42 protein-coding genes (1 of these 42 running past the window's edge) are annotated in these 47,713 nt (G+C 69.6%); 20 read left to right on the forward strand and 22 right to left on the reverse strand.

All coding sequences use genetic code 11. The annotated features are described in order from the left end of the window. Both CHC09_RS34780 and CHC09_RS34785 read right to left on the reverse strand, forming a co-directional pair. Positions 1–869, reverse strand: partial view of an alanine racemase gene (locus CHC09_RS34780; protein WP_089297507.1) — the 5' portion only. It extends 190 nt beyond the left edge of the window; only the first 869 of its 1,059 coding nucleotides appear in the window; the start codon lies at positions 867–869; the stop codon falls past the left edge of the window. Positions 870–901: 32 nt separating this feature from the next. Continuing rightward, positions 902–1,795 carry a LysR substrate-binding domain-containing protein gene (locus tag CHC09_RS34785; protein ID WP_089297508.1) on the reverse strand — a complete coding sequence of 298 codons (894 nt, stop codon included), beginning with the start codon at positions 1,793–1,795 and terminating at the stop codon, positions 902–904. A gap of 70 nt (positions 1,796–1,865) precedes the next feature. On the opposite strand from CHC09_RS34785, the gene CHC09_RS34790 reads away from it, so the two are divergent. The 4 genes from CHC09_RS34790 to CHC09_RS34805 all read left to right on the forward strand — a co-directional run bounded on the left by CHC09_RS34790 (position 1,866) and on the right by CHC09_RS34805 (position 6,406). Then, positions 1,866–3,041 (forward strand): thiolase family protein, encoded by a 1,176-nt coding sequence (locus CHC09_RS34790; RefSeq protein ID WP_089297509.1) that lies wholly within the window; start codon positions 1,866–1,868, stop codon positions 3,039–3,041. Next, complete coding sequence (locus CHC09_RS34795; protein ID WP_089297510.1) at positions 3,038–3,697, forward strand: 3-oxoacid CoA-transferase subunit A; 660 nt, start codon at positions 3,038–3,040, stop codon at positions 3,695–3,697. The genes CHC09_RS34790 and CHC09_RS34795 overlap by 4 nt, the downstream gene beginning before the upstream one ends. A gap of 150 nt (positions 3,698–3,847) precedes the next feature. Beyond that, entirely contained in the window at positions 3,848–4,486 is a 639-nt protein-coding gene (locus CHC09_RS34800) for a 3-oxoacid CoA-transferase subunit B (RefSeq protein ID WP_089297511.1), read from the forward strand. A gap of 159 nt (positions 4,487–4,645) precedes the next feature. Next, entirely contained in the window at positions 4,646–6,406 is a 1,761-nt protein-coding gene (locus CHC09_RS34805; protein WP_239138695.1) for a carbohydrate-binding module family 20 domain-containing protein, read from the forward strand. Between the two features lie 33 nt (positions 6,407–6,439). On the opposite strand, the gene CHC09_RS34810 is transcribed toward CHC09_RS34805, so the two are convergent. After that, positions 6,440–8,140 carry a SulP family inorganic anion transporter gene (locus CHC09_RS34810; RefSeq protein WP_239138694.1) on the reverse strand — a complete coding sequence of 567 codons (1,701 nt, stop codon included), beginning with the start codon at positions 8,138–8,140 and terminating at the stop codon, positions 6,440–6,442. Positions 8,141–8,306: 166 nt separating this feature from the next. On the opposite strand from CHC09_RS34810, the gene CHC09_RS34815 reads away from it, so the two are divergent. The 3 genes from CHC09_RS34815 to CHC09_RS34825 are packed head-to-tail and all read left to right on the forward strand — an operon-like array spanning position 8,307 to position 10,574. Then, the gene (locus tag CHC09_RS34815; RefSeq protein ID WP_239138693.1) at positions 8,307–9,506 is read left to right on the forward strand and encodes a cytochrome P450; all 1,200 of its coding nucleotides are present in this window, start codon (positions 8,307–8,309) and stop codon (positions 9,504–9,506) included. 11 nt (positions 9,507–9,517) lie between these two features. Continuing rightward, positions 9,518–9,715: a ferredoxin gene (locus CHC09_RS34820; protein ID WP_089297512.1), complete on the forward strand. Its 198-nt coding sequence runs from the start codon at positions 9,518–9,520 to the stop codon at positions 9,713–9,715. Positions 9,716–9,752: 37 nt separating this feature from the next. Further along, positions 9,753–10,574 (forward strand): SDR family oxidoreductase, encoded by an 822-nt coding sequence (locus CHC09_RS34825; protein WP_089297513.1) that lies wholly within the window; start codon positions 9,753–9,755, stop codon positions 10,572–10,574. Positions 10,575–10,577: 3 nt separating this feature from the next. Here CHC09_RS34825 and CHC09_RS34830 read toward each other — a convergent pair whose 3' ends face one another. Then, on the reverse strand, positions 10,578–11,267 hold the full coding sequence (locus CHC09_RS34830; RefSeq protein WP_089297514.1) for an alpha/beta fold hydrolase: 690 nt from the start codon (positions 11,265–11,267) through the stop codon (positions 10,578–10,580). Between the two features lie 69 nt (positions 11,268–11,336). Between CHC09_RS34830 and CHC09_RS34835 the strand changes: the two genes are divergently transcribed. The 6 genes from CHC09_RS34835 (at position 11,337) to CHC09_RS34860 (ending at position 16,540) form a co-directional block, all read left to right on the forward strand. Continuing rightward, the gene (locus CHC09_RS34835) at positions 11,337–11,954 is read left to right on the forward strand and encodes a TetR/AcrR family transcriptional regulator (RefSeq protein WP_089297515.1); all 618 of its coding nucleotides are present in this window, start codon (positions 11,337–11,339) and stop codon (positions 11,952–11,954) included. Positions 11,955–11,964: 10 nt separating this feature from the next. Further along, positions 11,965–12,747 (forward strand): carbon-nitrogen hydrolase family protein, encoded by a 783-nt coding sequence (locus tag CHC09_RS34840; protein WP_089297559.1) that lies wholly within the window; start codon positions 11,965–11,967, stop codon positions 12,745–12,747. A gap of 30 nt (positions 12,748–12,777) precedes the next feature. Then, on the forward strand, positions 12,778–13,707 hold the full coding sequence (locus CHC09_RS34845; protein WP_089297516.1) for a TIGR03619 family F420-dependent LLM class oxidoreductase: 930 nt from the start codon (positions 12,778–12,780) through the stop codon (positions 13,705–13,707). A gap of 245 nt (positions 13,708–13,952) precedes the next feature. Further along, on the forward strand, positions 13,953–15,143 hold the full coding sequence (locus tag CHC09_RS34850; RefSeq protein ID WP_089297517.1) for a barstar family protein: 1,191 nt from the start codon (positions 13,953–13,955) through the stop codon (positions 15,141–15,143). A 47-nt stretch (positions 15,144–15,190) separates the two neighbouring features. Then, a complete protein-coding gene (locus CHC09_RS34855; protein WP_089297518.1) occupies positions 15,191–15,778 on the forward strand; it encodes a hypothetical protein in 588 nt (195 codons plus the stop codon). A 72-nt stretch (positions 15,779–15,850) separates the two neighbouring features. Beyond that, a complete protein-coding gene (locus CHC09_RS34860; protein WP_373871989.1) occupies positions 15,851–16,540 on the forward strand; it encodes an alpha/beta fold hydrolase in 690 nt (229 codons plus the stop codon). 164 nt (positions 16,541–16,704) lie between these two features. Here CHC09_RS34860 and CHC09_RS34865 read toward each other — a convergent pair whose 3' ends face one another. The 8 genes from CHC09_RS34865 to CHC09_RS34900 form a co-directional block, all read right to left on the reverse strand. Further along, a complete protein-coding gene (locus CHC09_RS34865; protein WP_179277413.1) occupies positions 16,705–17,667 on the reverse strand; it encodes a LacI family DNA-binding transcriptional regulator in 963 nt (320 codons plus the stop codon). Positions 17,668–17,752: 85 nt separating this feature from the next. After that, entirely contained in the window at positions 17,753–18,316 is a 564-nt protein-coding gene (locus CHC09_RS34870; RefSeq protein ID WP_089297520.1) for a hypothetical protein, read from the reverse strand. 46 nt (positions 18,317–18,362) lie between these two features. Then, positions 18,363–18,695, reverse strand: a complete 333-nt coding sequence (locus CHC09_RS34875) for a hypothetical protein (protein WP_089297521.1) — start codon at positions 18,693–18,695, stop codon at positions 18,363–18,365. A gap of 47 nt (positions 18,696–18,742) precedes the next feature. Next, a complete protein-coding gene (locus CHC09_RS34880; protein WP_089297522.1) occupies positions 18,743–19,213 on the reverse strand; it encodes a GNAT family N-acetyltransferase in 471 nt (156 codons plus the stop codon). Next, complete coding sequence (locus CHC09_RS34885) at positions 19,210–19,629, reverse strand: GNAT family N-acetyltransferase (RefSeq protein WP_239138696.1); 420 nt, start codon at positions 19,627–19,629, stop codon at positions 19,210–19,212. Before CHC09_RS34885 ends, CHC09_RS34880 begins: the two co-directional genes overlap by 4 nt. Before the next feature lie 174 nt (positions 19,630–19,803). Then, positions 19,804–23,082, reverse strand: a complete 3,279-nt coding sequence (locus CHC09_RS34890) for a discoidin domain-containing protein (protein WP_089297524.1) — start codon at positions 23,080–23,082, stop codon at positions 19,804–19,806. Next, positions 23,079–24,482 (reverse strand): family 43 glycosylhydrolase, encoded by a 1,404-nt coding sequence (locus CHC09_RS34895; RefSeq protein WP_089297525.1) that lies wholly within the window; start codon positions 24,480–24,482, stop codon positions 23,079–23,081. Before CHC09_RS34895 ends, CHC09_RS34890 begins: the two co-directional genes overlap by 4 nt. A gap of 11 nt (positions 24,483–24,493) precedes the next feature. Then, entirely contained in the window at positions 24,494–26,917 is a 2,424-nt protein-coding gene (locus tag CHC09_RS34900; protein ID WP_089297526.1) for a beta-L-arabinofuranosidase domain-containing protein, read from the reverse strand. A 559-nt stretch (positions 26,918–27,476) separates the two neighbouring features. Between CHC09_RS34900 and CHC09_RS34905 the strand changes: the two genes are divergently transcribed. The 3 genes from CHC09_RS34905 to CHC09_RS34915 all read left to right on the forward strand — a co-directional run bounded on the left by CHC09_RS34905 (position 27,477) and on the right by CHC09_RS34915 (position 30,584). Further along, the gene (locus tag CHC09_RS34905) at positions 27,477–28,985 is read left to right on the forward strand and encodes a glycosyltransferase family 2 protein (RefSeq protein WP_089297527.1); all 1,509 of its coding nucleotides are present in this window, start codon (positions 27,477–27,479) and stop codon (positions 28,983–28,985) included. Between the two features lie 139 nt (positions 28,986–29,124). Continuing rightward, a complete protein-coding gene (locus CHC09_RS34910) occupies positions 29,125–29,667 on the forward strand; it encodes a PAS domain-containing protein (protein WP_089297528.1) in 543 nt (180 codons plus the stop codon). Continuing rightward, positions 29,664–30,584 (forward strand): methyl-accepting chemotaxis protein, encoded by a 921-nt coding sequence (locus tag CHC09_RS34915; protein WP_089297529.1) that lies wholly within the window; start codon positions 29,664–29,666, stop codon positions 30,582–30,584. The genes CHC09_RS34910 and CHC09_RS34915 overlap by 4 nt, the downstream gene beginning before the upstream one ends. 38 nt (positions 30,585–30,622) lie before the next feature. On the opposite strand, the gene CHC09_RS34920 is transcribed toward CHC09_RS34915, so the two are convergent. Continuing rightward, positions 30,623–32,452, reverse strand: coding sequence for an arabinofuranosidase catalytic domain-containing protein (locus CHC09_RS34920; RefSeq protein WP_089297561.1), 1,830 nt, complete (start codon positions 32,450–32,452; stop codon positions 30,623–30,625). A 188-nt stretch (positions 32,453–32,640) separates the two neighbouring features. Next, on the reverse strand, positions 32,641–36,003 hold the full coding sequence (locus CHC09_RS34925; RefSeq protein ID WP_089297530.1) for a CARDB domain-containing protein: 3,363 nt from the start codon (positions 36,001–36,003) through the stop codon (positions 32,641–32,643). Between the two features lie 227 nt (positions 36,004–36,230). On the opposite strand from CHC09_RS34925, the gene CHC09_RS34930 reads away from it, so the two are divergent. Together CHC09_RS34930 and CHC09_RS34935 are read left to right on the forward strand one after the other, a co-directional pair. After that, entirely contained in the window at positions 36,231–37,235 is a 1,005-nt protein-coding gene (locus CHC09_RS34930) for a permease (RefSeq protein WP_089297531.1), read from the forward strand. Positions 37,236–37,287: 52 nt separating this feature from the next. Further along, positions 37,288–38,019 (forward strand): TIGR03943 family putative permease subunit, encoded by a 732-nt coding sequence (locus tag CHC09_RS34935; protein ID WP_425320681.1) that lies wholly within the window; start codon positions 37,288–37,290, stop codon positions 38,017–38,019. A gap of 23 nt (positions 38,020–38,042) precedes the next feature. Here the strand turns inward: CHC09_RS34935 and CHC09_RS34940 are convergent, their stop codons facing one another. The 4 genes from CHC09_RS34940 to CHC09_RS34955 form a co-directional block, all read right to left on the reverse strand. Then, on the reverse strand, positions 38,043–39,116 hold the full coding sequence (locus CHC09_RS34940; protein ID WP_089297533.1) for a hypothetical protein: 1,074 nt from the start codon (positions 39,114–39,116) through the stop codon (positions 38,043–38,045). Then, positions 39,116–39,310 carry a hypothetical protein gene (locus tag CHC09_RS34945; protein ID WP_089297534.1) on the reverse strand — a complete coding sequence of 65 codons (195 nt, stop codon included), beginning with the start codon at positions 39,308–39,310 and terminating at the stop codon, positions 39,116–39,118. Before CHC09_RS34945 ends, CHC09_RS34940 begins: the two co-directional genes overlap by 1 nt. A gap of 105 nt (positions 39,311–39,415) precedes the next feature. Next, positions 39,416–39,595, reverse strand: a complete 180-nt coding sequence (locus CHC09_RS34950) for an antitoxin (RefSeq protein WP_089297535.1) — start codon at positions 39,593–39,595, stop codon at positions 39,416–39,418. Between the two features lie 243 nt (positions 39,596–39,838). Then, positions 39,839–40,306, reverse strand: a complete 468-nt coding sequence (locus CHC09_RS34955; protein ID WP_089297536.1) for a MarR family winged helix-turn-helix transcriptional regulator — start codon at positions 40,304–40,306, stop codon at positions 39,839–39,841. Between the two features lie 90 nt (positions 40,307–40,396). Between CHC09_RS34955 and CHC09_RS34960 the strand changes: the two genes are divergently transcribed. Next, complete coding sequence (locus CHC09_RS34960; protein ID WP_089297537.1) at positions 40,397–41,461, forward strand: alkene reductase; 1,065 nt, start codon at positions 40,397–40,399, stop codon at positions 41,459–41,461. Positions 41,462–41,629: 168 nt separating this feature from the next. On the opposite strand, the gene CHC09_RS34965 is transcribed toward CHC09_RS34960, so the two are convergent. The 4 genes from CHC09_RS34965 to CHC09_RS46765 all read right to left on the reverse strand — a co-directional run bounded on the left by CHC09_RS34965 (position 41,630) and on the right by CHC09_RS46765 (position 45,262). Continuing rightward, positions 41,630–42,361, reverse strand: a complete 732-nt coding sequence (locus CHC09_RS34965) for an AfsR/SARP family transcriptional regulator (protein ID WP_089297538.1) — start codon at positions 42,359–42,361, stop codon at positions 41,630–41,632. 139 nt (positions 42,362–42,500) lie between these two features. Beyond that, complete coding sequence (locus tag CHC09_RS34970) at positions 42,501–43,649, reverse strand: RtcB family protein (RefSeq protein ID WP_089297539.1); 1,149 nt, start codon at positions 43,647–43,649, stop codon at positions 42,501–42,503. A 201-nt stretch (positions 43,650–43,850) separates the two neighbouring features. After that, complete coding sequence (locus CHC09_RS34975; RefSeq protein WP_089297540.1) at positions 43,851–45,107, reverse strand: hypothetical protein; 1,257 nt, start codon at positions 45,105–45,107, stop codon at positions 43,851–43,853. Next, complete coding sequence (locus tag CHC09_RS46765; protein ID WP_179277414.1) at positions 45,107–45,262, reverse strand: hypothetical protein; 156 nt, start codon at positions 45,260–45,262, stop codon at positions 45,107–45,109. Before CHC09_RS46765 ends, CHC09_RS34975 begins: the two co-directional genes overlap by 1 nt. Positions 45,263–45,993: 731 nt before the next feature. Here CHC09_RS46765 and CHC09_RS34985 point away from each other — a divergent pair. Beyond that, a complete protein-coding gene (locus tag CHC09_RS34985; RefSeq protein WP_143232777.1) occupies positions 45,994–47,505 on the forward strand; it encodes a type 1 periplasmic-binding domain-containing protein in 1,512 nt (503 codons plus the stop codon). Positions 47,506–47,713 lie beyond the last annotated feature (208 nt).

Raw genomic sequence — 47,713 nt, forward strand, 5'->3', positions numbered from 1 at the left:
GTGATCCGGGCGTCCGGGTGGTCGAGGAGGCGGCCGCCGCCCGTCGCCCAGACCTGCTGGTCGGCGCCGAGAACCTTGCTGCCGGCGTCAAGGATGATCTTCTGGCCGGAGCGGCTGACCACGGTGGACGCCACGCTCAGGGCGATCTCGTCCCAGGTGCAGGTGCCCAGCTCGAGCTGCTGCGCGTCGCCGAAGACGTAGACGCCCGGGCGCAGCTCGGTGAGCGTGCCGCCGGTCAGGGCCGCCGTCGGGGTGGAACCGCCGCTGCGGACGGCCGCCTCCAGGCCCTCGGCGGTCACCGCGCCGGCGGCCGCTTCCAGGGCCGCGGCCTCGTCGTCGGCGGCCTGCTTCTGGCGGCCGGGGCCGTAGCCGTGCCCGGGGAAGGTGAAGATTCCGCGTACGGAGAGTCCGGCGCGCTGGGCCGCGACGGCGACGCCGCCGGCCGCCTCGGGCGCCACGCCGCTGCGGTGATGCCCGCTGTCCACCTCGATCAGGACCTCCAGGCCGGGCAGCACCCGGGCCAGGGCCTGCGCGCTCTGCGCGGAGTCGACGCCGACCCGCAGCGCGACCCGGTCGGCGAGGGCCCGCAGGCGGGCGGCCCGTTGCGGCGAGGGCCAGACGGGGTACGCGATGAACAGGTCGGACAGGCCACCATCGGCGAAGATCTCTGCCTCGCTGACGGTGGCCACGGTCAGGCCGGTCGCGCCCAGCTCGACCTGGCGGCGAGCGATCTCGACACACTTGTGGGTCTTCGCGTGCGGGCGCAGCGCGAGACCGAGCCCGGCGGTGTGCGCGGCCATGGCCCGCAGGTTGCGGTCGAGAACGTCCGCGTCGACGGTCACGCAGGGCGTGGGCAGATCAGCGAGCAAGGCGGCCTCTCGGGGGTGTCACGGTCCCTCAATTAAAGATCATCGGTTCTGAGCAGCGCGATGATCCCGGCGACCTCGCGGACGGCGGGGGAGGACTCCCGAGCTCGGGTGGCGATCGCCAGGTCGACGGTGACCGGGCGGGCCAGCGGGACGTAGGCGACGCCGTCGAGGGCGAGGCTGCGGACCGGCTCGGGGACCAGGGCGACGCCCAGCCCGGCGGCGACGAAGACGACCAGCGTGGCGGTCTCGCCCACCTCCATGATCGAAGCCGGCTGGAAACCGGCGGCGGCGCAGGCGGCCAGGACGTGCTCGTGGATCGACGAGCGGTGGCCGGAGAAGTGCATGACGAACGGCTCGGCGGCCAGGTCGGCCAGCTCGACACAGTCCTGGGCGGCGCGGGGATGGCGGTCGGGCAGGACCGCGACCAGCGGCTCGGCGCGCAGGACGCGGACGTCGATCCCGGGCCGCGGTGCGCCGTCGGGCCGGAGCACCACCAGGTCGTACGTACCGTCGGCCAGGCCGTCGACCAGGGCCGGGCTGAGCAGCTCGCCGTGCAGCTCCAGCCGGATGTCCGGAAGCAGCCGGTGCACCTCGCGGGTCGCCTGGGGAAGCAGGTCGTACGTCGCGGTGCCGATGAAGCCGACCGACACCCGCCCCGCCCGGCCCGCCGCGACCAGGGCCATCTCGGCGGCCGCCCGGTCGGCCGAGCCGAGCACGGCGCGGGCGTGCTCGGCGAAGCGGCGGCCGGCCTCGGTCAGCTCGACGCGGCGGGTGGTCCGGCTGACCAGCTCCACGCCGAACTCCCGCTCCAGCTGCTTGACCTGCTGCGACAACGCCGGCTGGGCGATGTGCAGCCGCTCGGCGGCCCGGCCGAAGTGCAGCTCCTCGGCGAGCGCCGCGAACGAGCGCAGATGCCGTAGTTCCATGCACACAGGTTATCAATCGCGCATGATTCAGTATTGGTCTCGATCGGTCCGCGCGGCCTACGTTGGGGACATGACTTCCGCGTACCTCTACGCCGCGACCCGTACCCCGTTCGGCCGGTTCGGTGGCGCTCTCGCCGAGGCCCGCCCGGACGACCTCGCCGCGACCGCCCTGAAGGGCGTACTGAAGAAGGCTCCCGGCCTCGACCCGGCGGCGATCGGCGACGTCGTGTGGGGTTGCGCCAACCAGGCCGGCGAGGACAACCGCAACGTCGGCCGGATGGCGGTGCTCCTCGCCGGGCTCCCGGTCTCGGTGCCGGCCACCACGGTCAACCGGCTCTGCGGCTCGTCGCTGGACGCGGCGATCATCGGCTCCCGCACGATCGAGTCCGGCGACGCCGACGTGGTCGTGGCCGGCGGGGTGGAGTCGATGACGCGGGCACCGTGGGTGCTGCCCAAGCCGTCGAAGGCGTTCCCGGCGGGGAACGTGACCGCGGTGTCGACCACCCTGGGCTGGCGGCTGGTCAACGAGAACATGCCGAAGGAGTGGACGATCTCGCTGGGCGAGTGCAACGAGTTGCTCGGCGAGAAGTTCGGGATCTCCCGCGAGCGGCAGGACGCCTTCGCCGCGCGTTCGCACCTGCTGGCGGCCAGGGCCTGGGACGAGGGCTTCTACGACGACCTGACGGTTCCGGCCGGTGGTCTCACCCGTGACGAGAGCATCCGGCCGGACAGCAGCGCGGCGAAGCTGGCCGGGCTCAAGCCCTCGTTCCGCCCCGATGGAACGATCACGGCCGGTAACGCGTCCCCGCTCAACGACGGCGCCTCCGCGATCCTGCTGGGCTCCTCCGCGGCCGCCGAACGGATCGGGCTGACCCCGATCGCCCGGATCGCCGGTCGTGGCGTCTGCGCCGTCGAGCCGCGGATGTTCGGGTTCGCGCCGGTCGAGGCCGCCGACCAGGCCCTCGCCCGGGCCGGGATCACCTGGAACGACGTGACCGCGGTCGAGCTGAACGAGGCGTTCGCGGTGCAGTCGGTCGCCTGCGTCGACGCCTGGGACATCGATCCGGAGCTGGTCAACGCCAAGGGCGGGGCGATCGCTATCGGACACCCGCTCGGCGCCTCCGGCGGCCGGATCCTCGGCACCCTCGCCGCCCGCCTCAGGGAGTCCGGGGGCCGCTGGGGCGTGGCCGCGATCTGCATCGGCGTCGGCCAGGCCCTCGCCGTGGTGCTCGAGAACGTCGCATGACCGCGGTCTGTTGCGACACCGTCGCGGAGGCGGTCGCCGGAATCCGCGACGGGTCGACCGTGCTGATCGGTGGCTTCGGGCTGGCCGGGATGCCGGTGCAGCTGATCGACGCGCTGATCGGGCAGGGCGCCACCGACCTCACCGTGGTCTCCAACAACGCCGGCAACGGTGATACGGGGCTCGCCGCGCTGCTGGCGAAGGGCCGCGTACGCAAGATGATCTGCTCGTTCCCGCGACAGTCCGACTCGTGGGTCTTCGACGGCCTCTACCGGGCCGGGAGGATCGAACTCGAGGTGGTGCCGCAGGGCAATCTCGCCGAGAGGATGCGCGCCGCCGGCGCGGGCATCGGCGCGTTCTACTGCCCGACCGCGGTCGGCACACCGCTCGCCGAGGGCAAGGAGATCAGGGAGATCGAAGGGCGGACGTACGTCCTGGAGTACCCGATCAAGGGCGACGTGGCGCTGATCGGCGCCCACCGCTCGGACCGGATGGGCAACCTGGTCTACCGCAAGACCGCCCGGAACTTCGGCCCGGTCATGGCGACCGCCGGGGAGCTGGTGATCGCCCAGGTGAGCGAGATCGTCGAGACCGGCGAGCTCGACCCGGAAGCGATCGTGACCCCGAGCATCTACGTCGACCGGGTGGTGGCGGCATGAGCGAGCTTGCGAGCGAGTCGGTTGGCTCAGTTGTCAGCTCATGTCGACGCCGGAGCGCAGCGGAGGTGGCGGTATGAGCGAGCTTGCGAGCGAATCGGTTGGCTCAGTTGTTGGCTCATGTCGACGCCGGAGCGCAGCGGAGGTGGCGGCATGAGCCTCGACAAGCATGAGATGGCGGCTCTGGTGGCTCGCGACATCCGGCCCGGCTCCTTCGTGAACCTGGGGATCGGCCAGCCCACCCTGGTCGCGGACCACCTGCCGGCCGACGCGGGCATCGTCCTGCACACCGAGAACGGCATGCTCAACATGGGTCCGGCCGCGACCGGCGCCCTGATCGACCCGGACCTGATCAACGCCGGCAAGGTCCCGGTGACCGAGCTGCCCGGATCGGCGTACTTCCACCACGCCGACTCGTTCGCCATGATGCGCGGCGGCCACCTGGACGTCTGTGTGCTCGGTGCCTTCCAGGTGTCGGCGCGCGGCGACCTCGCCAACTGGCACACCGGCGAACCGGACGCGATCCCGGCCGTCGGCGGTGCGATGGATCTGGCGGTCGGCGCGAAGAACGTCTACGTGATGATGACGCTCTTCGCCAAGGACGGCACCCCGAAGCTGGTCCCGGACTGCACGTATCCGCTGACCGGGCTCGGCTGTGTCGATCGTGTCTACACGGACCTGGCCACCTTCGTCATCGCCCCCGAGGGCGTCGTCGTCCGGGAGACCTACGGCATCACGTTCGCCGAACTCGGCGAGCGGCTGGCGGTGCCGCTGCTGCGCCTCGACGGGTAGCGGCACGGGACGCCGGAGCGTCTGCGAGGTCTTGACGGGCTACTGGCTGATATCTATCTTTGCCGCAAGTGTTTTCAGAAAGTTTCAGCCCTGTTGCAGCAAGGTGCGTCGTCTCCACCGCCCGTCCCCGCATGCCCCGTATCCCCCCAGGAGGTCGATGTGGACTCCCAGCAGCCGGCCATGCCACGCCGCCCGCGGCGACGGAGGCGGCTCGCCTCCGTGCTCGCCGCCGCCACCCTCACCCTCGGTGTCGGCGGCTTCGGCGTCGTCTCCGTCATGACCGGCCTCGACGCCGAGGCGGCGCCGGTAGGCAACAAGGACGTCACCGCTGTGATGTTCGAGTGGTCGTTCGCCTCGGTGGCTCGCGAGTGCACCAACACGCTGGGCCCGCTCGGCTACGGCTTCGTGCAGGTCTCGCCGCCGCAGGAGCACATTCAGGGTGCCCAGTGGTGGACCTCGTACCAGCCGGTCTCGTACAACATCGCAGGGCGCCTCGGTAACCGGGCCGCGTTCACCTCCATGGTCAACACTTGTCACGCCGCCGGCGTCAAGGTCATCGCGGACACCGTGATCAACCACATGAGCGCCGTCTCGGGCACCGGGACCGGCGGCACCGTGTTCACCAAGTACAACTACCCCGGGTGGTACTCGAACGCGGACTTCCACTCCTGCCGCAACCCGGTCAGCGACTACACGAACCGCGTCAATGTGCAGGAGTGCGAACTCGTCAACCTCGCCGACCTGAACACCGGCAGCGACTACGTGCGCGGCAAGATCGCCGGGTACATCAACGACCTGGCGTCGCTCGGTGTCGACGGCTTCCGTGTCGACGGCGCCAAGCACATCGCCGCCGCCGACCTCGCGGCGATCAAGGCCCGGCTGAACAATCCCGGCGCGTACTGGAAGCAGGAGGTCATCTTCGGCTCGGGCGAGGCCGTGCAGCCGACCGAATACAACGGAAACGGCGACGTCCAGGAGTTCAGGTTCGCCCGCGACCTCAAGCGGGTGTTCCTCAACGAGAACCTCGCCTACCTGAAGAACTTCGGCACCCCCTGGGGTTACCTGCCGAGCGACAAGGCCAGCGTGTTCGTCGACAACCACGACACCGAGCGGGTCGGCGACACCCTCAGCTACAAGAACGGCTCCGCGTACACCCTCGCGCAGGTCTTCACCCTGGCCTACCCGTACGGCGCACCGGACATCAACTCCGGCTACGAGTTCAGCGACACCGACGCCGGGCCGCCGAACAACGGCACGGTCAACGCCTGCTATTCGGACGGCTGGAAGTGTCAGCACGCGTGGCCGCAGATCGGCAACATGGTGGCCTTCCGCAACGCCGTCCGGGGCACCGCGGTCACGAACTGGTGGGACAACGGGGGTGACCAGATCGCCTTCGGCCGGGGCAGCAAGGGCTACCTGGCGATCAACCACGAGAGCGGTTCGCTGACCCGCACCTTCCAGACGTCGCTGCCCGCGGGCACCTACTGCGACGTGCAGCACGGCAAACCGGCGAACGGCGGCTGCACGGGTACGACGTACACGGTCAACTCCGCCGGCCAGTTCACCGCGACGATCGGCGCGGGTGACGCGGTCGCCCTCTACGTCGGCGCCACCACCGCCAGTTCCACCACCAGCGCCTCGTTCCGGGTCAACGCCACCACCAGCGTCGGCCAGAACATCTTCGTCACCGGCAACCAGGCGATCCTGGGCAACTGGGCCCCGGCGAGCGCGGTGGCGCTCTCGCCGGCCGACTACCCGGTCTGGACCGGTACGGTCGCACTGCCGCCCGGCACCCGGTTCGAGTACAAGTACCTGCGCAAGAACGCCGACGGCAGTGTCACCTGGGAATCCGGCGCCAACCGGACCGCCACGGTGCCCAGCAGCGGGGTGGTGACCCTCGGCGACACCTGGCGCCCCTGACCCGAGACCGACCGCTCCCGGACGGGAACACCATCAGCGCGACCAGTCGGCGCCGGTGCGGGCGGCGTAGGAGGCCACGGCGTCGTCCAGCGTCGGGAAGAAGCGCGTGGGATCGATCGTCCGGGTCAGCTTGTAACGGTCGACCTTCGCGCGGACCATGGACTTCAACTCGGCGAAGACCAGCGTGATGCCGGCGGCGGTCAGCTCTTCGTCCAGCTCTTCCAGCATGTCCGCCGCGGTGGTGTCGATGTCGGTGATCGGCTCCGCCGCGATGACGATCCACGTCGGCCGCGGGTCGGTGCGGGCCAGCCGGCGGATGTGCTCGCGGAACACCCGGGAGTTGGCGAAGAACAGCGGAGCGTCGAACCGGAACAGCACCAGACCGGGGAGGTGCTCGGCGTCCGGGTACACCTGTACGTCGTGGTAGCCGCTCACGCCCGCCGCTCGCCCGAGCACCGCCTGATAGGGCCACCAGGCCCGCCGGAAGATGTTGAGCACGGAGAGCGCGACCGCCACCGCGATGCCGGCCAGCACGCCCAGCAGCGCCACGGCCAGGAAGGCCACCACCGCCAGGCTGAACTCCGTCCGGCGCTGTTGCCGCAGCCGCCTGAGGGCGGGCAGGTCGACCATCGACATCGAGGCCGCGATGACCACGGCGGCAAGGATGGGCAGCGGGAGGTTGCGCAGCAGGCCCGGCACGAACAGCAGGATCAGGCCGATGGTGACGGCCCCGACCACTCCGGTGAGCTGGGACTTCGCGCCCGACTGCTCGGCCACGGCGGTGCGCGAGGCGCTGGTGCTGACCGGGAAGCCCTGGAAGAGGGAGGCGGCGATGTTGGCCGTGCCGATGCCGATCATCTCCTGATTGCCTCGCACCTCCTGGCCGCTGCGGGCGGCGTACGCCGACGCGTTGGAGATCGTGTCGGTCAGCGACACCAGGGCGATCCCGACCGCGCCGCCGAGCAGCACGCCCAGGTCCGACCAGGAGACGTGCGGCACGGTCAGCCGGGGCAGGCCCTGCGGCAGCGCGCCGACCAACTCGACCCCGTTACCTTCCAGGCCGAACACCGAGACGGCGATGATCGAGACGACCACGGTCGCCAGCACACCGGGCACCTTCGGCAGCCACCATTGCAGCACCTTGATCAGGGCGATCCCGGAACCGCCGACGAGCAGCGCGGCCGGCACGATCTCGCCCGCCGCGACGCCGCGGACGAAGGCCGTCGCCTCCGGGATCAGCCCGTCCGCGTCCACGGAGAATCCGCACAGCTTCGGCAACTGGCTGACCAGGATGGTCAGCGCCAGCCCGCACATGTAGCCGATCCGGGTGGGCTTGGACAGCAGGTCGGCGACGAAGCCCAGGCCGGTCACGCCGGCCACCGTCATCAACACACCGACGAGCAGTGCGAGCATCGAACCGAGCGCGATCGCCTTGACCGGGTCGCCGCCGGAGCCGAGCACCCCGACGAGCACCGCGGCGATCATCGGGCCGAGCGACGAGTCCGGCCCCAGCACCAGGGTGCGCGAGGGCCCGAAGACGGCGTACGCCAGCAGGCAGAGCATCGTCGTGTACAGGCCGGTGATCGGGGGCAGGCCGGCCAGTTCGGCGTACGCCATGCCCTGTGGCACCAGCAGGGTGGTGAGCACCAGGCCGGCCGTCACGTCGCGGCCGAGCCAGGCCCGCCGGTAGCCGGCAGCCGTTTCGACCCCCGGCATCCACGCGCGCATCGGCATGCCGCAATCCTTGGTGGTCTGCCGGCGCGCCGCATCATCCATCGCTGACGAGCAGCCGCCTTCGATGTGACTTGGGACACGTCCGGGTTTTGTCAGGTTGGTGTCCAGGACGCGTCAGCCGGATTTGTTTGCATGGGTTCATCCCTACTTCTCGTTGAGGAGACCGATGCCCGGCGCACCGTACTATCCGATGCAGCGCGAGGCCCGCTGCCCGTTCGCCCCCGCTCCGGCGGTGCGTGACATGCCCCCGCTCGGCAGGGTGCGGATCTGGGACGGCAGCGAGCCGTGGTTCATCACCCGGCACGCCGACCAGCGCGCGCTGCTCAACGACCCGCGGCTGAGCATCGACGAGAAGCGGCCCGGCTATCCGCACATGACCAGGTCCCGGGCGGCGATGGCCCCGCACATCCCCGAGCTGATCACCAACACCGATCCGCCACAGCACACCCGGCTGCGTCGTACGGTCAACGCCCCGTTCCTGGTCAAACGCGTCGAGCTGCTGCGTCCCCGCATCCAGGAGATCCTCGACTCCCTGATCGACGACCTGCTCGCCGGCCCGAAACCCGCCGACCTCGTCCAGACGATCGGCCTGCCGGTCCCCACCCTGGTGATCACCCGGATTCTCGGCGCGCCCTACGAGGACCACGAGTTCTTCCAGGCCGCGAGCCACCGGGCGATCAGCCACGACACCGATCCGGAGGACGCCGCGCGATCCAGCCGGGAGCTCGGCGAATACCTCGGCGCGCTGCTGGTGAAGAGGATGGCCGAGCCCGCCGACGACGTACTGTCCGAGATGGGTGCCCGGGTCAAGGCCGGCGAGATGACCCACGCCGAGGCCGTCACCATGGGCGCCGCCATCCTGATCGCCGGCCACGAGACCAGCGCCAGCATGATCTCCCTGGGCACGCTCGCCCTGCTGCACAACCCCGGGCAACTCGCCCTGCTGCGGGACAACAGCGACGACCCGAAGTTCGTCGCCGGTGCGGTCGAGGAGTTGCTGCGCTATCTGACGATCGTGCACAGCGGCATCCGGCGCATCGCGATCGAGGACATCGAACTGCACGGCACCACCATCAGAGCCGGTGACGGCGTCGTCTTCGACCTGGCCGGCGCCAACTACGACCCCGCCGAATACCCCGAGCCGGACCGCCTCGACCTGACCCGCCGCGCGCGTTCGCACCACGCCTTCGGGTTCGGCCCCCACCAGTGCCTCGGTCAGTCCCTGGCCCGGGTCGAGCTGCAGGTCGCCTACAGCACCCTCTATCGGCGGATCCCCACCCTGGCCCTGGCCGTGCCGTTCGAAGAGGTTCCGTTCGCGATGGACGGGGTCGCGTACGGCCTCAAGTCGCTGCCGGTCACCTGGTGAGGGAGCGGACCGTGAGGATCGAATTCGACGAGAGGAAGTGCGTCGCCGCCGGCCAGTGCGTGATGGCCGCCCCGGACGTGTTCGACCAGCGCGACGTCGACGGCGTCGCGATCGTCCTCGACCGCGAACCCGGACCCGAGCACCACGACGCCGTCCGTGATGCCGCCGCGGCCTGCCCCGCCGCGGCGATCCGCCTGGTCCAGGCGTGAAGGTCGTCGAAGGGTCCCTGGCCACCGAGGAGACCCGATGAGTACGTCCGACGTCGTCGTCATCACCGGAGCCGGCGGCATGGGCACCGCGGTCGCCCGCCGTATCGGCAGCGGCCGCACGGTCCTGCTCGCCGATGCGTTCCCGGACCACCTGGACCGGGCCGTCGCCGCCCTGCGCGCCGAGGGCTACCGCGTCCTCGGCCGGGTGACCGACATCGCGGACCGGACGTCGGTGAACGAACTCGCCGAAGCCGCCACCGCGGCAGGCCGCCCGACCGCAGTGGTGCACACCGCCGGTGTCTCCGCGGCGACCTCCACCGTCGCCAGGATCCTGGAGGTGGACCTGGCCGGGACCGCGTACGTGATCGACGCGTTCGAGCAACTGGCCGTACCCGGCCTGTCAGTGGTGTGCGTGGCCAGCATGGCCGGTCACTATGCCCAGCTCAGCCCCGCTGCCGAGCGTGCTCTGGCGATCGCGCCGGCCGATGAACTGCTCACCCTGGACGTGGTCACGTCGCTCGGCGACGACCCGGTGGCCGCCTACATCGTGGCCAAACGCGCCAACCAGGTCCGGGTTCAGGCCGCGGCGCTCGCCTACAACCGGCGTGGCGCCCGGATCAACACGATCAGCCCCGGCGTCGTCTCCACCGCGATGGCCGAAGCCGAGCAGAGGTCGGCTTCCGGCGAACAGATGATGGCGATGCTCGACGCCTGCGGTATCGGGCGGACCGGAACGCCGGCCGAGATCGCCGAAGCGGCCGCGTTCCTGACCGGGCCTGACTCGCGCTACATCACCGGCACCGACCTGCTCGTTGACGGAGGCCAGGCTGCCTGGCTGCGCTGGCACCGCCCGCGGTAGAACCTAGGCCGCCGCGATCTGCGCCCTGACGAGCCCGGCGAGCGTCGCGGTCTCGGCCATCACGCCGATGTGGCCGCGACGGGGCACGGTCACGAGGCGGCCGTCGGCCGCGGCCAGCAGAAACCTTCTCTCCTCGGTACGGAAGGGGTCCCGCGCGCCGTTGAACAGCAGCGCCGGTCCCGGGTAGCGACGCAGATGCGCGACCGCGTCCAGGGCGGCCAGCTCCGACACCACTTCGGGCATCACCGCGCAGCGCACCCCGCCCGCGGTCATCGCGTCGGCGACCGGGCCCGGCAGGGCTCGCCGGAAACCGCGCGCGCTGAGCCGGTCGGCGAGCTCCGGCCGGCCGGCCGCAAGCCGCGCGACGAGCCGGAACGTGGCGAGGAAGAGCCCCTGCGGCTGGACGGTGCAGCCGCCCGCGACGAGGGCGGCGACCCGGTCGGGGTGCCGGCCGGCGGTGGCGATCGCCAGGTAGCCACCGAGAGAGTGCCCGACGAGCACGGCCCGGCCGCCGACGGCGTCGATGGCGGTCACGATGGCGTTCACCGCCCCGTCGACGGTGAACGGCTCTGCCCGCCGCTCCCCGTGTCCGGGCAGATCCGGAGCGGCGGTGCGCCCGCCGACCAGCGCGGCGACCGGATTCCACATCGTGTGGCTGAGCCGTATGCCATGGACGAACACCGTTGCGGTCATGTCACTCCTCCGTCGTCGGCCTCAAATGCAACGCAACGTTGCGTTGCATTTGAGGCTAGAGTAGCGGCCATGCCCATGCAGAGTGGTCCCCGTCGTAGCGCCGAGATCTTCGACGCGACCCTGCGACTGCTCGCCGAGCGCGGCTACGAGAGGCTCACGATCGAAGGCGTCGCGGACCGCGCCGGCGTCAACAAGACCACCATCTACCGCTGGTGGCCCTCCAAGCCCGCCCTGCTGGGCGCGGCGCTCGGCGGGGCACCCCTGCTACGGTTCGCCGTGCCGGACACCGGCAGCCTGCACGGTGATCTCACCGCCCTGGTCCGTGCCCTGGTCGACGTGCTCACCGAGTCGTCCTCGGCAGCCCTCGCGGCCGCCGCGCTCGGCGCCGCGTCACAGAACCCGGAACTGGCCGCGCTCGTCCAGACCTTCTTCGCCGACCGTCTCGCCGCTGAGCTGCCCATCTTCAGGCGCGCCGCGGCACGTGGCGAACTCCCGGACGGCACCGACCCGATGCTCGTGATCGACGCGCTCGCGGGCGCGGTCTGGGTGCGGGTGCTGCTGCGCCGGCTTCCGGTCGAAGAGGATTTCGCGGAGAACCTCGCCACGCTGCTGTGCCCGCGAGTGGGCACGTCACCGGCGGCGGGGGGTCCCCGTGACACCGATGGCACCCGTGGTCGTACAGGATGATCGGGTGCAGATGTCCATCGTGATCGCCCAGGTTCCCGCCGTCTGGAACGTCGACGCCAATCTGGGCACCGTGCGGGAAGTGCTCGGCCGGACCCGTCCCGGTGACGTGGTCGTACTGCCGGAGGGAATGCTGTCCGGCTACGGCGAGGACCTGACCCCGCTGGACACGCTGGACCCCGCTGAGGTCGATCACGCGGTCACCCGGGTGGCTCGGCTCGCGGCCGGCAAGCGGGTGCAGGTCTTCTGCGGCTCGCTGCTGCCGTGGAACGGCGGATGGTGCAACGCCGGCCTGTTCTTCCCGGCCGAGGGCGACCACCAGGTCTACCGCAAGATCAACCTCGCGATGAACGAACGCGGCCGCCTGCTCGCGGGGGACCGGCTGCCGACCGTCGACATCCCGCATCCGCAAGGGAAGATCACCGCGGGTGTGCAGCTGTGCCGCGAGATCCGCTTCCCGGAGCAGTGGCAGCACCTCGCGGCCGCCGAGGCCCGGCTGTTCGTCTACCTCACCAACGCCGCCAACACCCGCGAGCCCGAGGGCGTCTGGCGCAGTCACCTGATCAGCCGGGCAGCCGAGAATCAGCGCTTCCTCGCCTCGTCCAACATCGCCCACCCCGACCAGCACTGCCCGAGCATGCTCGTCTCCCCACGCGGCGAGGTGCTCGGCGAACTGCCCGCCGGCCGCTCGGACGTGCTGCGGCACACCATCGACCTGGACGAGACCGGAAGCTGGTACCTCGACCAGCGCCGACAGGACGTGCTGTCCCTGGACTACCACCCGCGTGACCTCTGAGGACCGGTCGCGCCCGTTAGGCTGTGGGTCATGCGGCTCGGGGTCACCCTTCCACAGGCCAGGCAGTACGATCCGGCGCGCGACGTCACCGAGTTCGCGCGGGCGGCCGAGGAGATCGGCTTCGACAGCCTCTGGGCCTACGAGCGGATCCTGTCCCCGGAGGACACCAGCGGCGAGCACGGCCTGTACAACATCCCGGACCTGCCCTGGCCGGAGAGCTACTCACACGTCGCGGACGCGCTGGTCACCCTGACCCTGGCGGCGGCCGTGACCCGCCGGGTCGAACTCGGCACGGGCGTGCTCGTGCCCGGACTGCACCTGCCGCTGCGGCTCGCCCGCAGCCTGGCCACCCTGGACGCGGCGGCCGGCGGGCGGGTGATCGCCGGGCTGGGCAGCGGCTGGTCGATCGACGAGTTCCAGGCGACGGCGCCGCGGCCGATCGCCGAGCGGGGCAGGGCGCTCGACGAGTTCCTCGACATCGCCGAGGCGGTCTGGGGGCCGGACCCGGTCTCGTACCGGAATGATCGCTACCGCCTGGCGCCGAGCCGGGTGAATCCGAAGCCCGCCCGGCGGGTGCCGATCTATCTGGCCGGTTCGAACCGGACGGCGCTGGGCCGGATCGCCCGCCGCGCCGACGGCTGGCTGCCCACCGCGATCGCGCCGCAGCGGGTCGGCCCGGTCCTGGCGGACCTGCGCGCCCGGGCGGCCGAGGCCGGCCGGGACCCGGCCGGGATCGGGTGTGTCTTCCAGGTCGCTGTGCGCAGCCTGGCCGAGGTGCCGTCACAGGGGCGTCAGCCGTACGCCGGCAGCGTCAAGCAGGTGGTCGAGGACATCGCGGCGCTGGCCGAGGCGGGTGTCGAGCACGTGTACGTGACCCTGGCATCGGCCGCCGGCGACCTCAGCGAGCTGATCGACGCCGCCCAGACCCTGCACACCGAGGTCCGCGCCGCCGGCCTCTGATCACGAACGGTCAACCGGCGACGATCGCCTGTCAACCGGCCGAGCGGGACAGCCATGGCGTTCCGGGCTGAGCACGACCCGGCGGACCATGGACCGCGGCGCGCGGCAGCGGCCCGCAGGGAGCACGGGCCTCGCGCGAGACCGGCACGGCAACGAGGCCGCGAGGCCTGCCCACGGGGCTCCATCGGTCGTACCAGGGAATATGGATCTTGAAAGCCTGTTGCCGGTCGCTCTAAGGTCGGTGCGTGCCGATCCCCCTGCGCTGGCGGCTCCTCGATGCGGAGACCGGTGCCACTGCTGTCGAATGTACGGACATCGACGGGCTCTTCGTCGACCGCAAGTTCCCGGTGGAGCCGGCGTACGAGCGTTACACCCTGTTGAGCTGCGCGCCGGCCGGACCACTGCTCGCCGCGATCGACGGAACGGGACCGGCCTGGTTCGGCAACTTCCTCATCAACGGAGCGCACCTGGGCGGTCGGCCGGTGAGCGAAGCCTGCGGGCCTGACTGTTATGAGTGCTACTCCACGGGGGAGGAGTTGCTCGATGTCCGTGTCGTCGGACAGCGGCCTGCCGCGGACGGGTCCGGCCTGCTCGACGTCGACCTCGAAGGCCACCGCCGTGTACAGGACAACAATCGTGGCGGCACTGTCGCGCCCGCTGTCTCCGGCTATCGGCTGGCCGTATGGCCGGCGGTCAACGGGTCTGAACTCGAGACGACACCGGTCGGCGAGTGCCGGGGCATCGCCGGCCTGTTCCACGAGCGGCCGGAAATCTGGCCATCGGGTCCACCGGTGACCTTGCTGGGTTGCACTCCCGGGCTCACCGGATCTGTCCAGGCTGAGTTGGCACATGTGCGTGTCGACGGCACGGCCCACAAGATGGGCTGGGGAAGCCGTGTGCACGGCAGGGTTGTGGCCGTCGGCCCGTCCGCCGTCGGTGACGACCTGGTCGACATCACCTTGGACGCGCGGATCCCGGAGCCGCTGGCGGCCAACGACCGTCCGCTCTGGGACATGTGGCGTGCCGGCGGCCCCACCGGGCCGAACCTGTGGGCGAAGCTCGATCGCAGCGATCGCTATCTCTGGGTGCGAGCCGCCGCGGCTCACCGGAGGTACGCCCCGGACAAGCCCGCGGGCAGGGTTTACCACCTGGACGGCCGCCACGTCACCGACTTCGACGCCTTCTTCTGCGCGATCGGTGAGGCGATCAACGGCCCTGGCGGCTGGTTCGGCGGCGATCTCTTCTGGTTGCACGAGAACGCTGCCACCGGCGACGGCGGTGCGACCCCCGGGTTCCGCATGATCTGGCACGAGTCCGAGGTCGCGCGCACCCACCTGGTCCCCGGCTTCGACCGCAAGAGCTGGCTGCCCGCCGTCACCTTCGATGACCTGGTCCGCTACCTCGGCGAGGACGGCGTCCAGCTCGAACTACGCTGACGAGGCAGGTTGCCTGCCCGGGTCGTCGAAGGGATGCCACCACCGCCATGAGGATCACCGCAGGGCAGGCCGACGAACTGCTCACCCGCGCCTGGTTCGACGGTTACACGAGCGAGGTCGAGATGTACGAGGGGCTCGTCACGGTCGACGAGTTCGATGTGGAGGCTCGTGCGGAGGAGCAGGGCGACACCGAGATGGTGCTGTTCGGGGGTGGGCTGACGGTCCGGGGCACCCTCGATCTCAGCGAGGAGGTCCACTCGATCTATGCGGTGCGCGGGCCCCTTCGGGCGCGACGCCTGATCCTCGGAGACGCGCTCCTGGTCGTCGACGGCACCGTGGAGATCGACGAATGGATCTTCGGCGGGGAGACCGAGGGCGTGTTCGAGGTCGGCGGCCGGCAGATCGAGTCGGACACGGGCCACGATGCGATGCTCGCCGACCTCCAGGCACCGGTCATCGTCATGTTCGACCGCGGCCGCCGCGAGTTCGTGCTCCGTGAGAACGGCGAGCCACGCGAGATCAAACAGCTGGCGGCACGGGTACTCGACGACCTCGACCCCGACATCCGAGCCGAATTCCTGATCAGCGCCCGGCTGCGGGAACTGCTCCTGGCCGGCCAACCGATCTTCCGTTGACAATGGACCGGTCCTCGGTCCGCCGGTGGCGACAGTAGGGTGTTCTCCATGGCGGAATCGGTCATCGGAGCGATGCACGGGATCGACATCGACGGGGTGTCCCTGGGCTTTCGGGTCGCCGGCGATCCGGCCGGCCCGCCCATGGTGCTGCTGCACGGCCTCGGTGACGACGAACGCGACTGGCACACCGTGCTGCCCGCCCTCGCCGACAGGCACCGGGTGTACGCCCTGGACCTGCGCGGCCACGGCCGCAGCTCGCACCCGGGCCGGTACTCCTTCGAGCTGATGCGCGACGACGTCCTCGGGTTCCTCGACGCTGTGGGAGTCGAGCGGGGTGTGCTGGTCGGCCACTCCATGGGTGGCACGGTGGCGATCCTGCTCGCCGAGGCCGCACCGCACCGGCTCACCCACTTGATCCTGGAGGACACGGCGGCACCCCGGCCGGGTGCGCTGAAGCGACCACCGTTGGATCCGCCGGACACCCCCACACCGTTCGACTTCGCCGTCGTCAACGCCATCCGGGCCCAGCTCACCGACCCCGACCCGACCTGGTGGGAGCGGACGGCCGCCGTCGACGTCCCGACCCTGGTCATCGCCGGCGCGGAGAGTCACATCCCGCGGCAACTGCTGGCCGAGATGGTCGACCGGATGCCCGACGCCACCCTCGTCACCATCCCGGCCGGCCACAACGTCCACAGGGATCAGCCGGCCGAATTCCTCGCCGCCGTCGACGGCTTTCTCGCCGCCCGCGCGGTGCACTGACCACGCCGCGACCGGCGGGCGACCAGCACTGCGCACTTGACCACGCCGCGACCGGCAAGCCACCAGTGCTGCGCACTTGACCACACCGGGACCGGCGAGCCGCCAGCGCTGCGCACTTGACCACGCCGCGACCGGCGAGCCGCCCGGCGGCGAACGCGTGAACCTCAGCTGGAGCCGCGGACCGTGAGCGCGGTGGGCAGCCGGCCGGGTGACGGCAGCGACGGATCGAGCAGGCGACGGACCGCGGCGGCCGCCTGCTCCTCGACCGGCTGGTAGACCGAGGACAGGTCGGCCGCCTCGGCCAGGGTGCTGCCGTCGAACCCGACGACGGCGACGTCGTCCGGCACGCGCCGGCCGGCCTCGCGCAACGCCTGCAGCACGCCCATCGCGGTGACATCGCAGGCGGCGAAGACCGCGTCCAGCGTGGGCACGCGGGCCAGCAACTCCTGGGTGGCGGCATAGGCCGTACGCCGGGTGAAATCTCCGTCGGCGACAGTGACAGCCTGCTGAGCGGCGGTCATGACCCGCAGGAATCCGGTCCTGCGCTCCAGCGCGCACGGGGTGGCGGGGCCGAACACCGCACCGACCCGCCGCCGGCCGGTCGCGACCAGATGGACCGCGGCCTGGTGTCCGCCGCCGTCGTTGTCCGGTGAGACGAAGGGGATCCCGGGAGCGGTCTCGCCCAGGGCGACCGTGCGGCCGCGACGTGCGTAGGCCGCGCCGGGCAGCAGCGGCATGTTGATCAGCACCCGCCCGAACGGCGGGTCCGGGTCCTGTGCGGGCGGTGCGGTGACCAGCTTGAGCTCCAGCGCGAGGTCCTGGCCGCTCAGCGCCCGCATCGCGCCGGTCAGCACCCGCCCGTAGAACGGCTTGGCGCTCAGCGCGTGCGGGTCCGGGTCGACGACCAGGACCTCGACACGCTCGCGTCCGCCCGCGCTGACCCGGCCGGTCGCCAGCGCGCGGGCCACCCCGTGCGGCTCGAAGCCGAGCCGGTCGGCGACGTCACGGACGCGCTGGCGCACGTCGTCGGAGACGCCGTAGGCGCCGTTCATCGCTCGGGACGCGGTCGCTCGGGACACGCCCGCGACCCGCGCCACATCGGTGAGTCTGGGGCGCCGGTCCATCATGACGAGACGATATCGATCACCGGCTCCGTTCCGGAAGTGGTTAACCGGGGGTCGCGTAACGGAATGCGGGACACAGATCGCTCGATCACCGGCCGGCCTGTCCGGGTTGCCGCTGGACGTGGGCCGCGAAGTCGCGCGCCCGGCGTACATCGGCGATGTTCCAGAAGACCAGGGTCGGGGACGGCTCGGCGGACCAGGCCCGCCAGCCCGCCCGGGAACCCCGGGTGAAGACGTCCGTGACGCCGGGGAAGGCGCCGAAGGCCAGGCTGCCGGAGCCGTCCGATCGCTCGGTGATCACCGGTGGGGGCAGGGCCCTCAGGTACTCGGTGGTGAGCTGGTTGCCGGACCGGCCACCGTGGATCAGGACCCGGCTGTCGGTGATCGTGTAGCGGGTACGGCGGGACGCGACGGCGCGCACGACGAAACGCCCGGCGAGGAAGTAGAGGCCGGCGAGGAGGAACAGCGCGCCCCACAGGACGAAGAACATCGGTGCTCCGTCCGCCAGCACCCCGGTCTCCCAGAAGACGACGAACCCGAACCACACCAGGCTGAACGGGATGAGTAGCGCGTCGGTGCGCCGGAGCAGGCGGTGGTGCAGTGGGCGGCCCTCCCAGAGGACCCGTTCGCCCGGGAGCAGGTGGTTTTCCATGCGTGCATCGTGATCCCTGCCGGCGGGCGCGTCCATCGGCCGGTAACTACAGATAGGGGATTCCGGCCTCGGTGATCTGAGCCGCCAGCAGGCCGTTCGTCGAGCCGCCGGACCAGACCTCGACCCGACTGCTCGCCTGCCGAAGTTCATCACCGACGACCGGCGTGCCTTCTTCCCACCGTGCCGGCCAAGCACTGAAGCGGCGCACCTCGATGAAATGCCGGGTCGCCAAGGAGACGAGACCCGGCCCGAGGATTTCGGCCACCACCCGTCGCGACGGCGCCTCAGGCCATCCGAGTTCCTGAAGCGGTCGAGGCGAGGAGTCCAGATCACCCAGAATCAGGTACTCCGCGTTGTCCAGTCCTTCGCGATTGTTCATCGACCCCTCCCGGCGTGTGCCACGACGCTTTGTGAGATCACAGGAGCTCAAGGTCGGGTGTCTTCGAGAGGTTTCCGGAGGATGTAGTTCAGGCCGAAATCCGTCTCGCTAGTACGCACATCGATGTATCCGAGTCGCTGGTAGAACCCGTGCCCGGTGATACTGGCGCCCGTTTCCATGAAGTCGTGTCCCTCGGCCGAGGCAAGCATCTCGACATGACGCATGAGCCGCCGGCCTACTCCTCTCCCGATCGTCCGTGGCTGGACGAACATCGTGAACACCTTGTTGCCGTCACGGGAAACGGTGCCTACGACCGCCCCATCCTCAACGGCGACGAACATCTGCCGCTCGAAGGCGAGCTGCTCGATCCGTTCGACGGTGAAGTGTTCGCACATCAGCGTGATGGTCTCGTCCGGATAGTCACGGCTGTTGACCTCGCGCAGGCAAGACGTGATGATCTCACTCACCGCCGGGCCATCGCCGGACCGGAACGATCGGATCTCCAGCGATGGACTCACCGCTTGACCGGCAAGCCGAACGCGGCCATCCTCTGCTCCTCGTGCGCGACAAAACCCATCGCGCGGTAGAAGGGGTGCGATGTTCGAGCTTCTTCGGCATCGGCGGAGTCCGTGGCAAGAAGGAAGAACCGGCAGTGCTCGTAGCGTCGCTTGAGTTCCTCGACCAGATTGCGGCCGATGCCGCCGCGCTGGACACGGGGATGCACCAGCAGATCCTGCAGATAGCACACGGTCTCGCCGTCGGAGATCGTTCTGGCCAGTCCGAGCAAGGCCCCGTCGTCGCCCCGGGCGGTAAGCAACAGGTGCGAGCCGGCGAGGCTGCGCAGCAGCTTGTCGACATCCTTGGTGTAGCCGTACCAGCCGACCGCCGTGTACAGCTCATACGCCTCGTCACGCGCCAACGTCTGCTCCGCCATGATCTGCACGCACGCCAGGCTACCGAACCCACCAGCGGTCCCGACCTCCGTCGGCGCCGGACAATCTGGACCATCCACTATCGGCCCGGCTACACCTTCCACCGGGCAGACCGGAGATCCAAGGCCATTTTGAGGGGGCCGGTGCGGGCCCACCGGGTGGGCCCGCACCTCAGCTCAGCTGAACGCCTTCACCTCCAGGAGGCCGACCGAGGCGGCGCCGCTGGTCAGTGCGACCCGGAGCCGGGCGGTGCTGATCTGGCCGAACGTCACCTGGTTGTACTGGTTGGCGACGATCGGATAGCCGCTCGCGGACGGCACGTCGGCGTACGCGCTGCCGGTCCAGTACTGGAGTTTCCACGAGGCGGGCAGGTCGATGCCCTGGTTGTCGTCGAAGAAGTAGACCTGGGCCGAGCGTAGGGTCTGCGCCGAGGACCAGGTCAGCTCGGCCCATTGCGCGCCGGTGTTGGGCCACGTACCCCAGCGGGGGTTGACCGTGTCGTTGGAGGACGGCGGGTCGATCCCGTCGTTGAGGGCGTTCACCGACTCCCACGACGAGGTGTAGGAGGCGCTCGGCGTGGCGGTCAGGGCCAGGTTCGTTCCGCCGGTGCCCGGATCGGTGCCGGGCTCGGTGGTGCCCTTGCGGAACAGTTTGACCTCGGTCAGGCCGGTCTTGGTGCTGCCGGTCGGCTGGGTGAACTGGATCCGCAGCCGGCTCGTGTTGACCGCGTTGAACGTGACCTTGTTGTAGTTGGACTGCGGTGCGGTGGGTGTCTTGGCCTGCGAGGCGGCGTTGACGAAGGCCGAGCCGTTCCAGTACTGCACGGTGTAGGCGGACGGCGGCCGGTACCGGTTGCCGGCCCGGTCGTTGCGGAAGTAGATCCAGGCCTCGTCGACCACCTTGTTCGAACCGAAGTTGACCTCGTACCAGTCGGTGGCGTTGGTGCTGCCGTAGCTTCCCCAGAGCGGGGAGTTGGTCGGCAGCCCGTCGATCGCCGCCGCGGCCGTCGTGCCCGAGGTGGTGTAGGACGCCGACGCGGTCGCGCCGGTGGCCAGGTTCGGTGTGGTGGAGGTCAGGTCGACGCCGGCCTTGGCGAAGACGTCCACCATCCGGTTGCTGCTCTGGATCACGTTCTGCGGCGCCTGCAGGGACGGGAACGCCACGTTGTACGCGACGGTGCCGGTGCCGGCCGGGAAGGTGACCGCGCCGGTGGCCGGGTTGTAGACGAACCGGGTGAGCTGGTCGACGGTGACCACCCGGGTGCCGTTCAGGTAGATCGAGTAGCCCTGCGGGACGCCGCTGTACCTGACCACCCCGTCGGCCGGGTCGTCCCAGACCACGGAGAGGTTCGCGTTGCGGTAGCGCAGGTTGTTGACGGCGAAGTTGGGCCAGCCGATGTTGATCGGCGAGAGCTCGATCTGCGCGTCGTTGCGCGGGCGCAGCCCGGCCACGTCCTCGATGATCGTCCAGTTGCTGCTGCCGAGGATGTTGTGGTGGATCCAGGACCGGTAGGTGATCGCGCTGCCGTTCCAGTCGGCCCAGAACTCGTTGGCGTCCGGCCAGTCCGTGCTGCCGTTGATGTACTGCGCCCAGGTGTTCCAGTAGAGCAACTTCTTGTAGTCGTCGCTGGTCATCCACGAGTTCGGGTAGTTGCGCAGCACCGAGGAGTAGAGCCGGAACTGCACTGTCGAGTTGATCGTGGAGAAGTTGTTGCTGCCGGGGCTCCCGGCGGCCGCGGCGGCCGCCTTGTCCTTCTGGTTGGCGGTGTAGAACGGGAAGATCGGGTACTCCGCCGGGTCGGCGAACAGGCGCAGGGCCTGGCGGTAGTCGGCGGTGTTCGGCATCAGCCCGACCGAGTACGGGTAGTAGTTGTTGATCTCCTTCCACGGTACGAACGCGTTGGTGGACACGTGCTTGTGCTCGAGCAACTGGTCGGCCGGGTTCCAGAGCGTGTTGACCACACCGTTCTTGATCCGGTCGGCGAGCGTCTGCATCTCGGTCGCCTTCGTGGTGTTGCCGAGCAGGGTGTACGCGTCCCGGGCGGCGTTCGCGGCGGACCACACGTATGCGGTCTCGGCCCGGTCCAGGTTGCCCGAGCGCCAGTGGAACGACACCGCGTCGGCGTCGTTGCCGGTCATCGCGCCCCAGTCGTACTCGATCACCCCGTTGTTGTTGGTGTCGTACGTCGCGAGCTGGCCCTTCGCGTCCCCCTCGGCGTACCGGGCGAAGTTGTTCAGCATCGCCGGCTGCCCGCCGTGGATCTGGTACGCCCGCCACGCGGCCTCGGCGATGTACTGGGTGTACGAGTTCGACCAGTTCTCCGGGTCACCCGGGTTGTCGACGAACCGGCCGTTCGCCGAGTACTGCCCGACCGCCAGGTACGGCCCGTACGAGTACTCCGGGCTGCGCAGGTACTTCAGGTCGTCGATGTGCATCGGCTGGGTCAGCGCGATCGCGTTGTTGTACCCGGTGGCGCCCTCGACCGACTGCGGGAACTGGAAGTCCTGCCCCGGGATGTCCGCGTCGAGGTAGTTGAAGCGCATCAGCCACCAGCGGTAGTAGATGTTCTTCTTGATCGCCGCGTCAGGCACGTCGATGTAGGGGACGTTGTCGGCCCACCACTTGTTGTAGGCGCGGACGTGGGTGGCGAACGCGTCGGCCGGGGTCTGCCCGCGGTACGCGTTGTAGTCGGTCAGCGACGCCGGGATCTCGTTGGCGACCATGCCCAGCTGCACCTTGGTCGTGACGGTCGCACCGGCCGCCACCGTCACCGAACGGGTCAGCGCCCCGTTCGCCGCAGTGAACCCGTCCCCGGAGAACCGCGGGTAGATCGTGGTCAGGCTGTTCTTGACCGCCCGGGTGCCGGTCAGCTCCGAGCCGCTGACCGTCGTGGCATAGGGGGAAGTCGCGGACAGACTCAAAGAAGCGGAAGCGGTGCCGGTGTTGACCACGGCCAGGTTCGTGACCAGCACGTTGTTGGCGGTGATGTACCTGGTGACCTCGAGCCGGAGCGAGCCGCTGGTGTGCACGGTCTTCGCGTAGCTGGGGGTCTGTTTGCGCTGCGCGGCCTGCTCGGTGAACGTACCCGGCGAGGCGGTGATCGCGTACGCGTTCTGGCTGCTGATGTTGTCCCAGTACGCCGCGTTGCCGCCGAAGCCGATGACCGCCGGGTTGTAGGTGTACATGAACGCCGCGCGGCCGCGCGTCATCAGGAAGTTGCCGGCCGGGTCGCTGCCGTTGCGGGTCAGCAGCCGGTCCATCCAGAAGTCGGTGCCGGACGACTCGGCGTCGTAGATGGCCTTCATGGTGTCGCCGGTGTTGTAACCGACCGGCGGCTGCGGGATGGTGGAGCCGGAGAAGGTGGGATAGCCGATCGTCTGGGCTGCCTGCGCCGTCGCGGGCAGCCCCAGAGTGCCGACGACCAGCAGCAGACTCATGCCGAGCGCGCGTTTCATGCCTGGAAAGCCTTCCACTCGAGGACGCCGGTGGAGTAGCCGCTGCGCGAGGTGATCGACAGCCGCAGCCGCGTCGTGCTGACGGTGTTGAACGTGATCACGTTCTCGGTGTTCCCGGAGACCCCACAAGACGACTGCCCTGGTACGGCTACGTAGGCGCTGCCGTTCCAGTACTGCACCTGGCAGCCGGCGGGCAGGTCGATGCCCTGGTTGTCGTCGAACCAGTAGACCGACGACTTGTTGATCGACTGGGCGGTCGGCCACTGGTACTCGATCCAATGGGTGCCCTGTTGCGGCCAGTTTCCGTACGCCAGATTGGATCGGTCCTGAGAATTGGCCGGTGTGCCCCCGTTGTTGATCGCGGACAGGTTCTCCCAGGAGGAGACGTAGGAGGTGGAGGCCGTCGCGGAGGTCGCCAGGTTCGTCCCGGAGGAGGAACCGCCACCGACCGTCGGGATCACCTTCTGGATCGTGCCGTCGGCGTTGAAGTACATCTTGTCCACCGCCACCGACCTGCGGAAATTACCGCCGCCCGGGGCATCGGCGGTGTGGTAGACGAGGTACCACTGCCCGTTGAACTCGACCGCGCCCGCGTGATTGGTGGTCGACGAGACCTGGCCGAGCACGATCCCACGGTGGGTCCACGGCCCGAGCGGGTTCGTCGCGGTCGCGTACCGCTGGCAGGCGTAGTTCGAGTTCGTCACGCAGCCACTGGTGTCGTTGGCCGCGTACATCATGTAGTAGAGGCCGTTTCTCTTGAACATCCACGGTGCCTCCCAGTAGTTGGTGAGGCCCTGCGGCGTGATCACCGAACCGACCGTGTTGATCATGTCGGAGGCCAGCTTCACCGCACGCGGTCCCCAGTAACCGCCCCAGTACATGTAGGCCTGGCCGTCGTCGTCGACGAACACCGTCGGGTCGATGTTCAGCCCCGACGAGTTCGCGGTGCTGTCGCTGATCAGCGGGCCGCCCTTGGCGTCGGTGAACGGCCCGAGTGGGCTGTTGCCGACCGCCACGCCGATGTCCATCCAGCCGGCGCCGTTGCCATTGATCGAGGTGTACCAGTAGTACTTGCCGTTGCGCGGCTCCACCTCACCGGCCCACGCGTCCGCGCCCGCCCACGGGAACGTCGCGATGTTCGCCTTGGCGCCGTTGTCGGTCCAGGTGTTCGCGTCGGTGGAGGAGAGCACGTGCCATTCGCGCATCACGAAGTTGCTCGTGCCGGTCGGCGCCTCGTCGCGCCCGGCGTAGATGTACATGGTGTTGCCGACGACCAGCGGTGCCGGGTCGGCGGTGTAGATGGCGGTGATGATCGGGTTGGCGGCCAGCGCGGGCGTGGCCACCGCGGCGACCGCGGTGATCACTCCGCACGCCGCGGCCACCCATCTTCGGACGGACAACTGCGTCTCCTCTACTGGAGCTGGGAAATCTCGGATGCGGACAGGGCCCGGCTGTAGAGCCGGAAGTCGTCCACGGCCGCGGCGAGGTAGGGGTCGCCCGCGTACTGCGAACGGCCGATCCAGTTCTGCGTGGTGGAGCCGAGCGAGCTGGGCCGGATCGTGAGCGCGCTGTTGCGGGCCACCTCGGCGCCGTTGACGTAGAGCACGCCGAGGTTGCCGGTGTGGGTGACCGCGACGTGCGTCCACGCGCCGGTCGGCAGCGCGGCCGGGGCGTTGATCTGCTGCTCACCGCCGGCGCCGCCGCTGGTGATCGCGTACCTGGCGGTACCGGCGCTGCTGCGCGGCGTCAGGAAAAGGTAGGCGCCGGTTCCGGTGCCGAGGTCGAACACCCGGGTCCAGTTCGCGGCGGTGCCGATCCGCACCCAGGCGGCGACCGTGAACGAGGTCGCGCCGTTCAGGATCCCGGAAGGCAGATTGACGTACGCGTTGGAGCCGTTCAGCAGCACCGCGTTGCCACTGCGCCCGGCCGTCCGGGTCGAGCCGCCGGCGAGCGTGGCGGTCCGCCCGTTGCCGGTCGCGTCGGTGACCGTGGTCCCGGACGTCTCGTCGAACGGGTAGTGCGCGACGAACGCCGGCAGCGGGGGAGTGGAGCTCACCGACCAGTAGACCGAATACCGCTGCCCGTGCGTCTTGTAGAACGGCCGCAGCAGCACCGACCCGGTCGTGTACTCCAGCGGCACCCCGGTGGCCGTCAGGTTCGCCGGATTCAGCGCCGGCAGCGCGGTCAGGTTCTGGGTGCCGAACTGCCCGGCCAGCACGATCGGCCCGTGCTTGACCGCGCGTACCGCCGAGTTGTCCGGGGTGGCCTCCTGGGTCAGCGCCATCGGCAGGCTGATGTCGACGGTGTCGCCGCTCGCCCAGGTCCGGCTGATCGCCAGGTAGCTGCCCGGTGCCGGTGTACCGGTCAGGGTGCCGTTGACCCGGACCTGCGCGCCGGTGGTCCAGGACGGGATGCGGATCCGCAGGTCGATCTGCCCGGAGCCGGTGACGGTCAGCCGCGAGGTGGACGTCTCCGGATAGGTGGTCGTCTGCTGGATCGTGATCCCGCGCCCTGGCCAGGTCAGCGTCGAGGCGATGAAGAGGTTCACGTACAGCGTGTCGCCGTTGTAGAAGTAGATGCTGTCGACGTACTTGGTGTTGGTCTCCATCCCGGTGCCGTGGCAGCAGGTGAAGTTGTCGTAGTCGTTGCTGTAGCTCTTGATTCCGCCGGCCCGAAGCGGCACGTAATAGCAGTGGAATCCGTGTGCGGAGGACGGGTTCTGCGCGCCGAGCAGGTGGTTGTAGAGCGCCTTCTCGTAGAAGTCCATCCACTCCGCGGCCCGGCTCGGATCGGTGAAGAACAGCTGCCGGGTCAGCTTGAGCATGTTGTACGAATTGCAGCACTCACAGGTGGTGTCCGACAGTTCGCTCGCGATCCGGTTCGGGGCCTGGAAGTACTCGCCGTTCGAATTGCCGCCGATCGCGTACGAGTGCTGCCGCACCACGAAGTTCCAGAAGTTGACCGCGATGTCGCGGTACCGGGTGGTGCCGGTGGCGTGGAATCCACGGATCGCCGCGATCGCCTTCGGGATCTGCGTGTTCGCGTGGAAACCGGCCAGCGCGTCGGTGTTGGCCGCGAGCGGGTCGAGGATCTGGGCGTGGTCGAAGTACTGCGCGGTGGTCAGATGCGCCGCGTTCTCGGTGATCTGGTAGAGATTGAAGAGCGTCTCGCCGATGCCGCCGAACTCGGTGCGCAGCACCTGCTGCCGCTGGGCGTAGGTCAGCACGCTGTTGCGCGACTGGACCCAGGTTGCCTTGCGCTCCAGCACGGTCCGCGCCTGCACGTTCCCGGCGAGCTGGTACATGTCGAGCAGCCCCGCGACGATCTTGTGCAGTGTGTAGTAGGGCGCCCAGACGCTCTGCCCGCCCTCCAAGCGATCGAAGAAGCTTTCCGGGTACGCCGACAGGTAGCCGTTCGACTTCTGGCAGAGCGCGAGCTGGGTGACCAGGTAGTCGCCCTTGGTCTTGAACGCGGTGTCACCGGTGCTCGCGTACGCCTGGGCGAGCGCGCTGAGCACGTGGCCGATGGAGTGCCCGCGCAGCTCGGTGGTCGGTGACTCCCAGCCGCCGCACGGGGTCGCCGACGACGCCAGGCCGGCGGTGACCCGGAACATGTGCAGCAGCCGGTCGGAGTCGAGGAACCGCAGGTAGGTCTGGGTGCGGCCGGCGTTGTCCGCGAACGGCCCGGAGCCGAGGCGGACGGCGGTGAGCGGGAACGCGTACGCCGAGACGCCGGTGTCGGGGCGGGCCAGGGCCGGGGCGGGCAGCAGGGCACCGGCGGCGCCGGCCGCGCCGGTCTTCAGGAGGGTGCGCCGGGAGAGGGCGGGGTGACGCATGGGGGGTCGCCTTTCGTCGGCCCTCGGCCGGGACCTCCGGCCGGGCGGTGGTCGCGCAGGCGTCACCCATCGACAAGAGTCGATAGATTTGGGTGGAGTTCACCCCTCCTGTGCGAGTCGTGATTGGATGGTCGCCGCGGGGGATGCGGTCGCCTCGGAGGTGAGCCTCCCTTACGAAAACGTTTTCGGCAAGATGTCCACCGCGTTACGAATAGAAACTCATCGACGACCAATTCTCCTGGTAGCGAGTCTCCGGCCGCGGGAGTGTCACCGAAAGTCCGTTAACGGCGGCGGGTGCGCGGCGAGGCTCTACCGCCCGACGGGGCGCTGCTGCCGGCGCGCTGACGCCCAGTGGAGGCTCGTGCTGGTCGCGTCGCTCATTATCAACCCATTGTTGACTGCAGATTAACCATTGACGCTGGTCACAGGATTGTTGTGCGGGGCAACAATACTGAGGTGATCATCGTATGATCGCCGTTCCGGTGTCCTTTGCGGACTTCCGGATCTCTTTCGCAGGCAAGAACCGGCGCGCGTCGACGAAGGGCGTACCCACCCCACCATGCTGGTCTCCACCGTGCTGCAAGCCGTATCCGTGCTGCTCCTGCTCTATTTCGCCGGCTTCGCCGTGTACAACTACGCCTACTCGATCGCCGCGCTGTCGCCCGCGAAGCCGCCCACGGTCTCGCCCCGGCCGGGAGCGCGGGTCGCCGTCGTCGTGGTCTCGTTCAACGAGCGCGAGGTCCTCGCCGACACCGTCGCCGGGTGCGAACGCCTCTCCTACCCCGACAAGACGATCATCGTCGGGGACGACTCCAAGGATCCGGAGACCATCGCGCTGCTGCGACGGCTGGCCGTCGAGCGCGGCTGCGTGAAGGTCGAGGGTGCCCGGTACGCCGACACCGACATCGAGCTGTGGGAATCCGACGGCTTCGTCGTCTTCCACCGGGCGGACAACGTGGGCTTCAAGGCGGGCAACCTGAAGACCCTGGAGGAGTACCTGCGCGAGCGCGCGTTCGACTACATGTACCTGCTCGACGCGGACTGGCGCCCGCAGGCCGACGCCATCGAACGCTGCCTCGAGGTGATCGAGGCCGACGAGAACATCGGATACGTGCAGACCAAGCGCCTGTACCACCACGGCCGCACCGACCACTTCCAGCGCTGCCTGGCGATCAACGAGGAGGCCTGCTACCTCGTCGACCTCGCCGGCCGGCAGCGCCTCGGGCACATGATCCTGTTCTCCGGCTGCTGCGCCCTGTTCAACCTGAGATCCCTGTACGCTGTCGGCGGCTTCCAGGCGGGGCACCTCACCGAGGACATCGACCTGTCCAACCGGTTCTACCTGGCCGGCTATCGCGGGGTCTACCTGGAGAGCGTCGCCAACGTCGGCGAGGTGCCACCGAACTACAAGGCGTTCCGCCGGCAGCAGGAGCGCTGGGCGATCGGCTCGGCCCGCACCTTCAAGGAATATCTGTTCCCGGTCCTGCGCTCGCGGCTCGATCTGCGCACCAAACTGAGCCTGCTACGCCAGAACGCCTATTACACCGCCGCGCTGGGCATCGAGGTGTCCGTCCTGTGGGGGCTGCTGGCCGCCGCGCACGCGGGGCTCGGGAAAATGCGCGGCTGGCCGGCGCCCGAGCACGATCTCATCCTGTCCCGGGCGGGATACGTTCTGGTCCCCATCATGGTGCTGGCACTGTTCAGCGGTGCATTTCCGCTGATCGTGGCCACGATCAAGAAGCGTGATTGGATCAACCTGCTCTACATTCCCGCGGCCTGCTGGATCGCGCTTTCCGTCGTACACACGTATTCCATCGCCAACATCAAAGGCTTCCGCCGGGTGGCCCAGACGTGGTTCGTCACCCCGAAGACCAACCGCCGTAAGGGCCGGGTCCGGGTGGCGGCCGCGCGGCGCATCCGTGCGTTCAGCATGCTGACGCTGGTGCTCCTGGCGGCCGCCTACCTGACCGCGTACCACCTGGCGCCGGGATCGGCCGCCCGGACGCTGATCACGGCATATGCCGTCCTGTGGATCCCGTCGATGCTGATCGCCTCGCTCAAGAGCTGATGGACGACTGGCGATCGGGCCGAAAGTCCCGTGATCTGGGGTTGAGTGGCTGCTTGCCTGGTGCCGTGTTCTTTCCGAAATAACCGGAGGAAGTGAGATTCGCGCCGCCTCAGGCGGTCACGACGGCGAGGGAGAGACCGTGCGGGAAACAGCGCCACGGCCGACCGGCGAGGTGCGCACCTTCGGCGCGCATGAGCTGATCGTGACGAAGACGGATCTCAAGGGCCGGCTGACGTACGCCAACGACGTCTTTCTGCGGATCTCGGTTTTCGCCGAGGACGAGGCCATCGGCCAGCCGCACAACATCATCCGGCATCCCGACATGCCCAAGGCGATCTTCAAGTTGCTGTGGGAGACGCTCGCCGCGGGCCAGGAGATCTTCGCGTACGTGGTGAACCTCGCCAGCGACGGCGCCGCCTACTGGGTTCTGGCCCATGTCACCCCCTCCTTCGACACACACGGCCGGATCGTGGGCTACCACTCGTCCCGGCGGCTGCCGGCCCCTGCCGCGGTCAAGGCTGCCGCGGCGCTCTACGAGCGGCTGCGCGTCGAGGAACAGCGACTCGGCGGGCAGGCCGGTCTGGCCGCGTCCTGGCAGTTGCTCCAGGACCTGCTGGCCGAGCGTGGCCAGACCTACGACCGGTACGTGTGGGAAATCACCAATGAAGGGGTCAGGGCATGAGCCGCCGCAGGTCCGACATCGGGCAGGAGCAGGCAGATACACAGGCGCTGGCGGTCCTGGCCGAGATTGTGGCCCGTGCCGCCGACGGCGACCTGGAGGCCCGGGTACCGCAGCTCGGTGACAGCCCGCAGGCGGCCGCCGCCCGGCGGGAGATCAACCGCCTGCTCGACGTGACCGACGCGTTCGTCCGTGAGTCCGGTGCCGCCCTGACCGCCTCCGCCGAAGGACGTTTCCACCGCCGGTTCCTGCCCCGCGGCATGCCCGGCGCCTACGCGAACAGCGTCACGATCATCAACACCGCCGTGGCGGGGATGAGCGCCGACGCACAGCGCCTGGCCGACGCCGACCGTGCCCGCCATACGCTGGCCGATGAACTCGAATCGGCCGTGCTGACGGTCAGCGAGCAGGTCGCCACGGCCGCCACCGAGATGGGCGCCTCGGCCCACGATCTGGCGGAGTTCGCCACCGGAGCGGTCAAGGGCGCGGAACGCGGACGCGCCACCGTGGGCTCGCTCCACCAGGCCTCCAACGAGATCCGCCGCACCGTACACCTGATCACCCAGGTCGCGGCCCAGACGAAGCTGCTGGCACTCAACGCCACCATCGAGGCCGCCCGTGCCGGGGAGGCCGGCCGCGGCTTCAGCATCGTGGCCAGCGAGGTCAAGACCCTGGCCGGGGAGACCGCCACCGCCTCGGACGACATCGTCGAGCGGGTCACCGCCGTGCAGTCCGCGGCCGGTGACGCGGTCGAGGTTCTCGAGGCGGTCACCGAAAATCTCCGTGAGATGCACAACCTGGTCAGCGGGATCGCCGCCGCGGTCGACGGTGGACAGGGCACCACCGCCGGCCTGTCCCAGCTGGCCGAAGTGCTTCGCACCGAGGTAAACCGTTTCGTCACCACCGTCCGGCAATCCTGAACCGGCCGGGCCGGCACGGATGCCGGCCCGGCCGGGTGTCAGCTCAGTGCGAATTTCTGTGCGGCGCTGCCGTTGCAGTCGTAGATCTGCAGGCGGGTGCCGTTGGCGGTGTTGCCGTTCGGTGCGTCGAGGCAGCGGCCGGACTGCGGGTTGCGCAGTGAGCCGTCAGCCTGCTGCTGCCAGACCTGGCCGCCGACCCCGTTGCAGTCCCAGAGTTCGACCTGGGTGCCGTTGGCGGTTGCGTTGCCGTTGATGTCCAGGCAGCGGCCGAGCGTGCGCAGCGCGCCGTTCGACTGGTGGAACCAGTGCTGGTCGACCGAGTACGTCTGGCAGTCCCAGATCTGCACGGCCGTGCCGTTGCCGCCGTTGTCGTCACCGGCGACGTCGACGCACTTGCCGCCCGTGCTGCCGACGATGCCGCCGGCGTTGACCGCGAACTTCTGCGCCGCGCTGCCGTTGCAGTCGTAGATCTGCATCCGGGTGCCGTTGCCGGTGTTGCCGTTCGGCGAGTCGAGGCAGCGGCCGGACTGCGGGTTGCGCAGTGAGCCGTCGGCCTGCTGGACCCACTTCTGGCCGCCGACGCCGTTGCAGTCCCAGAGTTCGACCTGGGTGCCGTTGGCGGTTGCGTTGCCGTTGATGTCCAGGCAGCGGTTGATCGTACGCAGCGTGTTGTCCGGGAAGTGCGTCCAGTGCTGGTCCTCGGCGTAGGTCTGGCAGTCCCAGATGGCGACGGCGGCACCGTTCGCGCCGGTGTCGTCGGCGGCGACGTCCAGGCACTTGCCGCCGGGGCCGGTGACGGTGCCGGCCGGGCCGTTCGGGACGTTCGTCTGGCCCGAGTAGCCGACGCTGACCACGTTGGCCTGTACCGAGTTCTCGGCCGCGTCGGTCGGGTAGCCGGCGACCATCGCGCCCTCGAACCAGGTGCCCCGGTTGCGGTTGCTGTTGTCGCCGCCGATGCCGAGGATGATGCCGCCCTCCTGGTGCATCGGCTTGTAGCCCGGCTTGTCGGTCGGCAGGGAGCCGTTCCACCAGGTGGTCAGGCCGCCCGACTGGGAGTTGCCGCCCTTGAGGGCGTACGTCGTCTGGCCGTTGTTCTTCAGAACGGCGGTGACGAACGCCGAGTTGTTGCCCGGGTTCGGGTTCGAGCCGTTGCCGCCCTGGAACATGCCGTTCTCGAGGTCGGCCTCGATCCACGGACCGGAGCCCTGGCACGGCGCGAAGTAGCAGGTCGTGGCGATGCTGACGGCGTCCATGTGGCCGTTGCCGGTGTCGTACGGCGTGGATTCGGCGTTGCCGTAGTCGAAGCAGCAGTCGGAGCCGACGTGGGTGCCGCTGGCGACCATGTAGACGCCCTCGGGCGCGCCGTTGACCGCGACGCCGGAGGCGACCCCGGTGTAGCGGTAGCCGACGCCGGGGGAGACCCAGAGGCCGTACACCTTGTGGCCGCCGGCCGTCACCGCGATCTCGCTCGCGTCCGCGCCCCGGTCACCGCTGCCGGCGCCGCCGTCCGGCGCGATCGACAGGTCGTTGTGCCGGCTGGTCTGGTCCCAGACCTTGGTGATCCGGCAGGTGCTGCCGTTGCAGAAGGAGTCCTGGTCGGCCGCGTTGGCGTAACCGCCGGCGGCCAGGGTTCCGATGTCGTGGGTGGCGCCGTCGGAGGCGCGGGTGACCTGGTAGAGGCGGCCGCTGTAGGCGCCGAACAGCGCGCGGGTGGTGCTGTGCGCGGCGACGCAGGCCGTGCCCGCCGCGGCGTAGAGGTCGCAGGGCAGCGTACCGGCCGCGTTGGCCGGGCCGGGCGCCGCGAGCAGGCCGGCGACCAGGCTGATCGCGGCGGAGAGGAGGAGCGTGAGAGAGCGCTTTCTAAGCATGGTGAAGTTGCTCCCATCGGTGGAGGACGGAGCGAGAGACATCGACGGACGTCGAGTCATCGATGTTTCGGAAATTACGCCGCTCTGATCGAACGAGTCAATATGCGGTGACTGATGTTCGATATTGTTCGATCCACCAAACATGGGTGGGGTGGCCGGGTTCTTCGCGCCCGGCCACCCCGTGCTGATCAACTGCCGGAGATGGTGAACTGGGAGCCCGGCTGGGTGACGATGTTGCCGTCGGCCGAGTTGGTGATGGTGACGTTGGACAGGGTCGCGTTGCCGCGGGCGCCGCTCATCGCGAGAATTCCGGCGCCGTTGTTCGACCTGTCGATGCGGACGTTCGTGATGGCGACGTTCGGCATGTTGCCGCCGCCGTTCTTGAACTGGATTCCGTCGTACGTCGAATCGATGATGTCCGTGTCCCGGATGGTGACGCCGGTGATGTCCTTCGTGGACGGGAACAGGGTGATCGCGCCGAACTCCTGGTCCTCGTTCCAGAACGCGCCACCGGTGCGGTAGAGGCCGTTGTTGGCGATCAGCGTGGTGCCCGAGAACGGCAGCGGGCTGTGGTCGGTCGCCAGCATGATGCCCGGGTAGTTCGCCGTGTCGTAGACCAGGTTGTTCTCGGCGGAGTTGCCGTAGCCGCCGTAGATGGCGATGCCGTTCGCCCGCCACGGCAGCTGGACGGTGTTGTTCACGAAGTGGTCGTCGTGGTCGATGTCCACGTTCTGGTCCTTGACGTACGGGTTGGCCCAGATGGCCAGCGCGTCGTCACCGGTGGTCCGGAACGAGGAGTTGAACACCCGCGAGTTGCGCGTGCCGTTGGAGAAGTTGATGCCGTCGGCGTACGTGTCGCGGATCCGCATTCCGGTGAACTCCACGCCGTCGCCCGGATTCCAGTAGGCGGGCGTGTCCGAATAGTCGCGGCCGACCCAGGCGCCGACGTTGACGTGCTCGATCCACACGTTGCTGATCTTCGTGTTCCGGCCGAACCGGCCGTTCAGACCGTGCCCCCGGTTGGCCCGGTTCTGCGTGTTGCCGAAGATCGCCAGGTCGGAGATCTGGGTGTTGTCGTCGATGTCGAAGCCGACGTTCCCCTCGTGCGGGTGGTTGATGTTGCCGGTCACCTGCTGCGGCTGGGTGTTCGTGTAGAGCTGGGTGTGCCACATGCCGGCGCCGCGGATGACGGCGTTGCGGATGCCCTTCTGGTTGTACTGGCCGCGGGCCGGGTCCGGCGAGAGGATCTTCTGCTCCTGCCGCCACTGGCCGGCCGGGATCCAGACGCAGGGGATCACGCCGTTCTCGTCGTCGGTCACGGCCCGCTGGATGGCGGCGGTGTCGTCGAGCCCGTCGTTCGGCACCGCGCCGTAGGTGGTGATCGAGACGCAGCCGGCCGGCTGGCTCAGCGCCGGCGCGACCTGCTCCAGGTCGATCAGGTCGATGATGTAGAAGTTCGCCGAGTCACCCGAGTCGCGCTGCAACTTGAACCGGGTGCCCGCCGGGTACGACTGACCCAGCAGCGCGTTCGACTCGTCGAACAGGCGCCGGGCGTCGGCCATCGGGGTGTTGGAGAGCGACTCGGTGTCGTCGGTGGTGCCGTACACCCAGCTGTTGCGTGAGCTGAGCGTCAGCTTCCGGTTGAACACGTCGTTGACGTACAGGCTGATGGTCCAGTCCTGGCCGCCGCCGTTCGGGGCGTCCGGCACCGAGTTGCGGACCACGATCGAGTTGGCCTGGTTGGTCGAGGTGAACTCGACGAACTGGCCGGTGCTGTTCAGGCGTACCGACTGCCGGCCGGAGGACTCGGAGGCGAAGTTGGTGTGCCCGAAGGTCCGCAGCGCGTCGGCCTGCAGCAGCGTGCCCTGGTAGCGGGCGGCCTCCGCCTCGTACTCGGTGTAGGGCACCGCGGCGCCGCGCCCGACCACGATCGATTTCGACAGCGTGTTGTTGTTCTCGTTGGTCTCCGCGACCACGCCGGCCGAGTCCGCGGTGGCGACGGCGGTGGCGCCGCCGCTGGTCGCGGTCCAGGTCCCGGAGATGGTCACGGTCGTGCTGGCCCCGGCCGCGATCGACGGGGTGGCCCCGGTCAGCGTGGTGCCGCCGACGACGACCCGGGTGGTGCTGGCGGCCGCGGTGCTGGTGCCCCGGTTCTGCACACCGGCGGTGAAGCTGACCGCCGCGCCGGCCGCCGGGTTGGCCGGGTTCGTGTTCAGCGCCGTGACCAGCAGGTCCGGGCCGGGCGCCTGGGCCACGACCAGTTGCGCGGTCGCGGTGAACGTGTTGTTGTCGTTGTTCGACTCGGCCACGGTGCCGGCCGGGTCGACGGTCGCCGCGACGGTGTAGCTGCCCTGCGCCCGCGCGCTCACGCTGCCGGTGACCGTCGCCGTGGCGCCGGCCGCCAGGGTGGGCACGTCCGCGCCGGCCACGACGGTGCCATCGAGCTTGAAGTCCAGCCGGGTCGCGGCCGAGGCCACGGTGCCCGAGTTACGGACGACCGCGGTCAGGGTGATCGCCGACGTCTCGTCCGGGGCCGCCGGGCTCCAGGTCGTCGACGTCACCACCAGGTCCGGCGCCGGGGCCCAGGCCCCGATCACCTGCATCTCGGCGACCTGGCCGCCGGGCGCGCCGGTGTTGCTGAAGAATTGCAGCCGTACGTCCGAAGCCGTCCCGCTGACCGGAATCGTCACCGAGTTCTGATTGCCGGACGGGTTGAACCCGTAGTCCGCGCGCGCCTTCATCTCGGTGAACCCGGTGGCCGCCCCGGCCCGCCCGAGCACCTGAATGCTCTGCGTCCGCGCGCCCCAGACCGGGTCCGGGTTGAGCTTAACCACGACGCCGGTGACGTTCGCGTCGGCACCGAGCTTCACGGTCAGGGTCGAGGGGAACCCGGCCGACTCCCAGTAGCTGCCGACGTTCCCGTCGTTGGCGTTGGTCGCCACGAAGTTGAAGGTGGCCGAGGACGCCTCGATCGCCTTGCCACCGGCGAGGTCGGTCCCGGTCGGCGGGTCGGGGTCGGGATCGGTCGGCCCGGCCACCCCGTAGATCTCCAGCTCGGACAGCTGTCCGGCCGGCCACCCGGTGTTGGCGGTGATGTGCACCCGGACGTACCGGACGGTCGCCGCCGTGAAATTGATCGTGACAGTGTTGCCGGTCGCCGGGTTGAAGACCCGTCCGGCCGAGGCCGAGAGCGTGCTGAACGTCGAACCGTCGGTGCCGCCCTGGAGGCTCAGGGTCTGGGTGCGGGTGGCCCAGGCGGTGGCGGGCGGCAGCTTCAGGGTCACCTGGTCGATCGCGACGCTGCCGCCGAGGTCGACCTGGATCCACTGCGGGAAGACGTTGTTCGGACTCTCCCAGTAGGAGTTCGGGTTGCCGTCGTTGGCGGCGGACGCGGGCTGCGCCCCGAGGGCGCCGCTGGCGGTGACCGGCTTACCGAGCGCGAGGTTGGGCCCGCCGGCCGCCTGCGCGGCCACCGGCGACAGGCCGAGCACGGCCAGGCCGGCCGCGAGGGCCACGCTGACCAGCCTTCGGCTGAGGGAGATCGGCTTCATGAGGTCCGTCCTGTCGGACTGGCGCGTGGACGTGCGCCGAGGGGATGGGAGGGTGCTCGGAGGTGCGATTTTCCAATGCAGAAGTGGAAATTTTCGATGTTCTGCTTACTTCTTGCTGACGAAGGCATTCAATGTTTCAGATATGTCACTGGTTCGTCAACGCGCGGGCTCTGCCGATGGTGGTCCGGCCGGGAGCGCCAGGTAGCTTCTAACCCGCCCGGGAGACGATGGGGGAGCTGGTGACGACGTCCACGACGAGCGCGCGACCGAGCGCGGAGAAGGATTCGGGCCTCGGCTCGCTGGAAGTGCTGGCCGTCGTGCTTGTCCTTCTGGTGCTGGCCCGCGACCAGCTCGCCGGGCTGCTCTCCGGGCCGGCCCTGCAGACCTGGGCGACGGTGTTCGTGTCGGTGCTCGTGCAGGCCGTGCCGTTCCTGGTCTTCGGCGTCGTACTGTCCGCGGTCATCGCGGTCTTCGTGCCTCGCGGCTTCTGGGCGAAGGCGCTGCCCAGCCACCCCGCGCTCGCCGTGCCGGCGGCCGGGGTCGCCGGGGTGATCCTGCCCGGCTGCGAGTGCGGGAGCGTCCCGATCGCCGGCTCGCTGATCCGGCGGGGCGTGACCCCGGCCGCCGCCCTCGCGTTCCTCCTCGCGGCCCCGGCGATCAACCCGATCGTCCTGACCGCCACCGTGATCGCCTTTCCCGGCCAGCCGCTGATGGCGGTCGCCCGCGGGGTGGCGAGCCTGGTCGTCGCGGTCTCGATGGGCTGGCTGTGGCTGCGCCTCGGCAGGACCGAGTGGATCAGGCTGCCGCACCGGCCCGATCTCGACGACACGTCGAAGGCGCGGGCGTTCTGGGCCGCCTGCCGGCACGACATCATGCACGCGGGCGGCTTCCTGGTGCTGGGCGCCGCCGCCGCGGCGACCATCAACGTCGTCATCCCCGCGGCCTGGCTGCAGAGCCTCGCCGGCTACCCGGTGCTCTCCGTGATCGCGCTGGCGACGCTGGCGGTGCTGTTGTCGATCTGCAGCGAGGCGGACGCGTTCGTGGCCGCTTCGCTGTCCCAGTTCTCGCTGACGTCGCGTCTGGTGTTCCTGGTCGTCGGCCCGATGGTGGACCTCAAGCTGATCTCGATGCAGGCCGGGGTCTTCGGCCGCCGTTTCGCGTGGCGTTTCGCCCCGGCCACCTTCGTCGCCGCGATCCTCATCGGCAGCGCGTTCGGGCTGGTGCTGCTGTGAGCCGCGCTGTGGCCGGCCGGCTCGGTCGAGAGGGGATGCTGCTGTGAGCCGGATGGCCCAGGCGGTGATCATGCTGTTGTTCGGTGGCGCGGTCATCAAGGCGACCGTCACCGACGTCTTCCTCCGCTATGTCAAGGAAGGGCTGCGGCCGTTCCTCCTCCTCGCCGGGATCCTGCTGGTCGCGGCCGCATTGATGACCATCTGGTACGACCTGCGCGCCGCCCGGCGAGGCACACCCGAACCCGGCGGCGACCATGGTCACGGCCACGACGACGGCCACGGGCACGGGCATCACGAGCCGCGTGTCGGCTGGCTGCTCCTGCTGCCGGTGCTGGGACTGCTGCTGATCTCGCCACCCGCACTCGGCTCGTTCGCCGCGGGTCAGACGGGAAGCGTCGGGCTCTCCGCCGCCTCCGACTATCCGCCGCTGCCGGAGGGGGATCCGGTCGAGGTGACCCTGCTGGACTACGCCTCGCGGGCGATCTTCGACGGCGGGCGCAGCCTGACCGGCCGCGACGTGAAGCTGACCGGTTTCATCACGCCCGGCCCGGACGGCAAGCCGATGCTCGCCCGGATCGTGCTGGCCTGCTGCGCCGCTGACGGCCGGCCGATCAAAATCGGGCTGACCGGGGTCCCGATCGACACGCCGCCGGACTCCTGGGTGGAGGTGGTCGGCGTCTACAGCAACCAGGTCGGGACGGATCCGGTGAACCAGGCACAGGTCGCCTACTTCGAGATCAGGTCCTGGCAGGAGATCGACCAGCCGAAGCAGCCATACGACTGAGCAGCGGGTTCATCGCCGTGCGGTCAGACGGTACGCAGGTCCAGGCTGTTGCGGACGAAGGACGACTGGTCGCCGGTCGACCACCACAGGACGCCGTCACGGTAGGAGATGTTGTTCGCGTCCGGGCTGATCAGAACCGTACGCCGATTGCTGAGGTCGTAGATCAGCAGCTGCTGGTTGCCGGTGAGCTCGGACTGCTTGGTGATCCGGGCCAGCACCTGGAAGCGGTCCAGCACCGCCACGTCGGTGATCACCGTGCCCACGTCGCCCTCGATCACCTTGCGGCGGGCGGAGCCGTCCGGGTGGGCCAGCTCGATGCGGGAGTAGCCGTCCTCGTTGATCGAGACCAGCTGGCACCAGGCCGGGCTGCACGCGGTCACCGTCCGGCGCGCCGCCGGCACCGGGACGCTCTGCCCCGTCGCCAGGTTGCGCAGCGTCGTGGCGCCCCGGCCGGAGGTCTGCCCGTCGATCGCCCACGGCCAGGCCGACAGACCCCAGGAGCCCTTCTCCCGCCGCACCGTGACCGTCCCGCCGGCCAGGGCCACCGAGCGGAACTCGGTCTGATCACCGCTGCCGCTCGCCGCCCAGTGCACCTTTCCGTCCGCGATGACCAGGTCGTTCTGCGAGTCGTAGAACCGCATGGCGCCGACGTCGGCGGTGATCATCCGGGCCGGGCGCGATCCGTTCAGACCGGCGCTCCACAGCTGCTGCCGGCCCCGGAGACTCTCCACCCAGACGAGCGTGTCCCCGGAGGCGGTCAGCCCGGCGAACGGCGCCCGGTGCTCGGCCGCGACCTTCCGTAGCTCCCGGAGCCCGCCGTCGCCGTCGCGGATCACCAGGCGCAGGGTCTTGCCGTCCGGGCTCTGCGCCGTCCCGATCGACGTGCGCGCGTCCAGGAACAGCCCGGGGGAGTACTCACCGCCGTCCGGCAGTTTCGACGGGACGCTGCCACGCTGCGCGTTCGGCCAGGCCGTGGTGAGCGCGAGCGGTTGCGGCTCCCCGGACTGCGCGGGTGCTCCGAAGAGCAGCGCGGAGCCGGCGGCGAGCGCGACACCGAGCCCGAGCACCGTACGCGCGAAGTGGGCCCGTCCAGACATCACGCGATGTTAGCGCGGGGCCCTTCCAGTGCGTGCTGGACGTCGAGGCCCTCGATCGACTCGTCCTGTCTGTCCGTTTCCGCCGCTGCTTCCGGCTCAGGCTCCAGGTACTGCACGCCGCGCGGCGGCAGCACGACCGGGGCGAGCCGGACACCGGGCTCGGCCTGCGGAAATGACGAACTCATGAACGACATGCCGCCATCATCGGCACCACGGTCCGGCGCTGAAGAACCCGCCGGGCGGAAACGCGAACGGCCCCCTGTCGTACCCATTCGTGGAGGGGCCGTTCGCGGTGAATCTCACTGCCGGGTGTCGCCGTCTCCGGTGCGGCGCTGGGCCTCGTCCACACCCTTGCCGATCTGCTCCGAGTACTTGTTGCCGGTGCGATCGTCGATCTGCTCGCCGGCCTGTTCGAGGCCCTGATCGACCTGCTCATCGTGGTTGTCGGCGAAAGCCTTGATCTTGTCCAGGAAGCCCATGTCATCTCCTTCGACGGCTACCTCCCTGATGCCCGCCGACTCGATGGGAAAACGACCGGAATGCCGTCCTGCCGGAAATTCACCGGTACGTGTTTGGTGGCCGTCCTGAGTGGCAACAGTCAATGGAACCCCGCTGGGTGTGAGTGGCGGAGATCCCCGCGCCCGGACGTGAAACGACGGCCCCTGTCCGGTTCGGACGGGGCCGCCGTCGTGTCACCCGCTGTCACCACACGCCGTCAGCGCTCAGCAGCCGCAGCCCTCGCCGCTCATCAGCCCGGGCAGGTGCAGGGCGGTGACCGCGCTCGTCAGGTCGGCCAGCCGCTGTTGATCCTCGGCGCAGAGGTGGCCGGCGATGTCCGGCAGGCGGGCGGCGACCTCCGCGTACATCGCGTCAGCGATCTTCTTCCCGGCCGGCGTCGCGGCGAGGGTGATCACCCGGCGGTCCTGGGCCGAGGTCTCCCGCTGGACCAGGCCGCGCCGCTCGGTGCGGTCGACGAGCTGGCTGAGCGCGGGTTTGGCCATGCCGAGCCGGGCGGCGAGGTCGGCCATCCGGTGCGGCTGGTCCCGGACCGTGCACATCAGCTGGGCCTGCGCGGGGGTCAGGCAGTGGTCGGCGCAGATCTGCGCGTAGCGCCGCTGGATGAGCAGAGACAAACCCAGCAGTACGTCACCGAATTCCGGTTTCTGCGTCACGATCCCCGTTCCCCTCATCACATCAGCCTAGCGTTGTGGAGGTTCATGCCATGAACTAATTTCTGTTCACGGCATGAACAAACTCGCCCGGAACCGAAGGACGAAACCATGGCAACCGCATTCGACGGGTACGACCTCGGCGGCACCAAGCTGGCCAACCGCATCGCGATGGCGCCGATGACGCGCAGCCGCGCCCACGGTCCCGGACTGAGCCCCACCAGCCTGATGGCCACCTACTACGCCCAGCGGGCCGGGGCCGGCCTGATCATCACCGAGGGCGTCCAGCCGTCCGTGGCCGGTCAGGGCTACACCGACACCCCGGGCCTGCACTCCGACGAGCAGATCGCCGCCTGGCGTGAGGTGACCGACGCGGTCCACGCCGAGGGCGGCGTGATCTTCGCCCAGCTGATGCACGCCGGCCGGATCAGCCACCCGGACACGCTGCCCGGCGACCTGGTCCCCGTCGGTCCGTCCGCGGTGCGGCCGGCCGGTCAGATCTTCACCCCCGGCGGCCTGCGGGACTTCGAGACCCCGAAGGAGCTGACCGAGGACGAGATCGCGGCGACCATCGCGGACTTCGCGACCGCGGCCCGCAACGCGATCTCGGCCGGCTTCGACGGCGTCGAGATCCACGGCGCGAACGGCTACCTGGTCCAGCAGTTCCTCTCCGCCAACGCCAACCGGCGCACCGACGGCTGGGGCGGCTCGATCGAGGACCGCGTCCGCTTCGGCGTGCAGGTCGCGACGGCCGTCGCCGACGCCATCGGCGCGGACCGGGTCGGCTTCCGGATCTCCCCGGCCAACACGTACAACGACATCGCCGAGGAGGACGTCGAGGAGCTCTACACGGCGCTGGTCGCCGGGCTGGCCCCGCTCAACCTGGTCTACCTGCACCTGATGGAGACCTCGGACCGTGAGCTGACCCGCCGCCTGCGTGACCGGTGGCCGACCGCTTTCCTGCTCAACCCGCTGACCCACCCCGAGCCGACCGGCCCGGAGTCGCTCGCCCTGATCGAGGACGGCACCGCCGACGTGATCACGTTCGGGGCGCTGTTCCTGGCCAACCCGGACCTGCCGGCGCGGCTGGCGGCGGGTGGCCCGTTCAACACCCCGGACCTCGCCAAGGCCTTCGGCGGTGACCACCAGGGCTACACCGACTACCCGACCCTGTAAGCGACCGCCCGGGCAGACCGGGGTGACACCACCACCAGGCCCAGCCGCTCGAACCGGCTGGGCTCGGTGGTGGTTGCCGGGCGCGGGATGGGGCTGTGGGGTCCAGCTGGTTGAGTTGGCTGGGCTCGGTGGTGGTTCCGAGCGCCGGTGAATCAGGCGGTCACGGCATCAGATCGGGCTGTGCGGGAAGAGCTGGTGTCCAGCCCAGGGGTCGACGGGCTCGGGATAGGCGGGGTCCGGCGCGATGGGCTCGGCCGGGACGGGCTCCGCGGCGGCCGTCTGGGCGGGAATGGGCCTTGCGGTGGCTTGCGGGGCGGGGACGGGCCTTGCGGTGGCTCGCGGGGCGGGGACGGGCGTCGCTGTGCCCGTTTGGGTGGGCGTTGCCAGCAGGTTCGAGGCGGTGGCGCGTTCCTCGTTGAGCCGGGCGCGCGCGGATTCGAACACCGGCCCGGTCAGTCCGGCCAGTGGTTCGTCCTGCCAGAGGCCGAGCGCCTGGCGTACCTCGTCGGTCGCCCCGTTGAGATCGCCGGTCCGGTGCGCGTCGCGCGCCCGGGCCAGCGCGGCGCGGAAGACCTCCGCGTCCACGGCGCTGTCGCCGGCCCGGAGCAGGTAACCGCCGGGAGTCAGCGTGAGCAACGACGTCCGGTCCGGGTCGAGGGCCCGGCGCAGCGCGCCCACACACCGCTGCACCACGTCGACCGCGTTCTCCGGCGGGTCACCGCTCCAGAGCGCGTCGATGATCCGTTCCATCGGCACCGGCTCGCCGGCGTGCAGGAGCAGGAGGGCGAGGAGCCCTTGCTGCTTGGGTGGACCGAGATCGACCGGTTTGGCATCCCGGTAGGCGCGGAGCGGGCCGAGGATCTCGAACCGCGGTGCGACGGCGGAATTGCCGTCGGTCATCCCAAATCCCCCATTCAGCAGCGGTTTCCCGACCGTGACGATGCGGCGGCCGGCAGCCGCAGCATAACGGCGCCGCGGCCGCCGAAGCTCGGCCGGCGACCTCCGGGTGACCGAAAACCCTCTGGCGGGGTCTCGCTTCTCAGTCGCCCTTGACGTTGACCAGCTGGCGCAGGGTGTGGCGGATCGAGACCAGGTCGGCGGCGTCCCGCATGACGACGTCGATCGGCTTGTAGGCCTGCGGGATCTCGTCCAGGAACGCGTCCGTGTCGCGGTACTCGATGCCCTTCATCGCCTCGCGCAGCTGCGCGCGGGTGAAGGTCTTGCGAGCCTTCGTGCGGGAGTACGCCCGGCCGGCGCCGTGCGGGGACGAGTTCAGCGCCATCGCGTTGCCCTTGCCGACCACGACGTACGAGGCGTCGCCCATCGACCCGGGAATCAGGCCCGGCACCCCCTTCTCCGCGTTGATCGCGCCCTTGCGGGACAGCCACACCCGCTTGCCGAAGTGGGTCTCCTGCTCGGTGTAGTTGTGGTGGCACTGCACACGTTCGACCTCCTTCACCGGCCCGCCGGCGAACTCGGCGAAGCAGGCGACCACGCGGTCCATCATCTCGTCGCGGTTGGCCAGCGCGAAGTCCTGGGCCCAGCGCAGCTCCCGCAGGTAGGCCGCGAACTCGTCGGTGCCCTCGTCCAGGTAGGCCAGGTCGGGGTCGGGCAGGTCGATCCGCCGCTGCGCCATCAGATTCCGGGCCACCTGGATGTGGTGGCTGGCGATCTTGTTGCCGACGCCGCGGGAGCCGGAGTGCAGGAACAGCCAGACCCGGCTCTTCTCGTCACGGCACACCTCGATGAAGTGGTTGCCGCTGCCGAGCGAACCGAGCTGCAGCTGCCAGTTCTTCGCGTACCGGCCCGGATCGAAGGAGGTGGCCAGCTTCTCCACGCGGTGCCGCGCCGACTCGGTCAGGCGGGTGTTGTAGCCGCCGGCCGACAGGGGGATGGCCTGCTCGATCGAGGTCCGCAGCGCCGTCAGGTTCGGCGGCAGGTCCTCGACGCGGTACTGGGTGCGAACGGCGGCCATGCCACAGCCGATGTCGACACCGACCGCGGCCGGGATCAGCGCCCCGAGCGTCGGGATGACCGAGCCGACGGTGGCGCCCTTGCCCAGGTGGGCGTCCGGCATCAGGGCGATGTGCGGGTGGATGAACGGCAGCCGGGACGCCTTCTCGGCCTGCTGGAGGGTTTCGTCCTCGATGAGGCTTGCCCAGTTGATCAGGCGTTCGTTGATCTGCATTTCCGAGATCGTGCCACGCTGCGATGGCTTGGCGCTGCGGATTTTCCCGCCTCACTCACAAGATCCACCTTAGAGCGACCGGCAAGAGACCTTCAAGATCCATGTTCCCGGTACGGCCCACGGGACCCCATCGGCCGTACCGGGAAAGGGGTTTTTGAACCTATTGCCGGTCGCTCTCAGGGGAGGGCAATTGTGGAGGGGTCAGCTCTGGAAGAGCAAAGCGAAGCGGGCGTCCACCGGCGTGCCGGACGCCAGGCATCGGACCCGGACCGTGACGGCGCCGTCCCGTTGCGCCGGGACCGCGTCCGGGTGACAGGTCGCGGAGGTGTGATAGGCGGAGACCTGCGTGTGCCCGCCGTCGGTCAGGGCGGCGTCCGGCATCTTCACCAGGTAGTCACCGGTGGACCTGCGCTCGACCATGGCGAGGCGCCCGGCGGACGTGAACTGGTACAGGCTGTTCGGCGTGTAGCGGCGCGCACCCGCATCGTCGGTCCACAGTTGGGCGCCCTTGACGATGATGCCCGGCGGAGCGGCCAGATCGACGGAGTAGGTGAGAGTGAAGCCGCTGTCGACCGGTGCTCCAGAGGCGTCGAAGCACTCCACCTTGACGAACATCGAGTCCACGCCGGTGGTCTCCTGGTGGTACGGATACCAGACCGCCGGATTGCACACCTGGACGGCGTCACCCACCGGCGTCACCTTGACGACACCCGGCATCCTGCTCTCGGCCGAGCGCTGCACGCCCTGGAGGTACGCCTCGTAGACACCTCTCCCTCGGCGCTCCACCGAGTTGGGGGCGTTGAAGGAGTTGAAGCTGTAGTTCGCGGCCGGGAAGAACGGGGTGGCGGCGCCGAGATCGTAACGGAGGTAGGCCAGCGTTCCGGTGCCCGCGAACGCCTGGAGGAAGCGCAGCGCGAACCCGGAGTCGGCCGGGACGCCATGCTCGTCCACGCAGTTCACCAGCACCCGAAGGTCCAAGCCCCGGGGCGTACGGCCCCAGCCGCCCGCGCCGCAGACCCGGTGCGCGCCGGACACCGCCGTCACCTCGACCGTGCCGCTGTCGACGCCCAGATCCTGCAACCTGACCTCATAGCTGCCCCGGGCGCGCCGAGTCACCGCTTGATCGCCGCCACGTGAGTTGCAGGCGCCGGTCACCGCGGGCCGCGAATCCGCTGCGGCGTCCGCGGGCACGGTCAGCCAGGCCGCGTCGAGCAGGACCCGCCCGTGGTCGGAGAAGCCGCAGCTCGCCTCGCGCGCGGCGATCTGCTTCGCGGCGCCCGGCCACGCCCAGTAGACGAGGCTGACGAGCGCGCCGGCGACGCTGGTCACCGTGCCGAGCACCGCGATCCACTTCTCGAGTGACCACGTGTGCCACTCGCGTTCCCGGCGCCGCTTCGGGGGCGTCTTCGTCTGCGAGGTGCGGCGACCGGATCGCTGGTGACGTTTCGTCTTGGCCATCAGCGACCGGCCGGCATTCCGCCGGTGTCACCGCCGCCCGTCATCGAGGTCTCGCCGTCCGGACCCATCACCGGTCGCGCCGGGACCGCCCGTTGCACGCCCGGCGCGACGGTGTCCGGTCCCATGCCGGGGCTCACCACGACGACCCGGCTCATCGTCGGCGGGGTGTCCCCCGGCCCCATCACCCGAGGTGGCACGGGTGGGGGTGGTGCGGGTGGCGGCTCGGCGGGCGCTCGGGGTGGTGCGGGTGGCGGCTCGGTGGGCGCTCGGGGTGGTGCGGGCGGCCGCCCTGCGGGCGCCGATGGTGGTTCGGACGGCGGCTCGACGGGTGCTACCGGTGGCGCGGGTGGCGGCACGATGGGTGCCGAGGTCGCCCCCGGTGACGGCGGCGGATCTTGCCGCGGTGGCGCGGACGGCGGTGGAGCCGATCGGTGGGAGCCGGCGGACGAGGCGTCAGCACCCCCGGCGTCAGGCGTCGGCGGCATCCGGAGCTGATCGCCGTCGTCCGGCATCACCACCGGCCGCCCGCCGTTCGGCATCAGGCGATCCGCCGGCCGGCCCCGCATGATCCTCTCCATGAGCGACTCCGCCCGCGAGTCGCTGGAGCCTTCGCCGGATGAGATCCGTTCGGAGCCGTCGTCGGCCTTCCCGCATCCGGCGAGAGCGAAGCCGCATGCCACCACAAGCATCAAGCCTGCAATTTTGCGCACAAACAGGAAACGCCGTAGCGAGGGAGCCGGTTGCGGGATCCTTGACCGGGATCTTCTGAATCGACCCGCCCACGGACAACGATTTCCCTTCTTCTGCAAGGTCAGCCTTGCGTAAGCGGGCCACTGTGGAGCGAAAATCGTTTACCTGTGACTCGGCGGCTACGGGGGGCGACGCGGTGATTGGCGGGAAGAAGGCGGTGCTCTACACGGCTGCCGTCCTGATCGCGATCGCGCTCGGGGCGCTGCTGGTCGTGGTGCGGTGGCGGGACGATCCCGTCCCGCCACCGCCGGTCGCTTCCATCGCCTGCGCGCCCGAGTTGATCGCCGCCACCGGCGAGTGCCTGGGCCCGGTGTCCGACAGTGCCCGGCTCGACGCGACCCTGCGCCCGGCCGTCGACAAGATCATTCAAGCCAACCAGGACATGATCGCCAAGGGCGGCCGGTACGTGCGGATCGTACTGCTGACCCCGCTGGGCGTGCCGGCCAACGCGAACAAGCGCTCGGCGATCTCGATCGCACAGGTACGGTTCAGTCTCGAGGGCGCCTACACCGCGCTGCTGCGGGCGAACTCGACCCGCGAGTTCTTCGACCCGGACGCCCCCGGTGTCGAACTGCTGCTGGTCGAGCAGGGCTCCCGGCAGGAATATGTCGCCGCTTTGCGCGACGCGATCCTCAAGCTGAGCAGCAAGGAGCATCCGGTGGTCGCGGTCGCCGGCCTCGGCTCCAGCTTCTCCGGCACGGAGGAGATGACCAGGGCGCTGGCCGATGCCGGGATCCCCTCGATCGGCGCGGTGACGTCGGCGACCTCCCTCTCCGCGGCGAACGCCAGAACGTTCCACAGTGTGTCGCCGAGCAACGTCGACTACGCGCTCGCGCTCGAACACCTGCTGGCGACCCAGAAGAAGGCCCTGCCGGTCAAGCACGCGCTGATCGTCGCCGACCAGAACGACGACCCCTACCCGCGTACGCTCACCGAGGCTTTTCAAACGCGGCTGAAGAGCTATCTGATCTCCGCCCCGCAGGTGTTCAGCGGCAGCACGGTGGACACCCCGGTCACCGCGAACGTGTTCGTGCCGATCGTGACGAACATCTGCAGCGCCGTGCAGGACCAGCGAGCCCCGCTGGACACGGTCTTCTTCGCCGGGCGCGTCGCCGACTTCGGAGCGTTCGCGGAGGCGCTGGCCAACCGGGTGTGCCGGCAGCGGCCGCTGACCGTGATGGTCGGCGCCACCGGCTTCCAGGCCGCGCAGGACCGGGTGAAGCTGCTCGACGAGGCGCAGGTGACGGTGATCTACGCGTCGTCGGCGGACGCGCCGGACTGGTCGCACGGTGTCCCGGGCACGCCCGAGGGTTACCCGGCGTTCCGCAAGTGGTTCCTCAGCGCCGGGTTCGAGGAGGCGTCGCTCTCCGACGGGTACGCGGTGTCCTACCACGACGCGATCGCGGTGGCCGTGTCGGCGACCCGCCTGGCCGCGCTCGGCAACCCGGTGCCGACCGCCGCCGATGTGCAGGCCCAGTTCGCGAACCTGGCGCTGGCCAACACGGTGAAGGCCGGTACCGGCACCCTCGACTTCGGGTCGCGGGCCGCCGGGGACGGCCGGGCCAAGGGCAAGGTGGTGGTCTTCCGGCAGATCGGCGCGACCGGCATGCGGCTGCCCGCCGGCGTCCCGCCCTACCTGACCGACTGAACCGGACTCCGATGCCGCTGTCATCCCGCGCGACGCGATGACGGAAATAATGCGTCACAGCGTCTCAGGACTCAGATCGCTCGTCGGAAAGCAGGTCGCGCAGTCCGGCGATTGTCAGGACCTGGGCGACGTATGGCTGTACTCCGGTCAGGTGTACCCGGACGTCTCGGTTGTGGGCGACCGTGCGTATCGCGTTGAGCATGGTGAT

The organism is Actinoplanes regularis (assembly GCF_900188005.1).
Lineage (GTDB): Bacteria > Actinomycetota > Actinomycetes > Mycobacteriales > Micromonosporaceae > Actinoplanes > Actinoplanes regularis.

Excerpts from the sequence above, each read along its gene's own strand:
- CHC09_RS34865 (WP_179277413.1), bottom strand. The coding sequence starts at position 17,667 with ATGATGGACCGGCGCCCCAGACTCACCGATGTGGCGCGGGTCGCGGGC.
- CHC09_RS34925 (WP_089297530.1), bottom strand. The coding sequence starts at position 36,003 with ATGAAGCCGATCTCCCTCAGCCGAAGGCTGGTCAGCGTGGCCCTCGCG.
- CHC09_RS34840 (WP_089297559.1), top strand. The coding sequence starts at position 11,965 with ATGTCCATCGTGATCGCCCAGGTTCCCGCCGTCTGGAACGTCGACGCC.
- CHC09_RS34815 (WP_239138693.1), top strand. The coding sequence starts at position 8,307 with ATGCCCGGCGCACCGTACTATCCGATGCAGCGCGAGGCCCGCTGCCCG.
- CHC09_RS34830 (WP_089297514.1), bottom strand. The coding sequence starts at position 11,267 with ATGACCGCAACGGTGTTCGTCCATGGCATACGGCTCAGCCACACGATG.
- CHC09_RS34905 (WP_089297527.1), top strand. The coding sequence starts at position 27,477 with ATGCTGGTCTCCACCGTGCTGCAAGCCGTATCCGTGCTGCTCCTGCTC.
- CHC09_RS34935 (WP_425320681.1), top strand. The coding sequence starts at position 37,288 with ATGGCCCAGGCGGTGATCATGCTGTTGTTCGGTGGCGCGGTCATCAAG.
- CHC09_RS34835 (WP_089297515.1), top strand. The coding sequence starts at position 11,337 with ATGCCCATGCAGAGTGGTCCCCGTCGTAGCGCCGAGATCTTCGACGCG.
- CHC09_RS34870 (WP_089297520.1), bottom strand. The coding sequence starts at position 18,316 with ATGGAAAACCACCTGCTCCCGGGCGAACGGGTCCTCTGGGAGGGCCGC.
- CHC09_RS34790 (WP_089297509.1), top strand. The coding sequence starts at position 1,866 with ATGACTTCCGCGTACCTCTACGCCGCGACCCGTACCCCGTTCGGCCGG.
- CHC09_RS34825 (WP_089297513.1), top strand. The coding sequence starts at position 9,753 with ATGAGTACGTCCGACGTCGTCGTCATCACCGGAGCCGGCGGCATGGGC.
- CHC09_RS46765 (WP_179277414.1), bottom strand. The coding sequence starts at position 45,262 with ATGAGCCGGGTCGTCGTGGTGAGCCCCGGCATGGGACCGGACACCGTC.
- CHC09_RS34945 (WP_089297534.1), bottom strand. The coding sequence starts at position 39,310 with ATGTCGTTCATGAGTTCGTCATTTCCGCAGGCCGAGCCCGGTGTCCGG.
- CHC09_RS34875 (WP_089297521.1), bottom strand. The coding sequence starts at position 18,695 with ATGAACAATCGCGAAGGACTGGACAACGCGGAGTACCTGATTCTGGGT.
- CHC09_RS34920 (WP_089297561.1), bottom strand. The coding sequence starts at position 32,452 with ATGCTTAGAAAGCGCTCTCTCACGCTCCTCCTCTCCGCCGCGATCAGC.
- CHC09_RS34800 (WP_089297511.1), top strand. The coding sequence starts at position 3,848 with ATGAGCCTCGACAAGCATGAGATGGCGGCTCTGGTGGCTCGCGACATC.
- CHC09_RS34970 (WP_089297539.1), bottom strand. The coding sequence starts at position 43,649 with ATGCAGATCAACGAACGCCTGATCAACTGGGCAAGCCTCATCGAGGAC.
- CHC09_RS34930 (WP_089297531.1), top strand. The coding sequence starts at position 36,231 with ATGGGGGAGCTGGTGACGACGTCCACGACGAGCGCGCGACCGAGCGCG.
- CHC09_RS34940 (WP_089297533.1), bottom strand. The coding sequence starts at position 39,116 with ATGTCTGGACGGGCCCACTTCGCGCGTACGGTGCTCGGGCTCGGTGTC.
- CHC09_RS34785 (WP_089297508.1), bottom strand. The coding sequence starts at position 1,795 with ATGGAACTACGGCATCTGCGCTCGTTCGCGGCGCTCGCCGAGGAGCTG.
- CHC09_RS34885 (WP_239138696.1), bottom strand. The coding sequence starts at position 19,629 with ATGGCGGAGCAGACGTTGGCGCGTGACGAGGCGTATGAGCTGTACACG.
- CHC09_RS34855 (WP_089297518.1), top strand. The coding sequence starts at position 15,191 with ATGAGGATCACCGCAGGGCAGGCCGACGAACTGCTCACCCGCGCCTGG.
- CHC09_RS34915 (WP_089297529.1), top strand. The coding sequence starts at position 29,664 with ATGAGCCGCCGCAGGTCCGACATCGGGCAGGAGCAGGCAGATACACAG.
- CHC09_RS34950 (WP_089297535.1), bottom strand. The coding sequence starts at position 39,595 with ATGGGCTTCCTGGACAAGATCAAGGCTTTCGCCGACAACCACGATGAG.
- CHC09_RS34955 (WP_089297536.1), bottom strand. The coding sequence starts at position 40,306 with ATGAGGGGAACGGGGATCGTGACGCAGAAACCGGAATTCGGTGACGTA.
- CHC09_RS34975 (WP_089297540.1), bottom strand. The coding sequence starts at position 45,107 with ATGGCCAAGACGAAACGTCACCAGCGATCCGGTCGCCGCACCTCGCAG.
- CHC09_RS34965 (WP_089297538.1), bottom strand. The coding sequence starts at position 42,361 with ATGACCGACGGCAATTCCGCCGTCGCACCGCGGTTCGAGATCCTCGGC.
- CHC09_RS34890 (WP_089297524.1), bottom strand. The coding sequence starts at position 23,082 with ATGAAACGCGCGCTCGGCATGAGTCTGCTGCTGGTCGTCGGCACTCTG.
- CHC09_RS34860 (WP_373871989.1), top strand. The coding sequence starts at position 15,851 with ATGCACGGGATCGACATCGACGGGGTGTCCCTGGGCTTTCGGGTCGCC.
- CHC09_RS34810 (WP_239138694.1), bottom strand. The coding sequence starts at position 8,140 with ATGCCGATGCGCGCGTGGATGCCGGGGGTCGAAACGGCTGCCGGCTAC.
- CHC09_RS34845 (WP_089297516.1), top strand. The coding sequence starts at position 12,778 with ATGCGGCTCGGGGTCACCCTTCCACAGGCCAGGCAGTACGATCCGGCG.
- CHC09_RS34960 (WP_089297537.1), top strand. The coding sequence starts at position 40,397 with ATGGCAACCGCATTCGACGGGTACGACCTCGGCGGCACCAAGCTGGCC.
- CHC09_RS34795 (WP_089297510.1), top strand. The coding sequence starts at position 3,038 with ATGACCGCGGTCTGTTGCGACACCGTCGCGGAGGCGGTCGCCGGAATC.
- CHC09_RS34900 (WP_089297526.1), bottom strand. The coding sequence starts at position 26,917 with ATGCGTCACCCCGCCCTCTCCCGGCGCACCCTCCTGAAGACCGGCGCG.